Below are 57,671 nucleotides of genomic sequence, written 5' to 3'. Positions count from 1 at the left end.
AAAGCGCGATGAACCCGGATCACCCTGACGACCAGAACGACCACGCAACTGGTTATCAATACGACGTGACTCGTGACGCTCAGTACCTATGATATGCAAACCACCGGCTTCCAGCACTTTGTCATGCAGTACTTTCCATTCGGCTTTGATCTTCTCGACTTTTTGCGGTTTAGGATCATTGATGGCGGCCACTTCTGCCTGCCAGTTACCACCCAGCACAATATCAGTACCACGGCCCGCCATGTTGGTGGCTATGGTGATGGCTCCGGGTTTACCAGCCTGAGCCACGATTTCAGCTTCCTGGGCGTGGAACTTCGCGTTCAGTACCTTGTGCGGGATCTTTTCTTTTTTCAGTATACGGGACAACAACTCAGAGTTTTCAATGGATACCGTGCCCACTAACGCTGGCTGACCGCGTTTTACACAGTCGCGAATATCTTCCACGATAGCTTCGTATTTTTCTTCCGCAGTCATGTAGATCAAATCCGCCATATCCTTACGTACCATAGGTTTGTTGGTTGGTATAACCACCGTTTCCAGGCCATAGATATGATTAAATTCGAATGCTTCGGTGTCGGCTGTCCCCGTCATACCGGAGAGTTTGTCGTACAGACGGAAATAGTTCTGGAATGTAATAGAAGCTAATGTCTGATTTTCATTCTGGATCTTAACGCCTTCTTTCGCTTCTACCGCCTGATGTAAACCATCGGACCAGCGACGGCCTTCCATAGTTCGTCCGGTGTGTTCATCAACGATAACGACGTCATTGTCTTTTACAATGTAATCAACGTCTTTTTGAAACAGTTTATGGGCGCGTAATGCCGCATTGACATGGTGCAGCAACGAAATGTTGGTAGCGCCATATAGAGATTCTTCTTCCGGCAAAATACCGATGCGATGCAAAATTTCTTCTACGTGAATCTGACCGCGTTCTGTCAGATGGATTTGTTTTGCCTTCTCATCAATGGTGTAGTCACCATCGCCTTCCTGACCTTCTTCGTCTTCTTTATCCTGCTGTACCAGTTCCGGAATAATGGTATTGATGCGACGGTACAGCTCAGAACTGTCTTCGGCCGGACCGGAAATAATCAGTGGCGTTCGGGCTTCGTCAATCAGGATAGAATCCACTTCGTCGATAACCGCAAAGTTGAGTGGACGCTGCACGCGCTCTTGCGGGCTAAAAGCCATGTTGTCACGCAAATAATCGAAACCAAATTCGTTATTGGTACCGTAGGTAATATCCGCAGCGTACGCTTGCTTCTTCTCATCATGGTTCATGCCAGGCACGTTACAGCCGACAGTTAACCCCAAAAACTCAAACAAGGGGCGGTTGCCCTCAGCGTCACGTCGTGCCAGATAGTCGTTAACGGTCACTATGTGCACGCCTTTACCTGATACGGCGTTCAAATAAGAGGGTAATGTCGCCGTCAGGGTTTTACCTTCACCGGTACGCATTTCAGCGATTTTTCCCTGATTCAGTACCATCCCCCCCAACATTTGCACGTCAAAATGGCGCATGCCATAAACCCGTTTACTGGCTTCTCTCACCACAGCAAAGGCTTCTGGTAACAGGTCGTCCAATGTTGCCCCTTCACTCAGTCGATTTTTAAACTCCTGAGTTTTTTCCTTGAGTTGCTCATCAGTAAGACCTTCGTACTCAAGCTCATAGGTGTTGATTTGAGTAACAGCTTTATTTAATTTTTTTAGCGTTCTGTCGTTGCGGCTGCCAAAAACTTTGGTGAGGATATTTGCAAACATTAACTCTTATTTTCCTGATCCGGAGCCTTTAATCAGACATCCTTTGAATATTATTCGTTACTTTATAAAAACAATCGGCTCGAAAGAGCCGATTGTTGAAAACCTTATTTATTTGTGAAGCTTCAGTTCACTGCTTTTCGATAAACAAACTGCAGTGGGTCCATCTGATTGCCGTTTCGCAGCACTTCATAATGGACATGAGCACCGGTGGCGCGCCCGGTTTGCCCCATATCGGCGATTTTTTGCCCTTTGGTGACAACGTCGCCGATTTTAACATGGATCTTTTTGTTGTGCCCATAGCGAGTGACTAATCCGTCGCCGTGGTCCACTTCCACTAAATTCCCATAACCATACCGGGGCCCCGACCACACTACCATGCCTGCGCCAGTGACCACTACCGGGGCACCTTCGCTTCCGGCAAAGTCGATGCCTTTGTGCATTGCGGGCAAACCCGAAAACGGATCTTTACGCATACCATAATAAGACGACAACCAGCCACTCTCGATAGGTCTGCCTGATATGAAGCTTTCGTTTTGTATATGGTGTTGCATTAATACAGATTCAAGGGCCTGAAGCTGCTGCGATTTATTCTGCAGTTGCGCCATCATGGCATCAATTTGATGTAAGACATCCAGTGACGAATCAACAGAGGGCATTTCTACATCATGACTCGGACCACCAATCGGCATAGGTTGCCCAAATTGAAATTCATCAACGTGTAAATCAGACTCGACAGCCAGTCTTTCTCCAAGGGCATTCAGACGTTGTAATTCGCTCTGCATTTCCCCTAATTTCAGCAACATGCCCGTCAGTTTTTGCTCTGTGGACTGGCGCAACTGATGCAGCTCTTGCTGCTGTTCAATCAGGCCGGTTTGCGTCACCGCAACCCGTGCAGAAAAATTAAGCTCCGGCTCGTTTTCTGATACCAATATCGCCGTCAGTAACAGACCGCCTAAAACACCGCCCAAGGCGAGCCTGTTCAGCGAGACTGTTTTAATCAGCTTAATTCGACGACTTCGATATAGTATTGTTAGACTCATATACGCTTGATATCAATTCTTTAAAATGAGAGCCGCTTACATCAATAAAGCGTATCTGTACCTATGCTTGTTTTAAGCAATAAAGCGAGAAAGATAAACACACATTAATAATAAGTCAATCTTCCGAATCTGTCAGATTGCTTTATACCAAAGTATTATCGGCCAATTTGCCGTTTTCCCAGGCTAAAATCAAAAAAGCCACGTTATATGACGTGGCTTTTGGCGTTTACTAAGAAAAGGATAATCCCGGCATGGCGTATTTTATCGGCATATCCTGATTGGACTCATAGCTGACAAACTCCCATGCATCCTGATTTGCCATTAACGCATTAAGTAGTTTGTTGTTCAGGCCATGACCCGATTTAAAGGCTTTTAACTCACCGATAATACTGTGTCCACCCAGATAAAGGTCGCCTACTGCGTCCAGAATTTTGTGCTTCACAAATTCATCTTTATAGCGCAGACCTTCCTGGTTTAGAACGCGATAATCATCCAGCGCCACGGCATTTTCCATACTGCCGCCCAGGGCCAGATTATTAGCGTGCATAAACTCCAGATCCCGCATAAAACCAAAGGTGCGCGCACGGCTGACGTCATCAATGTATGATTCACTGCTGAAGTCCATCACCATTCTTTGGTTTGTTTGCTTGATCACCGGGTGCTCAAAGTCGATGGTAAAATCCACTCTGAAGCCGTCATAAGGTAAAAACTCGGCCCATTTGTCACCGTCTTCTACCCTGACTTTTTTGGTCACTTTAATAAAGCGTTTAGCCGCGCTTTGCTCTTCAATTCCCGCCGTTTGTAACAGGAAAATAAATGGACTGGCACTGCCGTCCATGATGGGCAACTCGTTGCTGTCCACTTCAACGATCAAATTATCAATACCCAGTCCGGCTAACGCAGAGGATAAGTGTTCAATCGTTGAAATGCTGTGACCGTCGTCATTGCTCAGACAGGTGCACAACATAGTGTCACCTACGGCATTGGCTTTAGCCGGAATATCTACATAAGGTTCCAGATCAATACGCCTGTATACAACACCAAAGTTTGCAGGAGCAGGCCGGAGAGTCATAGTGACCTTTTCCCCTTTGTGCAGACCGATACCGGTCGCTGATACAGCTTGTTTTATTGTGCGTTGTTTGATCATGCCCAACCTTGTATATAAATTAGCCAGCTAACAAAAAAGCGGCGCGCAGTGTACCCTTTCATTGACCATAAAGTCAAATAATTGTAATAAAACCGCCAGCTTTTATAACCAAACTAGTCAGCTTGTTTGCGTAAAAACGCCGGAATATCCAGATACTCCAGGTCACCGCTGTCGGCTTTTTCATCAACGATAGTGCTGACCTTTCCAGTTTCAGACATCGGAACAATGGAGTCAGTTCCATTTGCCTGCAATTTAAATTCACTGGCTTCTGCATTTACGCGATTGCTTCGGTTAGAAACAATCGAAATCTCTGGCTTTTTCTCTGCGCCAATACCGGTAGCAACCACGGTGACGCGCAGTTCATCGGCCAGATCCATATCAATAACAGTACCAACTACTACTGTGGCGTTTTCAGACGCAAACGCTTTTACAGCGTTACCCACAGTTTCAAATTCATCAATAGCGAAATCCGGGCCTGCCGTGATGTTCACCAGGATACCGCGAGCACCAGACAAATCGATGTCTTCAAGTAACGGACAGGCGATAGCTGCTTCAGCCGCTTCTTCTGCGCGATCTTCGCCTTTAGCCACTCCGCTACCCATCATAGCCGTGCCCATTTCAGACATAACAGTTCTTACGTCAGCAAAATCCACGTTAATCAAACCAGGGCGAGTGATCAGTTCAGCAATGCCCTGTACTGCGCCGCGCAATACGTCGTTAGCCGCACTGAAGGCCTGCAACAACGGCGTGCCACGACCCATTACTTTCAATAGTTTTTCATTCGGGATAGTGATCAGTGAATCAACGTGTTTGGCTAATTCCGCCATACCACCATCGGCAATAGTGCTACGCTTTTTGCCTTCAAAAGGAAATGGCTTGGTCACAACCGCAACCGTCAGGATCCCCATTTCCTTGGCAATTTTTGCCACTTCAGGTGCAGCACCGGTTCCGGTACCACCGCCCATTCCGGCAGTAATAAACACCATATCAGCACCTTCAATGGCCTGTTTGATGGTTTCTCTGTCTTCTTCTGCGGCCTTTTGCCCCATTTCCGGATTCGCACCGGCACCCAACCCTTTGGTAACATTGGAACCAATTTGCAAGGTAAGGTTGGCACTGGAATTTCTCAATACCTGTGCGTCGGTATTGATAGCGATAAACTCAACACCTTCGATAGATTGTGACACCATGTGTTCGACAGCATTGTTGCCGCCGCCGCCAACACCAATGACCTTGATGACAGCTTCTTCATTATGGGTATCCATTAATTCGAACATAATTTACTCTCCGATTTAGCTTTCACTTTAAAACGAACCTAGCGCATTTGGTTCGCTCTTAAAATTCCCCTTTAAACCAACTTTGTACACGTTCCCATATGCTTTCGTTGGCACTGTTTTTATTATTCTTTTTGGTGGTGACTTGTTCACTACCATAATGTAATAATCCTACGGCGGTAGCATATGTAGCATCATCTACATATTCCGCCAATCCTTTAACCTGCAAAGGCGTTCCTACTCTTACTGGCATTTGGAACAACTCTTCAGCAAACTCCACAGCCCCTTCCATTTTGGCTGTCCCGCCGGTCAATACGATACCGGCAGCAATCTGTTCTTCAAATCCACTGGATTTGATTTCTTCGTGAATTAATTCAAATAATTCCTGATATCTGGGCTCTACCACCTCAGCCAACGTGTGTCTGGACATAGTGCGAGCCGCACGACCACCGACACTCGGTACTTCAATGGTTTCTTCCATGCTGACCATGTCTTTTAAGGCACAGGCATAGTTCACTTTTATTTCTTCAGCATGGCTGATAGGTGTTCGGAAGATCTTGGCAATATCATTGGTGATCTGGTTACCCGCCACCGGAATTACCGCCGTATGGCGAATCGCGCCATCGGAATAAATCACCATATCGATGGTACCACCACCGATATCTACCACACAGACTCCCAGCTCTTTTTCATCTTCGGTCAGTACCGCGTAGCTGGAAGCAAGAGCAGAGAATATCATCTGATCCGCCCTGAGTTCACATCTTTCTACGCATTTTACTAAATTTTTTGCCATATCTTCGGCACAGGTAACAATGTGTGCACGCGCTTCCATTCTGACGCCGGACATCCCCACCGGATTCTTGATCCCTTCCTGAACGTCAATGGTGTAATCTTGCGGTAAAACGTGCAGCAGCTTCCGCTCGGCAGCTATCGGTACAGAACGGGCTGCGTGAATAACATTATCAACGTCATCCTGGGTGACTTCCTGATTATTGATGGGCACCATGCCACTTTCATTTTGGCATTTTACATGCCGGCCTGAGATGGACATTAACACCGACGACACCTGACAATCCGCCATCAATTCCAGTTCATTGATGGCGCGTTTGACTGACTGCACCACCATATCCAGGTCGTTTACACCACCTTTGTCCATGCCTTTAGACGGATTTGAGCCAACACCAACAACACTGATGGCGCCATCTTCCATCACTTCGCCCACTACGGCTTTGATATTGCTGGTACCTATATCCAGACCTACCACCAAATTTCTGTCTGTTACTTTCGACACGATTCTCTTATTTCCTGTCACAACTCATTAATTAAGATGGCGTTTTTTCACGCCAGCCTACCGCCAGTCCCGTATCATAACGGAGGTCAACATAGGCTACTGCCTTTTCATTCTTCAGTAACAACGGATACACATCGATAAACCGTTGTAGCCTGTCAATAAACTCAGTGCGTCCTAAACGTAACTGAATGTCATTACTGAGTTTTAAATGCCACGCATAGCGTTCACTTAAGGACACCTCAGTAATGGTCAAATCACTGCCGTTGAGCAAGCCCTGCATGGCCTTTAAGCCCTGCAAAACAGTTAACTCACTGCCTCCTGGTCCGTATAACGATGGCAACTCATCACCTTGCCAAAACGCGTCGAATACACCGCCATATTGGTTTAGCAGCATATCTTCGTTCCAGTGGGCTACCGCTACCTGCTCAACCACATAAACTTTCAAGGTATCAGGCCATGACTTCCTTATCGATGCCTGATACACCCAAGGTAAACTCTCTATTGCCTGATGGGCATCATCCACATCAATGGCAAACAAACTCACAGCCGTGTCGTTCCTCACGGCTTTATCTATTTCTTTGGCGCTCAGTTGAGTCAATTCACCTGATACCAACACCTGCTTCAGAGGCACTTTTTGTTCGTCCTGAAGCCATCTCATGACTGTTTGTCCGGCAAACGCTAATGCCAACAACACAGCACACAGAAAAATTACACCTGCAATAAACCCAGGAGAACGCCATTTCTCTGTATTTGCTTCAGACATATCAACGGCGACACTCACAAGTTTCTGCGACCGCCAACACCAGATCAGAAAACGACATTCCGGCCTGTTTGGCGGCCATAGGGACTAAACTCTTTTCGGTCATACCGGGCACAGTATTCACTTCCAGGATGTAATAGTTGCCCTGCATATCCTGCATAATATCGACCCTGCCCCAACCGCTGGCCCCGACAGCTTTGAAAGCCGCCAAAGCAATATTCGCGATGTCTTGCTCGTCCTGTTCAGACAAGCCTGACGGGCAATGATAAGAGGTCGTATCGGTGTGATACTTTGCCTCGTAGTCATAAAAACTGCGCGGCGTTTCCATTCGGATAGAAGGCAATGCCTCATCTGCCAGTACAGAAACGGTATACTCCAGGCCCTTTACAAACTGTTCCACCAACACTTCAGTATCAAATTCCAGTGCCTTTTCAATGGCGGATTGCAATTGGTCAGCGGACTGAACCCGAGACATGCCAATGCTGGAACCCTCCAGTGCGGGTTTAACCATGATCTCATGATTTAAATTTGTCATGATTTGTTCAGCATCAAAGTGCTGTAACTGCTCTGCTGTGACAACGCAATAAGGTGCCGTTGGCAAGCCCTGAGCTTCAAAAATGCGTTTGCTACGGATTTTATCCATTGCCAGCGCGGAACCCAGAACCCCGCTTCCACTGTAGGGCAAGCCAAGCGTTTGTAATGCCCCCTGAATGGCGCCATCTTCGCCGCCACGGCCGTGCAACATGATAACCACACGTTGCACTTTTTCTGTCAGTAAATCGGTAACCGGTCGCTCTGATGGATCAAATCGCAATACCTCAACACCACTTTCTTCCAGAGCCCGGGCCACGGCTTCGCCGGAGCGCAATGATACCGCTCTTTCTGCAGAGTTTCCGCCTAATAAAACCGCGACTTTATCTAAATCACTCATATTCACTATTTAAACCACCAGTTGCAATAATTGCGCTGAATCTAACTGCGTTTGTTGTAACTTTTTAGCCAGTTGACCAATATTACCCGCCCCTTGTGTCATTAACACATCACCATCCTTAAGCACATTCGCCAGTACTTTAGGCAGTTCGGCCAGTGACTCAATATGCACCGGATCAATCCCTCCCCGATTGCGAATTGAACGACATAGAGAACGACTGTCAGCACCTTCTATCGGTTTCTCTCCCGCCGGATAAACATCCAACAACAGCAACAAATCGACCTTTGACAGAACCCGCACAAAATCCTCGTACAGATCCCGGGTACGGGTGAATCTATGGGGCTGGTAAATCATCACCAGTCGCTTATCTGGCCAGTTGTTGCGGGCCACTTCAATCGTCGCCGCCACTTCTGTGGGATGATGACCATAATCATCCACCAGGATAACCTCGCCGTCATTCACCGGATAATTACCCAATATTTCAAAGCGACGTCCGATCCCGGCAAAACTCTGCAATGCAGACTGTATCGCCTGATCACTGACGCCTTCAGCCGTAGCAACAGCTATCGCAGCGAGGGCATTTTGTATATTGTGTTTACCCGCCAGATTCAGTTGAATTTGCAAATCGGCCAATTGATGACGTTTCACCACAAAGCGACACTGATTTAAGCCCAACTGAAAATCACAGGCGCGCACATCAGCATCTTCGCTGAAACCATAGGTCGTGTACTGGCGACTGATTCTGGGCAGTAATTCCCGCACAGTATCATCATCAATGCACAAAACGGCCTGCCCATAAAAGGGTAAGTTGTGTAAAAACTCGATGTAAGTATCCTGCATACGCGCAAAATCACCACCGTAGTTTTCCATGTGATCCGGTTCAATATTAGTTACCACTGCCACCATGGGTTGCAGGTGCAAAAACGAAGCGTCACTTTCATCCGCTTCAGCGATCAGATAGCGACTGCTACCCAGTCGGGCATTGCTGCCGGCACTGTTGAGTCGCCCCCCAATTACAAAAGTAGGGTCCAGTTGGCCTTCTGCAAAAATGGTGGCGGTCAGACTGGTGGTGGTAGTTTTGCCATGTGTACCGGAAATCGCGATACCATGTCGAAAGCGCATCAGCTCGGCCAACATCTCGGCACGGCGAATAATAGGTATGCGTCGCTCAAACGCCGCTTTAATCTCCGGATTTTCCGGATTGATGGCGCTGGATACCACCACAACGTCCGCTTCGATTACATTAGACTCTGCATGGCCCAAAAACACATTCGCGCCGCAACTGGTTAGGTGCCGTGTTAAGTTCGAGACATTCAGATCAGATCCTGATACCTCATAGCCTTCATTGAGCAATACTTCAGCTATCCCTGCCATACCCACACCACCAATACCGATGAGGTGGATGCGGCGGATACGCCCCATCACCGGATTTGCAAAGGTTGTACTACCTGGCTGATTCATCGGCTGGCACCCACCTGTTCAATACATACATTAGCGACTTTTTCAGTGGCACTGCGTTCGCCACATTGTCTGGCTTTGTCTGAGATTTGAATAATACGTTCTCTTTCTGAATTTAAATTATCTAATATTGCTACCAACTGTCCCGATTCCAACTGTGACTGGGGCAATAAAATGCCAGCGCCCTGAGTCACCAAATACTGGGCGTTTTTAGTCTGATGATCGTCCACAGCATGGGGTAGTGGTACAAAAATGCCACAGCGTCCGGCCAGTGCGATCTCCGATACGGTCAGTGCGCCGGCACGACATATCACCACATCAGCCCACTCATAGGCTGCAACCATTTCATCTATAAAGTCGGTGACCTTGAGATTGTCGCCGGTAATCTGACCAGCCTTGTAGGCCGCTAACACCGCTTCGCTATTGCCCTTACCGGCCTGATGCCAGATCTGAACATTCCGCTGTGTCAGTTGCTTTACTGCCTCAGGCACGCACTGATTCAGCACTTTAGCGCCCAGGCTACCACCGCTGACCAGCACCCGCAGTTCATCCTGTAATTCACGCTTCTCACTAATCTCAGCAAAGGCAGCACGTACCGGGTTACCCACCTGCTGTTTTTTCGCGTTGCCCTGTAACCAGTTGGCGTTATCAAAAGCGGTTAGTACTTTTTTCGCTATTCGGGCCAGTAGCTTGTTGGTCAACCCGGGGGCGGCATTTTGTTCGTGCAACACCAAGGGTATGCCACTTAACCAGGCGGCAATGCCGCCGGGTCCACTGGCATAACCTCCCATCCCCAGTACCACATCAGGTTTAACCTGGCGCAATATTTTGATGGCTTGCCAGGTTGCGTGCAGAATTTTAAACGGTGCTTTACACAAACGCACCAGTCCATTACCACGCACACCCGAGATATTGATAAAATTAATGGCAAAACCATGTTTGGGCACCAATTGAGCTTCCATACGGTCGGCCGTTCCTAACCATTCAACTTGCCAGCCTTTTTCTTTTAAAAACTGGGCTACCGCCAGGCCAGGAAAGACGTGCCCGCCAGTGCCTCCTGCCATAACCAATACACGATTACTCATCAGCGGTGCGCTCCTGACGTTTTTTGGTTCTTGCCGTTTTTCTTGCCCTGACAGAAGGTTTACTCAAGGCATGTAACTTTCCGGTTTTTAATTCAAAGTCGATACGCAACAGAATAGCTACGGCAATCGACATAATAATCAAACTGGAGCCACCGGCACTGACCAAAGGCAGTGTCAGTCCTTTCGTGGGTAAAACGCCTGAGCTGGCGCCTACATTCACCGCTGTCTGAAAACTGATCCAGATGCCAATTGCATAGGCCATAAAGCCTTCGTAAGGTCTTTCTTTTTGTAACGCCTGACTACCCAGCTTTAACGCCTTAACCACAATAAATAACAATAAACCAAGAATGAGTAGGACACCTGTCAGGCCCAGCTCCTCAGCGACAATCGACATAATAAAGTCAGTGTGGGCTTCAGGTAAAAACTCCAGTTTTTGCAAACTATTACCCAACCCTTCACCAAAGACACTGCCACGACCCCAGGCCATTAACGATTGTGTCAGCTGATAACCGGTACCAAAAGGATCTGCCCAGGGGTCAAGAAATGCGGTTACCCTGCGCATCCGGTACTCTTCAACGACAATCAAGGCAGCCACGGCGGCAATACCGGTAAACGCCAGACCAAAGAACTGCCATAATTTAGCGCCCGCCAGGAACAACAAACCAACGGTCGTGGCAAACATCACGATGACAGTGCCCAAATCAGGTTGCGCCAGTAACAACAGTGCCAGCACGAAAAACACAATTAACGGTTTAATAAAGCCCTTCAGGTTTTCGGTTACTTCGCCATAGCGGCGTACCATGTAACCTGCCAGATAACAAAAGAAAAACAGTTTCGCCGGCTCTGCCGCCTGTATAGTAATTGGGCCGATTGCCAGCCAACGGGTACTGCCGTTAACGGTGCGTCCGAAAAACAAAACAACAATCAGCAGTCCAATGGCAAGGAATAACAAATAGGCGTTGGTTTTTTGCCACCAGCTCATGGGGATCATCATTGCGACCATGGCAGCCAACGCCGAGATAATCAAATAAATGCTGTGCCTGATGGAAAAGTGAAACGGATTGTTAAACAACCGCTCTGCCACTGGCATGGAAGCCGATGTGACCATCACCAGACCAATCGCCATCAGGGCTAACGCTGCCATCAACAAACCAATATCGTAGGGTCGTTGTGGACCGCCTTTATCGTGTCGCCAGGCGAACAAATCAGGTAAATAACTGGAAGAGACCTGCATCATGATAAGGCCTCCACAGCTTTCGCAAAGACGTCGCCGCGTTGCTGATAATTGGCAAACATATCCAGGCTGGCACATGCGGGGGATAACAGCACCATGTCTCCTGAGCGCGCTCCCTGTGCTGCCACCTGCACCGCTTTTTGCAATGACTCTACACGGATACTGTTGTCTTTTAAGGCAGCAATGCTGTCGCCGTCTTTGCCAAAGGTGATCAGATGTTGTACGTCATTGAGCAGCAGGTTTTGCAGGGGGGTGACATCGGCCTGTTTGGCATCACCGCCTGCCAGCAACCATAAATCACCGCTCACCACAGGGCGCAAGCCGTGAATGGCGGCAATAGTGGCGCCGACATTGGTGGCCTTAGAATCATTAATCCAACGTACGTTATTTCGGTCAGACACTAACTGGCAGCGATGTGGTAAACCGTCAAATTCGCGTAGTGCCTGTTGAATAAACTCATCAGCAATGCCTGAATGCCTGGCAATGATCATTGCAGCCTGAGCATTGAGCAGATTGTGTACCCCACTTATTTTGAGTTCGTTCGCCATTAAATATGGCTTTCCGTCTAAAGTGACGGCAGCCGGGGACATTTGCAAACCAAAACCGTACTCAGCCGCAGCGTCTGTAATAAAAGCATCAACCTTTACATCGTCTGTGTAGGTATTGCGGTCCTGTGCATTCGCCAGTTTAAAATCGGCATTGTCAAAAATGGAATGTTTAGCCTGACAATAGGCCTCAAAATCCGGATAGCGGTCCATGTGGTCTTCAGATACGTTCAACAGTGCCGCGGCACTCAAAGGAATATCCTTAGCCGTTTCCAACTGAAAACTGGATAGCTCTAACAGCGCAATATCAAAATCAGTCTGCAACAAATCCAGGGCGGGCAAGCCGATGTTGCCACCACAGGCCACTTTTTTGCCTGCGGTCAGCCAGATCTTTTCTAACATGCTGACAACCGTAGATTTGCCGTTAGAGCCCGTTACCCCAATGATGGGTTTGTCGCAATTGGCCGCGAACAGTGCGATATCGCCAACTACCTGACATCCATTGGCAATCGCCGACTGAATGGCAGGCGTACTCAACGCCATACCAGGACTGAGTACGATAAGATCAAATTCATCAAACTGGTGTGTCGCAAACGCCCCAAATTGGCAAGGAATATCAAGGTTACTTTGCGTCAGACTTCGGGTATCAAATCCCGTGGCCTGAATACCATGTCGCAACAAAAAGCGCGCGCAGGACTGACCGGACAGGCCCATCCCCACAATCGCGATTTTTTTGTCTTTAAGTTGCGACAGATTCATTCGGACTTTTACCTCAGTTTCAGCGTAGCCAGGCCAATTAACACCAGAATCAACGAAATGATCCAGAAACGCACAATAACCCGGGGTTCAGGCCAGCCTTTTAATTCATAATGGTGATGTAAAGGCGCCATGCGAAAAATGCGCTGACCGCGTAGTTTATAAGAGCCAACCTGCAAGATAACCGACAGAGTTTCCATGACAAACACACCGCCCATTATCACCAGTACTAACTCCTGACGTACCAATACCGCCAGAATGCCCAATGCACCGCCCAGCGCCAGCGAGCCTACATCTCCCATAAACACCATCGCGGGATAGGTGTTAAACCACAGAAAACCCAGACCGGCCCCTACAATAGCTGTACATACCACCACCAGTTCACTGGTGAGGGGAATATAGGGTAATTGCAGATATTCAGAAAAATTCACATTTCCGGTGACATAAGCAAAAATGGCCAAAGCCCCGGCCACTAAAATGGTAGGCACGATGGCCAGGCCGTCCAGGCCATCGGTAAGATTGACGGCATTACTGGTACCCACAATGACAAAATAAGCCATGACCACAAAAAACAATCCCAGTTGCGGCATCACTTCTTTGAAAAATGGGACCAGCAATGCGGTTTCAGCAGCAGACTGACTGTTAGCGTAGAGATAAAACGCAACGACAATCGCGATAACTGATTGCCAGAAATACTTCCACTTGGCTATCAGCCCTTTGGGATCTTTGCGCACCACTTTGCGGTAATCATCCACAAAGCCAATGATGCCGTAACCGACGATAATCGCCAGGGTCACCCATACATAACGATTACTCAAATCAGCCCATAACAGAACACTCAGAACAATAGCCGATAATATTAAAAGCCCCCCCATGGTTGGAGTGCCGGATTTACTTAAATGAGATTGCGGACCATCACTGCGCACCGTTTGACCAATTTGTAAACGTTGCAACCAACGAATCATTTTGGGCCCCAGCAACACAGCAATCAGCAACGCCGTCAGCGTGCTCAGGATGGCGCGCATCGTTAAGTAAGAAAATACATTAAAACCAGCATCAAACTGCTGCAGCCATTCGGCTAACCAAATTAACATGCGATGCGCTCCCTGGCGCGTTCAAACTTTCCCAAAGGAGATTCCTCCAGGGCCTTTACCACATTCTCCATACGGGCACTGCGGGAGCCTTTGATGAGAATGGTAATATCTTGCTTTTCCAGAGCCAGTGCCTGATTAAGACTGGCTACCAGGTCAGCTACCTCTGAAAAGTGATGCCCGGACTGACCAAATACATCACTGGCACTTTGGCTGAGCACACCCAGCGAATAAAAGTCATTGATGCCTTTTTGCTGTGCGTACTCACCCACTTTTTCGTGGTAGTAACGGGCCTTTTCACCTAATTCACCCATATCGCCCAGGATGGCAATCTGTCTGCCCGGAAAACTACTCAACACATCTAACGCCGCATTCACTGATGCGACATTGGCATTGTAAGTATCATCCAGAATGCGAATTTGATTACTCAACTCTTTCACATTCAGACGCCCCGACACTTGCTTTAACTGCCGTAAGCCGGTAGCCACCTGTTCCAGGCTGGCACCAACTTCCATGGCTAAGGCGGCGGCCACCAGGGCATTATTCACATTGTGAATGCCTGGCAAGGTTAACCAGATCCCCACTTTGCCTTCAGGCGTACATAAATCAAACTGGGCACAGCCATCGAGACCAATAATCACATCTTCAGGGTAAAAATCCGCTTGGTCAGCGGTCATGGAAAAGGTGGAAGTGCGCTTGTCTTTTAATTTGCCAGACCAGTATTCGAAAAACTGACTGTCTTTATTGAGAATGGCCAAACCATCGGTTTGCAAACCATTGAAAATTTCACTCTTGGCTCTGGCAACGCCAAACAGAGAACCAAAGCCCTCAAGATGAGCGGCTGAGGCATTGACGATAGTGGAAACATCCGGCTGGGCCAGCGAGCAGGTGTAATTAATCTCGCCCAGATGATTGGCCCCCATTTCTACCACTGCATATTCGTGACACTTTTCCAGCTGCAATAAAGTCAGAGGCACGCCAATGTCATTATTGAAATTTCCTTTAGTGGCCAACACATTGCCTTTCAGCGATAAAATAGACGCCACCATCTCCTTGACTGTGGTTTTACCGGAACTGCCGGTTATGCCCACCGTTTTTGGTGCGACTTCATTGCGTACCGCCTTGCCCAACTCGCCCAATGCTAACTTGGTATCTTCCACCAAAATAAAGGGTAATGTCGTGTCAACCGGCTTGCTGACCAGCAACGCTGCAGCGCCAGTACTTTGTGCTAATTCAACAAAGTCATGGGCGTCAAAATTGGGCCCTTTTAATGCAATAAATAAGCTACCAGCTTCGATACTACGGGTATCGGTGCTAACCTTATCTATAAGGATATCCTGACCATTCAATGTTCCCTGTACTTGCTGTGCAACCCAGGACAAAGATACTTCAATCATGATGCCACCTTGTAGAGTGATTTAATAAATAGTCGTTCGTCGTAATCAGTAACCAGATCGCCAATCACCTGTGATGTTTCATGTCCTTTACCAGCCAGGACAATCAGGTCATCAGCGTCGCCCTGAGAAACTGCCCATTTAATGGCCATCTTCCTGTCCGTTTCAACGTAAACTTTGTGATGGTCAGGCATGCCTTGCAGAATATCGCCTATGATATCCTGAGGATCTTCGTTGCGTACATTATCATTGGTTAACACAACGTAGTCTGAATCCTGATAGGCTACCCGCCCCATTTGTGGTCGTTTACCCTTGTCGCGATCGCCACCACACCCAAATACGCAATACAACTGACCTGCGCAGTGGGCTCTCATTGAAGACAGTATTTTGTGCAGTGCATCCGGCGTATGAGCGTAATCCACCACGATATCCGGCTTGCCCTCCGCTCGGAAAAACTCGGCCCGACCGGCCACCGGGATTAATTGCCTTGCGGCTTTCAGCACGTCCTGGAAAGTTCGCCCTAAGGCCACCTGAGTTGCTATCGCACTGAGTACGTTCAGAATATTAAATTCGCCATACATGGGCAGGTTTAATTGGCCCTCTCCCCAACTACTGTGTACGCGAAACGCCAGACCTTCAGCACTGTATGTAATATTGTCGGCAAAACAATAAGCGTGAGGTAAACTGGTTAACTCCGACAGGCCAATCAAAATTACCGACACGGCAGCGGGCTTAAAGCGCAACCAATTAACGTGCTCTGCATCATTTTGATTTAGCACCAGGGTCTGCAACCCCGGCTGCTGCATCAATAAACGTTTAGCTTTGGCATATTCTTCCATAGAGCCATGATAATCCAGGTGATCCCGGGACATATTGGTAAATACTGCAACCCGGGTATTCACCTGTTTGATTCGACCCTGTACCAGGGCATGACTGGACGCCTCAAAGGCTAAATCAGAAGCGCCAGCTTGCAATGCCTGCCAGGCAAGGCGCTGAATCGAAATGGGATCAGGTGTGGTATTTTTGCTACATTGCAACGCCTGCAACGCTCCCTGCCCTAATGTACCGGCAAACCAGGCGGGCTTTGTCAACGCATTACTGAGTTGACTAATAAAATGGGTTGTTGACGTTTTACCATTGGTACCGGTTACCGCAACGGTATTTAAATGCTCCGTGGGATTGCCAAAGAACACTGCAGCCAGCGCAGACAGTTGTTCGAACAGTTGATAAAAGCTGATAATGAGAGAATGCTCGCGCATCGACATTGCGCCATGCTCAGATTCGCTATCCGTTTCTGCCAGAATGACCTTCGCGCCCAGACTAACCGCCTGAGGAATAAAGTCCCGGCCATCAAGATTATGGCCTGCTACGGCCAGGAAGCCTTTATGAATAGCCACTTCACGACTGTCCAGTACCAGATCGTCAACCTCCAGTTCCGGCGCATCGATGCCAAAAGGCTTTAACAGTTGTTGAATATTACGCAGCCCGAACTCAGGAGTCATTGTTCTTACTCCTTAACGCTGCCAGTGATGATACTGACTTGTCATCCGGCGGTACGTTCAGCATTTGCAAAGTACCGGACATCACACGTGAAAAAACCGGAGCTGCGGTGTCACCGGAATGGTACAGGTCGCCGCCGGGTTCATTGATCAGTACCACTACAGCCACCTGAGGATCTGATACCGGGGCCAGCCCCGCAAAAATATTCACGTATTCTTCACCATAACCACCAGGCACGGCTTTGCGGCTGGTGCCGGTTTTACCGGCGACGCGATAGCCGGGCACCTGAGCTTTTTTACCCGTCCCGGAGTCCGATACCACCTGCTCCATCATTTCAATAACAGCCCCGGCGGTTTGAGCCGATAAAGCTCTTTCACCTTGTGCCAGTTGCTCAGCTTTAATGATACTTAAAGGTCGTCTTACGCCACCATTGGCGAGAGTAGAATACATACGGGCTAACTGCAGTGTGGTCACCGCAATACCATAGCCAAAAGACAAGCTGGCCACTTCGTGATCTGACCAACGGGAACGTTCATGGAAAATACCGCCGCTTTCACCAATCAGATTACTGCCGGTATCCCCTATCAAACCCACATCGTAATAGGTATCAAGAAATTGTCTTCTGGGTATTGAGAAGGCCAGTTTAGAGGTCCCCATATTACTGGACTTTTTCACAATCTCGGTAAGGTTTAATACGCCGTAGTTGCGAGGATCTCGTACATAAGCGCCACCAACCCGCATCCAGCCCGGTGATGTATCTATTTGGGTGTCCAGCTCTACGCTGCCAAACTCCAACGCACTGACCACCGCCAGGGGCTTCACTGAAGAGCCTGGTTCAAAGGTGTCCGTCACTGCGCGATTGCGAATACGGTGTGCCGGTACGCCTTGTCGATTGTTCGGATTAAAAGAAGGGCTATTGACCAGCGCGAGAATTTCTCCGGTGTGAACGTCTGCAACAACGGCGGAACCGGATGTAGCCTGCAACAAGCTAACTGCGCGCTTAACTTCTTTGTAAGCCAAAGCCTGTATCCGCTGGTCAATAGTTAACTGGATGTTCTGTGGTTTTTTACCGGACTCTTCGGAATGCAGTTCTACCTGACGCCCCTTGGCATCAATACTGACCTCTCTGCGGTCCGGGGTACCACTCAAAATTTCATTGTAAATTCGCTCAATCCCCTCCAGGCCTTTGTCGTCCACATCGGTAAATCCGATAAGGTGCGCCGACACTTCTCCGGCGGGGTAATAACGCCGGGATTCTTCCCGAAGGTATACACCGGGAATATTGAGTTTCCCCACGTAGTCCGCCATAGCCGGGGACACCTGACGTTGTATATAAACAAAACGTTTTTCCGGATTTTTCACCCGTCTTAAGATGCGCTCCACATCCTGACCAATAACATCGGCTAACGCCTGCCAACGTCTTTTGGATTGCAGCGCATTGTTTTCATGAATTGTTTTAGGATCAGCCCAGATGGCACGCACCGGCACACTGACCGCCAGTTCTTCACCATTGCGGTCCAGGATAAGCCCACGATGGACTCGGGTTTTGCGCACCCGCTCTGTTCGGCTATCTCCTTTTTTTACCAACATATCCGGATCAATCACCTGAATGTAGGCGGCTCTGACTGCCAGGCCCACAAACACCAGACAGATCAGACTTAATACAGTAATGAAACGCCACTGTACTGTCGTAGGTTTAGGGATCTTTTTATTTTTAATTGCCGCAGCCATTATTTCACCCTCACCACGACTTCTTCTTCCGGATCAGGACGATACATATCCAACTGTTCTTTTACCAAAGACTCGATACGGTTGTGCTCGGTCAGTGCTCCCTGCTCCAGAATCAGGTTACGCCATTCGACGTCAAGCCGATCCCGCTCCTGCAGAGCCTGCTCTTTTTCGATTAATAACTGGCGATTGTTGTGAGAACTGAGAATGACTGCAATCGCGCTAATCAATACCGCTGTAAACAACAACACTCGCAACAGGTTACGAGTGATGTCAGTGAGTATAATAGTGACCAGATTGAAGTTATTTGTCATAGCTTCTCCGCCACCCTGAGAACCGAGCTTCGGGCCCGTACGTTGCGTTTTATCTCACTTTCATCGGGCTTTATCGCCTTGCCAATCAAACGCAGTTTCTTACTGGCGTTGATTTCTTCCTGCCTGACAGGTAAACCATGCGGCACCTGCATGCCACGGCTTAAGTCACGCATAAAGCGTTTTACGTATCTGTCCTCCAGAGAATGAAAACTGATTACTGCCAGACGCCCGTCTGCTGCTAATACCTGCAGAGCTGATGCTAAACCGCGCTCGATTTCGCCCAGTTCATCATTAATAAAAATGCGAATTCCCTGAAAAGCCCGGGTGGCCGGATGCTTAAACTTGTCTTTTACCGGCACCGCCTGATCGATAAGTTTTGCCAACTGTAAGGTAGAGGTGAGTGGGTTTTCATCGCGGGTGGTGACAATGGCATGAGCAATGCGCTTGCCAAATTTCTCTTCACCATACTCTTTGATAACCCGGGTGATATCCGCTTCATCCGCTGAATTTAACCATTCACTGGCACTGATCCCTTTGCTGGTATCCATCCGCATATCCAGCGGGCCGTCTTTCATGAAGCTGAAACCGCGGCCTGCGTCATCCAGTTGCGGAGAAGAAACCCCTAAATCCATAAGGACACCGTCAATCCTGCCCAGCAAACCGAGCTCCGTAAGGGCAGAAACCATGTCAGAAAAAGCAGAATGCACAATCTGAAAACGGCTGTCATCGGCAAATGCCTTTGCGGCTTCAATGGCCATGGGATCGCGGTCAAACGCAATCAAACGACCATTGTCACCCAGTTGCTCCAGGATCAAACGAGAATGTCCACCTCGACCAAACGTCGCGTCTACATAGATACCGTCCTGTTTAATGGCCAATGCATCAATAGATTCATGCAGCAGCACTGATGTGTGGGTAAAAGTGCTGGTCATTATAAAGAAAAGTCCTGTAAACGTTCGGTAAGTTCAAATCCGGCATCCTGTTCGGTCGCAATATCCGACTGGATCTGTTGCTCCCAGGTACTGGTATTCCAAATTTCGAATTTATTAAGTTGTCCCACCAACATGATTTCTTTGGTGAGGTCGGCGTGTTGCCTGAGCGGAGCGGAAAGTAAAAATCGACCGTTTTTATCCATTTCGCCTTCGTTGGCATAACCCAGCAACAATCGCTGTAAGCGACGTTCATGCGGATTCATGCTGGACAGACGACTGAGTTTCAACTCGATTTCTTCCCATTCAGAAAGTGGGTAAAGCAGCAAGCAGGGTTGTTGAGTGTCTATTGTACAAACTAATTGTCCCTGACAATCATCCAGAAGCGACTGACGATACCTCGTTGGTATCGTCACCCGGCCTTTAGTGTCCAGATTGATTGCGTTAGCGCCGCGGAACATTCCCCTAGCCCATATGTTTTTATTGTTTTTAGAAAGGCACGGTAGACACTAAAAAATCCACTTTATGCCACTTTTACCCACAATTCACAGTTTAGAAACCACACCATGCCCCTGTCAAGTCAATTTCCGCTTATTTTCCCCACTATTTCAGAGTGGGAATAAGTGCATCTGGTGAAGTACTTGAAAATACTGAGATTTTGACGACTGATTAGTTTTTGTTCAGCTAATGAGAAAAGCGAGCTCAATTACACTATCTTTGAAAAGCGCAATTAATTTGCTGGTGAGATAGTAAAATTCCATTGTTATCCGCGCCTGAATCACGCAAAAATTGTGACCTGCAAAAAAATAAAGTAACCTAGTCTTATATCAGACATAAGATCAAATAAACCAAGGCCGCTGTGTCTGACACAGCAAACCACCCGCAGCAGGCGTTTAAACGTTGAGTGAGAAGAAAATGAGTTTTGACAATTGTATTTTAGCTATCGACCAGGGCACAACATCAACACGGGCCATCATTTTTAGCGATAAAGGAAAAATTCTCTGTAGCGCACAGGAAGAGTTCGCTCAACACTACCCCAACGATGGCTGGGTGGAACATGATCCTGAAGAAATCTGGCAAACCACGCTGAATGTCTGTAAGGCCGCGCTGCAACAAGGGCAGCAAAAGCTCGCCAACGTAGTCACAATCGGCATCACTAATCAGCGGGAAACGACTCTGGTATGGGACAAACAAACCGGAAAACCCATTTACAACGCAATTGTCTGGCAAGACAGACGCACCGCGGCCATTTGTGACAACCTGCGTACAGATGCCACCTTACAACAAGTGCAGTCAAAATCCGGCCTGCTATTAGATCCCTACTTTTCTGCCACTAAAGCGGCCTGGATACTGGATAATGTCACCGGAGCAAGACAACGGGCGGAAGCCGGCGAGCTGGCTTTTGGCACCATTGACAGCTTTTTAATCTGGCGTCTGACCGGTGGTAAACAGCACGTTACCGATGTAACCAATGCCAGCAGAACCAATTTATTTAATATCCATAGCTTACAATGGGATGATGAATTGCTGTCTCTGTTTCATGTGCCTGCCGTCATGCTACCGGATGTTAAAGAGTGCGCTGACGATTTTGGTGTCACGGACCCTGCACTGTTTGGCAAGGCCATTCCCATCAATGGGGTTGCCGGCGACCAACAGGCCGCCAGTGTCGGACAATGTTGTTTTGAAACCGGCGCCATCAAAAGTACCTACGGCACCGGTTGTTTCGTATTGCTCAATACCGGTGAAAAGGTGTTGAACTCGAAAAACAACCTGCTGTCTACCGTGGCTTACCAGATAAACGGCAAGGTGCACTATGCTCTGGAAGGTTCTATTTTTATTGCCGGCGCAGCCGTACAGTGGCTCAGGGACGGTATCGGCGTTATTGAAAATGCCAGTGAAACAGAAAAAATGGCACAAACGCTGGATTATGAACACGGAGTTTATATGGTGCCCGCGTTTGCCGGGTTGGGTGCACCATACTGGGACCCATTAGCCAGAGCGGCTATCTATGGCATGACCAGAGCTACATCACCGAATCATTTTGCACGGGCGGCACTGGAGTCCGTGGCATACCAAACCTTTGATCTGCTGGAAGCGATGTCCCAAGATGGCGTCACAGCCACATCAATCAACGTAGACGGCGGTATGGTGGCCAACAATTGGGTATGCCAGTTTATTAGCGACATTCTGAATATTGAAGTGGCTCGTCCGGAAATCATGGAAACTACGGCACTGGGTGCAGCTTACCTGGCTGGATTAAAGGCTGGCATTTACAGCTCCACAGATGCACTAACTCAAATGCACAAAATTGAGCAGGCTTTCAACCCCAATCTGGCAAAGGCTACCCGAACTAAGTTGCTTTCCGGATGGAAAGCTGCCATCCAAAGTACCTTGCAATTCTTGTATTAGTAGTCAGCGTTTTGTTACGCCTTCACAATACTTCATTTTACTGAACTTTAGTTAAATCTCGTGGAACCGATATACTATAGAAGAGTTTCACGAGGTATTTTGATTGAAAATACACATTGCATGTACACGCAAAATCAGAGCGACTGTCGGTGTTATGGCACTGATGAGTTTACTGTGTGCTTTTGCAAATGCATCGCAAACCTATTTTCACAAAGAAGAAACGCCAAATAAGGTGCACCTGAAATATCGCTGGCAGGATTTTTTTGGCACCCATCGCAGTCTCAGTTTTGAACTGGACAAGGCCCAGATAGCCACTCAGAACAAACAAAACAAATCTTATCGCCCCGAAATAGCCCAACGCTATGTTTACATGGAGTTGCAACGCAAAGCACAAACTATCAATCCCAAAGAAGCACGGGTGAAATTCCGCTCCCGCAACAATGAACTGCAAATTGAAGTAAAAAGCCGTTCCGAACAAATGATAGAAAAGTGGACCAACGAACTGGTGGCAGAACGAGAAGCAGCATTCGACCGCTACCTGGCCATGAACTACTACAGTCGTTATGTCAGTCCCTATGGTCAGACCGGTGTAAAGCCCGACCATATTCGTTTTGTGAATGAGGCCGTCACTGCGTTATTGCCGGCTTCCCAGGCGCTGTATGAATTGATGGACGATGACAGTACCTCCAGAGCTTACGTGAACATGATTCTCAGCTGGGTACAAAGTATTCCCTACAACGATCTGCAAGACCGCATGACCTCTAACGGCGCAGGTTATTTACCGCCATCGGAAGTCTTGCTTACCAACAAAGGCGACTGCGACAGCAAAGCCACACTCACCGCAGCCTTGTTGCGTTCACTGTTGCCCAATTTACACATGACCATTGTCTATTTACCCAATCACGCGCTGCTGGGTGCCAACTTGCCTCACTTTGACGGCGAAGAGAAAGTCACCGAAGGAGGGATTGATTATTTATTGTTGGATCCAACCGGGCCACAGTTGATGAAGGTTGGCGAGGTGTCAGACGAAACAGCAAGGTACATCAACAATGATATGTTTAAAGTGGAAAAGTTACCTGGTCAGATAAACTAGGCGGTGTATTGCTGTTAACCGGCAAATACCATATTGCGACCTGACTGTTTCGCCAGATATAACCGCTCATCGGCATCGTCGATGAGTTCTTTACGCGACTGATTTTGCTCCGGCACCAAACTGGCAACCCCAACACTGATGGTAACGATATCTGCGGCACTGGAATACAGATGGGGAATTTTCAGGTTTGCTATCGCCTCGCGGGCTTTTTCGGCAATCGCCTCAGCCTGACTTTTCTCACAGTTTGGCCAGACAAATACGAATTCTTCGCCGCCGTATCTGGCCACAAAATCCCCCGCGCGGGTTGATGCTTTTGATAGTGCTTTGGCGACTGTGGTCAGACAATCATCACCAGCAGTATGCCCGTAGTTGTCGTTGAACTGTTTAAAGCAATCAATGTCCACCATCGCCACTGCTATGGGGTATTCACTGCGCATGGCACGGCGCCACTCCTGCTCAAACACCTCATCAAAATAGCGTCGGTTAGGTACTTCTGTCAGGCCATCGATGCTGGCTAATTGTTCTAACAGATCGGTTTTCTGCTTCAACAAAACCTGATTGCGCACCCGCGCCCGCACCAGCGCCATATTGAATGGTTTAGTGATGTAGTCAGACGCGCCCATGGTCAACCCCAGGACTTCATCTTCATCGCTGCATTTACTGGTGGAGAAAATAATGGGCACTTTTTGTGTGCGCCGGGAGGTTTTCAGTTTACGGCAAACCTCATAACCATCCATATCTGGCATAACAATATCCAGCAGCACCGTATCAGGCACCTCCGCTTCAGCGATTTCCAGCGCTTCTATGCCTGAGCTGGCCTGCAGTATGCGGTAATCATTCTGCAGGCCATGAGCCAAAATCTCTTTGTTGATAAAGTCATCATCAACGATTAATACGGTTGGTTTACTTAAATCAGTTGTCACATATCTGCCCTAGAGCCATTAAATTACAGGTGTTCTTCAGCAAATTCCGCCAGGCGGCTGCGCACAACACCATCCAGATTAACTGTAGCACTTCCTGAAAAATTCTTAAATTTTTCCACCAGATAGGTTAATCCTGAAGTCACCGGGGTCAGATAATTACTGTCAATTTGTGCCAGGTTACCACCACAAATAAGTTTTGTACCTTCGCCACAACGGGTAATAATAGTTTTCAGTTGTGAGGCTGTCAGATTTTGCGATTCATCCAAAATCACGATGGCATTCTGAATACTTCGACCCCGCATAAAGTTCACCGATTTGAACTGAATATTGGCTTTTTCCATGATGTAATTCATGGAGCCTTTAGTGTTTTCATCGTTTTTATGCAGCACTTCCAGGCTATCGGTAATAGCCGCTAACCAGGGCGTCATTTTTTCTTCTTCGGTGCCGGGTAAAAAGCCGATAGACTCCGCGATTTCAGGTGTGCTCCGGGTTACGATAATCTTATCGTACATGTTTTTTTCCACCACCATTTCCAACGCGGCGGCCAGGGCCAATAAGGTTTTACCCGATCCGGCAGGGCCGGTTAAGATCACCAGGTCAATGTGTGGGTCCAGCAAGGAATGTAATGCCATCGCCTGCCCGATGTTTTTTGGCGAGATCCCCCAGGCGCTTTTACCCATCAGGCGTTCATAGCCCATGTCCAGTACATCCAGCATCTCTTCGCCGACTGATTCCACAATACCTGCAAAGTGCTCGGTGTCATCCAGCAAAAATTCGTTCACATAGGCTTCTGGCAATACTGACTTACTGATGGAATGAATCGTATCGCGACCTTCGGTGCGGCTCTCCACAGACTCCACCTTATCCCAAAAGTCGCCTTCAAAGCGATGGTACCCGCGGCTCAGGTATTTAATATCACTGACCAGTTGGTCGGTGCGATAATCTTCAACCTTGGCCAGTCCTGCACCTTTGGCTTTCAGGCGCATATTGATGTCTTTAGTAACCAGCACCACAGTGCGTTCAGGGATATGTTTTTGTAAATACAGCGCCGCATTGATAATGCGGTTATCGTTCTCTTTACTGGTAAAACGCTCATCGCCTGAGGGCAGTTGATGGTCGGCAAATATAGAGAGTTTTCCGGTCGGCGCGGCATCACCAGCGGTCAATCCTACCAGTGACACACCATGGGTCATATCTTCCGGCGAGGCTTCGTGCAATATATCTTCCATTGCGCGAATACTTACCCTGGCGTCGCGAGCGACGTCTTTTTTACTGTCTTTAATGTAATCCAGCTCTTCAAGCACCGTCATAGGGATAACGACGTCATGCTCTTTAAATGAGAGAAAAGCCAAGGGCTCGTGCAGAAGAATGTTGGTATCTAAAACGTATAACTTGGAAGCAGAGGTTGTTTTTTCAGGCATTCGCCACTCCGTTTATGTAACCATGGGCTATGACTCACTGCCTTTTAGTGTTGTTTAAATGCAGTCAGCCTGGTCAATAGAACGCACCACAGGAAGCAGCACTGTTCACGGAAGCATTGCGTTAACAAAGTTAAAATTCGCAACGCATCACATCCTCACAATAGAACACTTTTGACGGACATTCACCTGTTTTTGACAATTAAAAATCGGTCCGTTCAAAGAATAACCAGTTACAGCAAAGCCAAACTGGTGAGCAGACAGAACTTCCTGTAGAATCCCGCGCCCGCTTGACGAAGTAATTAGGGTCTGTTGGCCTTTGATGCATAAATTTTGTTCTACATAAACGCGTTTATGATGAACTCCTTGGGCTATGCCTGTTTATCATTTATGCTTTGATGGATGTTTTCGATTTAGTCCACCAGACCATCAAACATCCGCCGTGCCTAAATGATAAAAGGCCGCAGTAAAAATATGCTGCAAAGGTCAACAGGCCCCTGATAAAGAGAAATACAGAGATTTACATGGCAATTCAAGAACCACCCGCGCTGGGTCAACGCTGGCTAAGTAACGCCGAAGTCGAACTGGGTCTGGGCACCGTAGTCGCCCTGGACGAAAGAACGGTTTCCCTATTATTCCCGGCTTCCGGAGAGAGCCGCAATTATGCGCAAAAGAATGCGCCCATCACCCGGGTCCGGTTTGCCATTGGTGATACTGCCACGCACCACGAAGGCTGGCATTTTAAAGTAGAGAGTATCAGCGAAGCCAACGGCATTCTTGAATACCATGCAACGCGGACAGACAGCGACGAATCTGTCAGCGTGAAAGAAACGTTTTTATCCCATGATTTTGTACTGACCGAACCCCAGGACCGGCTGCTTAACGGCCATTACGATGGTCCGCGCTGGTTTGATATGCGCAAACAATCCATTGTCCACCGCCATACTCACCTGACATCACCGCTGTTGGGCTTCTTAGGTGCCCGGGTCTCTTTGATCCCTCACCAGTTGCACATTGCCAAAGAAGTGGGACAACGCATAGCTCCGCGGGTACTGCTGGCCGATGAAGTGGGCCTGGGTAAAACCATTGAAGCCGCGATGATCATTCATCAACAGCTGCTGACGGAACGTGCCCATCGGGTACTCATCGTTGTTCCTGACAGTCTGGTAAATCAGTGGTTGGTAGAAATGTTGCGCAAATTTAATCTGAGTTTTGCGATATTCGATGAGGAGCGCTGCGAATCTCTGGCTGAAGAAGGCGGCAATCCGTTTGAATCGGAACAGTTGGTATTGTGTAGTTTAAACTTCCTCACTCACAACACCCGATATTTCCAGCAGGCTTCTGAATCAGAATGGGATTTGCTCATTGTCGATGAAGCACACCACCTGAAATGGTCACCAGGTAACCCTTCTCAGGAATATCAGGTCATTGATGAACTGGCACAAAAAACCAAAGGCGTGCTACTGCTCACAGCTACCCCAGACCAATTGGGCCACGAGAGTCACTTTGCCCGATTGCGCCTGTTAGACCCAAATCGCTTCCATGATTACGGGGTATTCCTCAAAGAAGAACAGGAATATGCGCAACTCGCCGAAACCGTGAGTGCCTTGCTGGGTTCTGCCCTGTTAAACGACAACCACTACAGCCAATTGCAAAGTAAGCTGACAGATTTAGCATACGACCTTGACACGCTGAATGCCGATCACAGTCTGCGTGAACAACTGGTAACGGATCTGTTAGATCGTCATGGCACAGGCCGGGTATTGTTCAGAAACTCCCGTAAAACCATCACCGGATTTCCGGGCCGTTATCTCAACGCCAGCAAACTGGATGAGCCGGTTGAATACGCAGAAAACAGCGACATTCCCAAACTCAATGCCCACATCACTCCGGAAATCTATTACGCCGGCACAGATATGTGGACGGACATTGATACCCGGGTAAACTGGTTTCTTGACACACTACAAAACCTCAAAGGTGAAAAAGTTTTAACCATTTGTGCCAATGCGATTACCGCACTGGATCTGGCCGAAACGCTACGGGTGAAAACCGGCATGCGAGCCACTGTGTTCCATGAGGGCATGAGTATTGTAGAGCGGGATAAAGCCGCCAATTATTTTGCGCAAAGTGAAGATGGCGCACAAGTACTGATCACCAGTGAAATAGGCAGTGAAGGCCGGAACTTCCAGTTTGCTCATCATCTGGTGTTGTTTGATTTGCCGCTTAATCCGGATTTACTGGAACAACGCATTGGTCGTCTGGATCGCATTGGCCAGAAACACGATATCCAGCTACATGTACCGGTATTTAGCAGCTCCGCACAAGAAGTCTTACTGCGCTGGTTTGATGAAGGCCTGGACGCCTTCAGTCACACCTGTCCGATTGGTGCAACCGTCTATGATGAACAATGCGAACTGTTAGAGACCTGCTTATTTGAACCGGAAGACTCCGCATCGCAGGAAAAACTGCTAAACGAAACCAAACAAATTCGCAGCGAATTACTGGCGAAACTGGAAAAGGGTCGCGATAAACTGCTGGAACTGAACTCTTCAGGGATAGGTAAAATTGACGCCTTTGTGGAACAACTGGAAGATTCAGATCAGTCTCCGACGCTTGAGCGTTTTATGACACAACTGTTTGATACTTTGGGCATTTTACAGGAAGAAAAGGACGATCACTGTTACCTGTTAACGCCAACAGAATCCATGGTCAGTCATTTACCGGGTTTACAGGATGAAGGCATGACCATCACCTATGAACGCGACACAGCCACGCACCTGGAGCATGTTCACTTTATCAGTTGGGATCACCCGTTGGTGCGCAATGCCATCGACATGTTGTTGGCCGACGTACATGGCAAATCCTCGATGGCCTTTACCGCTGATAAAAAGTTTCCTGCCGGGTATTACTGGCTCGAATGTTTATACGTATTATCAGCCAAAGGCGACCGAAAACTGCAACTAAACCAGTATTTTCCTGACACCCCTATCAGCTTTTCAGTGAGCGCCAAAGCGCAAGAAGAAGAAACGTTCTTCCCCTTGCTGGATAAGGTCCCCAGAAAAATTGGCAGCCAGTTGTTGAAAGCCCTGTCCGGGCAGTTTCAGAAAACCCTGCTGATGGCGGACAAAATCGGCAATACGAAAGCGGCTAAGGTTAAAGCCAACACCTTGTCAGCCATCGAAAACCGCTTGAATAACGAAATTACCCGCTTAAAAGCGTTGCAGTTGGTTAATCCATCGGTACGGGAAGATGAAATCATCCGGTTAACAGAACAGCGAGCCGGACTGTTGCAGGCTGCGGAAAATGCCCAGTTGCGTCTCGAGGCCGTGCGGGTTGTTGTCAACAATCCCTAGTCACAAGAGATAACTGGATACAAGAGATACCATTGGCACTGTTGCATTACAATCCACCGCAAAGCCCCTGGCTAAATATCCTGTACCGGGATGATGATATTCTGGTACTGGATAAGCCCAGTGGCTTATTGTCGGTTCCGGGGAAACAACCCCAGCACAAAGACAGCCTGCAATTGCGGGTTATGCGGGTATTTCCTACTGCCACTGTCGTGCATCGACTGGATATGGCTACCTCCGGTATTATGCTGTTCGCCTTAAATAAACCAGCGCACAAGCATATTGGCTTGCAGTTTGAAAGGCGACAGACAGAGAAACGTTATTTTGCACGTATTTACGGCTCGCCAGCCAGGCAACAAGGCAGCGTTGACTTGCCCCTGATCTGCGACTGGCCGAACCGTCCGAAACAAAAAGTAGATACCGAAAATGGCAAAAATGCCCTGACCCATTGGCAGGTCATACATCGGGCACCTGACTGGTCGTTGGTGGAACTAAAACCGGTAACCGGTCGTTCACACCAACTACGGGTACACATGTTGAGCCTCGGCCACCCCATTCTGGGAGACCGTTTATACGCCCATGAGCAGGCTCTGACTATGGCCCCCAGATTACAGCTTCACGCTGGTGAGCTGACCATTTGCCATCCTGTGACAGAACAACCGATTAGCTTCACCTCTGCACATCCATTCGGGTAGGTTCTGCCCGCGAACTGGCTGTTAAAAAAAGTTAAGTCTTATCGTAAAATGCGGATAACCTAACAATAGCCATAACGATTTTAATTAAGTGCGATTATTTCCTCTTGTTTTGTTGCTGCTGAACAGCCTGCTTTGCTCTCCCGACTCTTGGAGTCAGGAGCATATTGACGATCTGCAAAAATTAAAATTTGATGTCGAACGCGGCTTGCGCCCGGAAACCTTCAGAACCTTATTACTGGGGGAAGAAGAAACCGTGGTTGTTATTCAGGAATCCAATCAGGCTTTGTCCAAAGGTGCGGCGATATTAGTGGGTGAGACGGGCAAAAACGGCGCCAGTGAATCTGGACTGGCTGCGTTAGCCCCATTGCTTAACGATTTCGGCTGGACCACCATTTTAGTGACAGCGCCCAGCCTGGATTTTGATACGGATCAGGACAGCAATCCGGTCACTTCTACACAAGGGACTTCTGCACAGGGGACTTCTGCACAGGGGACTTCTGCACAAAGTACGCCTGCATCAGACGCCGCCAATACTGACCCCAATAATTTACCACTGGCAAACCAACGCATCCCTTCTTATTCAAGTACCCCGATTATCAGCGAGTCCCTGTTTACTCAGCAGGAGCAGGACTTTCAGTTACTGATGAACGCGGTAGAGCAGGAACGACAAAATTACCCCGGTTTCGCACTGGTGGTTGCCCAGGGGACGTCCGCGGCCTGGTTAGCCAAACTGTACGGCGATCAGGAATTGCCGGAACCGGATGCGATAGTCACGATTGGCGTAAACTGGCCACAACACGAGCTGAACATTCTGGTGCCGCGAATATTGGCCCGCGCGCCGATACCGGTTTTAGACCTCTACAATCAATTCGACAGTGACTGGACACTGACCACCGCCAAAGAACGAAAAGTGGAGGCCATTAAATCTCTGAAGCTACATTATCGCCAGCGGGAAATTATCGGTCCCCGCTTCTCCCAGCAACAATATGACTACCTGGCCCGGGAAATACATGGCTGGCTAACCTATATGGGCTGGTAAAGACTTAAATAGCCTCGTGAAACAATAAAAAAAAACGAGTTTTCAAATACATAACCAAATGGTTAAAAGCGCTACAGGCAAAAATTTTTGATTCGACTATACTCATGGGGAATTAAAAAGAGATGTCAATTAAGCAGTGACCACCAACGTAGACAACTTTATCGAAGCTAAAGCACCACAACTGGCCTACTATGTAAGAGCATTCTGGGAGCGTCGCATCCCTTATTCGGAAGTGGATCTTTATTTCTGGGACACCATGGAAGAGTGGTCTCAGATTGATGCCTGCAGCCACGAACCGGCCAGTCAAAAAGAACGGGTATTTTGGCACTTATTACATCAATTACACTTCTGGAGCGAAGACAAGTTACTCACCGACCCTTACCTGCATTCTGAATTAAAAATCTGTGTCGACTATCTCGAAGGCGCTGGTCAGTTTCCGCTGGATTGCGTGGGTGTCCGTCCCTGACTCCAGACCAACAGGTCGAAGAATTGTAACCATTAACGACTTTTTACCTACTGCGCATTGATTTGCGTCCCATTGCATGATCCAATAGCCATACAAAAACAACAAGAAGCAGCCCCTTGTCGCATTTTCTGTCGCAATTTAAAGCCTACTATGACCGTCGTATTCTGACGGTATTTTTATTTGGTATCGCCAGTGGTTACCCCTGGGTCATGATCAGCTCGGCAATGACTGCCTGGCTCAAAGAGGAAGGTTTATCCCGCACTGCGATAGGTCTGTTCAGTGTGATTTTTGTAGCCTATTCCATTAATTTTTTGTGGTCACCACTGTTAGACAGACTGAGGCTGCCCTGGCTGGGTTTGCGGCGTGGCTGGATCTTCACTATGCAGCTAGGCATCATTGCCGCCTGTTGTTTTCTGGGGCAATTGCAGGTTCAGGAACAACTCTATCTGATGGCATTGGCAGGCTTACTGATTGCGATAGCTTCAGCAACCCAGGATATAGCCATAGATGCCTACCGTATAGATATCATAGAACAACAGGAAAAAGACAAATTATCTGCCGCCTCTGCTATGGCAACGGCCGGTTGGTGGACCGGATATGGTGGTCTGGGAGCGATACCGTTTTTTATCTCTGACTGGTCCGGCTGGACCTGGGGTGACATTTACTTTGTTCTGGCCGGCATTATGGGGTTGTTATCCATTGCCGTATTTTGGGCGCAGGAGCCTCAGATTAACCGCCAGGCTTCGCAACAACTGGCCGTTAGTTTTTACGAACAACGCATCCAGGGTAAACAATTACAGGCCCTCAGAAAGCTGGGGATCTGGTTATTGGTGACAATCGTCGAACCTTTCAGAGAGTTTTTCGCCCGCAATGGGGTTCGCTTTGCCTTGTCGATTTTAGCCTTTATCTTTTTGTTCAAAATGGGTGAAGCCTTTTTAGGTCGAATGTCGGTGGTGTTTTATAAGGAAATTGGTTTCAGCAATACCGATATTGGCACCTATTCCAAACTACTGAACTGGTGGGTTACCCTGTTTTTTGCGGTACTGGGAGGCCTGGTAAACATTCGTTATGGCATCTATCGCGGCTTAATGATCAGCGGGATCACCATGGCCGCCAGTAACCTGATGTTTTCCTTAATTGCCGTAGTGGGGCCAGATAAAACGCTGTTTGTGGCTGCTATATTCGTAGACGGCTTTACTTCAGCCTGGTCATCAGTGGCGATGGTGGCCTTTATCTCATTGATGTGTAATAAAACCTTTTCCGCCACTCAATACGCGTTGATGGCATCGCTTGGCGTATTAGGCAGAACTTTCCTGGCCTCTTCCAGCGGTTTTATTGTGGACTCGATGGATGGCAACTGGGCGGCGTTTTTTGTGCTGACAGCGGTTATGGTGGTTCCCAGCCTGATTTTCCTGTGGAGTATTCGGGATAAGATTAATCAGCTTGAAGCCAGGCGTGACAGCGCCGGGCAACCTTAATCGCCAGCGCAGTTGCAGAAAAAACAACCCGACAGGCTTTAAACATTGTAAAAGACAATATAAGTCTTATAGTTATCCAATAATAATAAAATAAGCAAAGCCCTGTTGATCAATAAACTGTCGCGAAAACTCTGCGTGGTGATGTGCCTGCTGACATTTAACAGCCTGTCAGTCGCCGCGGAAGAACTCCTAATTTTAACCGAGCCACTCCCGCCTTATCAGTATCTCAATGAAAAAGGTGAGGTGGTAGGCACCATGACCGAGCAGGTTAATAAATTATTGGCCGCATCTGGGGTGGATGCCGACATCATTATTATGCCCTGGGCAAGAGCCTATGAAACGGCACTCAAACGCCCTGACACATTGATTTTTTCACTGTTGCGCAACGCAGAAAGAGAGCCTCTGTTGGAGTGGATTGCGCCGTTGGGCGCCACTGAAACCTACCTGTATCAATTGGCCAGCAGACCAGCCATCGAAATTCGCGAACTCAATCAATTACAGAAAATCCACGTAGTGGCGGTAAAACGCGAAGATATTACCACCCGTTTACTCTACAAGGAGGCCCCAAATGCCACCTATATCGTGCAAACCAATACTAAAGACAATTTAAAGATGTTATTGGCGGGGCGCGCAGATGTAACCCCTGCCAGTGTGGAACAGATGGAGCTGTTTTGTCAGGAATTGCATTGTTCACTCAGTGATTTTAGCACGGTTACCCGTCTTCATCAGTTGGGCAAAACCTTGTATCTCGCCGCGAATAAGCAAACAGATCCGCAACTGCTGCAGCGACTGAAAATGGCCGCAACAGCAGATAGCCTGATTTATTGACTAACCACCACCCGGTTTCGACCCGACTCTTTGGCTTCATACAGACCCTGGTCGGCTTTTTCCACCCAGGCCATATACTCACCAAAAGACGTGTGGAATTCAGCCAGACCGATACTGACGGTAAACTCTATGGTGTGCTCTTCATATTCTACCGGTAAATGTTCCGCTAACTTGCGAATACGCTCGGCAACTATCTGAGCACTTTTCACATTGGTATCCGGTAAAATAATGGTAAATTCTTCGCCGCCATATCGCCCGGCAATGTCTGTTTCTCTGATGGCTTTAGCAATAATTTTAGCCAACATTTTAATGGTTTTATCGCCCGCCGGGTGACCGTAATTGTCATTGACCTTTTTAAAGTGGTCTATGTCCAGAATCATCATAGTGGCAGGACCACCGGTACGCATGGCACGCTTAAACTCGGTATCACACATTTCTTCCCAATAGCGCCGGTTATACAACCCGGTTAAGCCATCAATTCGGCTTATTTTTTCCAGTTGCTTATTGGCTGCTTCAAACCGCAGTTTACTGATAGCTTCGTCGGTGACGTCATAGACCACGATGCATATCTGGTTCACTTCGCCTGACAGTGAGGTCAACGGGAAGATCGTAATGTTCTGATACATCAATTCAGTGGCTGAGGTAATGGGGCGATAGGCTTCAAATTGAAACAAATGGGGTCGCTGTTCCCAGATAATAAACGCCGGACTCTTTAACTTAAACACCGGATCGGTTTTTCTTCTGAACCAGGCGGCATCAATCTCCGGAAACATCTCGAACAAGGATTTACCTCGTACCCGTGCCGGAGACATCCCGCTGTGGCTTTCCATGAACTGGTTCCAGATCTCGATTTCGAAATCGCGGTTCACCACCGCTATCCCGACTTCAATGGAACCCAGTAAATCATGTTTTAAATGTAAATCTTCTAATTCAGCTAATACATTCGACATGACTCAGGACTCCACCAGATTAACCAGTTTTTTGAATATAATTTCCATCGCTTTATCCGGAAACAACAGCATCAGATCAAAGTGGATGTCCTGGTTTTCTATCGAATAGGCTATCTCTATAGCCACCACCTTGTTCCAGCGACTAACACTATTGGATAACAATCCTTCTAAATCACAATGACGTCCCATGATCATCGGGTGGTTTTGACCAAACTTAACGTGTAGTTGCTCCGACAACGCGTGCAAACAAGCGCCAATCAGGATATTAGAAATATCCATTAGGGCTTCCAGTTCTATCTGTTCGGTAACGGCTGCCTGGTCGTATTTTAACAGGCGTACCATATTGGCAAAGTTTGAATCATTAAATAGCAGCAATGCCTCACCATTGATACCGGCGGTGATAAAGCCCTGAGAAATTGCAGAGATGGAATCACTCTGATGAATTTCAGCAATGGCCATATGCAACTCAGTGGACTCGATAATGTTGACATTGGGGATGGGCAGTTCAATAAATACATCCAGAAGCTGCGCCAACTTTTCACCCGCCTGCCCCATTGCCACGTTTGCCATTTCGCGATAGGCATCCAACTTATCAATGGATTTTTCAGGGGTAGTGATGGAAGCCGGTTTTGACGGAGATGCATTACCGGAATAGATCCCACAACCGGATAAGATCTCGTACAGTTTAAGGTTATCGATGGGCTTGCGAATAAACTCCAGCGCGCCCATTTCAATCATGCGTTTGCGAGCTTCCGGTTGCACATCCCCCGACACCACAATGACTTTCACCGGTAATTGTTGTTGTTGGATTTGCAACATCGTTTGATAGCCATCCAGCACTGGCATGTTCAAATCCAAAAACATTAATTCAATCGCACCGGAACAGATGATCTCCAGCGCTTCCTGACCGTTTGTGGCGTACTGAATACTCACATCCCATTGTTCAGGGATGGAGCGTGCCATTTGCTTCCTGGCAAATCCGGAATCGTCACAAATTAGAATGGGAGTTGTCATTCTTGCTTTATACCCTACCTGCCCAATTGAAAATCGGCGCATTCGCTGTGCGTGAATTGGTTGTTATTCTTTTATCTCGTGGCCTCAGGTATAAATAGTTACCCAACCATAAAGTGAGGCTAGCCATAGTGTCCAGCATAGTGAAGGCTGAAGAATATCTCAATATAAACTTAAGTATAAGTGAAACATAAATTTTTCCACAATTGGTGAATATACAAACAACTGTAAAATATTAACAGTCTCGATTTTACCGCCAGCCGATGTTCATACGATAAATTTCTGTGTATTTTGGATTGGGATTTGAGACAGCCCTGTTAAAATAGCAAAAAACACTTCAGTAAGGGTTATCGTGGATCAATATCTTAATTTATGTCAGCGCATTCTTGACGAAGGAGTATGGGTAGATAACAAACGCACCGGAAAAAGGTGCCTGACCGTAATTAATCATGATCTGACTTATGATGTCGGCGCAGGCAAATTCCCGCTGGTGACCACCAGGAAAAGTTTCTGGAAAGCGGCCATTGCGGAAATCATTGGCTATTTGCGCGGTTATGACAATGCCGCAGACTTCAGAAAAATAGGCACTAAAACCTGGGATGCCAACGCCAATGAAAATCAGGCGTGGCTGAATAACCCCTACCGCAAGGGTGAGGACGACTGCGGCTTTATCTATGGAAAAGTCGCGCGCAATTTCCCCAGGCCCGATGGTGGCAGTATTGATTTACTCAAACAGATTATCGATGACCTGAGCAACGGAGAGGACAATCGCGGTGAAATCCTGACGTTTTATCACCCGGGTGCCTTTCATATGGGTTGTTTGCGACCGTGCATGTACAGCCACCACTTCTCTATCCTGGGCGACACCCTTTACCTGAACAGTACTCAGCGCTCCTGTGACGTGCCGCTGGGGTTAAATTTTAATATGGTACAGGTGTATGTATTACTGGCTTTGGTTGCGCAAATTACCGGCTTAAAACCCGGCAAGGCGTATCATAAATTAGTGAATTGTCACATTTATGAGGATCAGTTAGCCCCAATGCGGGATATACAATTAAAAAGGGAACCCTATCCGGCCCCCACGCTTAATATTAATCCGGATATTAAAAGCTTACAGGACATAGAAACCTGGGTAACGCTGGAAGATTTTGAACTGCAGGATTATCAGTATCACCCCGCTATTCAGTATCCGTTTTCGGTGTGAGTTTTTTGGTGTGAACGATTGGCGAGGAGCCGGTTACCAGAGAATCCGACAATATCAGGGCTAAGAGCACCTACTGTGCTCTTTTTGCAGGCCCTGACTTTTTATGTCGGCCCGGTATGCAGCTTCATCTCAACTAGCGAAGGGGCAAATCCCAACTTTTCATAAGCGCGAATTGCAGCTTGATTGTCGGCATACACATCCAGATAAAAGTCATGTACGCTCCGATTTTTGGCCCAGGCCATCAATTTCGCTATCACGTTCTGGTTGAGCCCTTGTCCACGAAATGCCGGTGACACGAACATAAAACCCAGATAGGCGTCTTTAGCGTGGCTTAAAGCGGCTTTTGAATTTCTGATTTTAGCGTAACCGGTGGCGACAATTTCATCCTGCACTTCCACCACCAGCAAATAACTGTCCGGACTGTTAATCAGCTCAGGTAAATTATAATACCTGGGATTATTGGCTCTGATCTGTGTATTAAAGGGTCGCTCCGCAGCCACGACCGCCTGCTCTAACTCTTCCAGGCGCGGGATATCCTGCAATGTCGCGGCTCGGAACTGCATCTCCAGTTTACTGCTTTTTGTAGGCGCGTATCATCAGGAATACACCGATAATGACCATCGGCAAAGACAACACCTGACCTTGTGAAATAATACCGCCATACAGGCCCAGATGCGCATCCGGCTCGCGGAAATATTCGATGATAAAACGAAATGCGCCATAGCCGATTAAGAACAAGCCACCAACGGCGCCAACGGGGCGCTCTTTTTTAGAGTAAATCCACAATATCAGGAACAGTACCAAGCCTTCTAAGAAAAACTCATACAGTTGTGATGGGTGTCTGGGCAATGGACCGGCATTGGGAAACACAACGCCCCAGGGCACATCTGTCGTGCGTCCCCAAAGCTCGGCATTGATAAAATTGCCGATTCTGCCCGCCCCTAATCCAATTGGCACCAGTGGCGCAACAAAGTCACCGACATAAAACAACGAAGTTTGCTTTTTTCGGGCAAACCAATACAGGGCTGCGACAACGCCCAATAATCCACCGTGGAACGACATTCCACCGGTCCAGATTTTAAACAGGTACAGCGGGTCAGATAAAAACAGATCGAACTGGTAAAAGAACACATAGCCGATACGCCCCCCAAGGATCACCCCTAAAAAGCCGTAAAACAGCATATCGCTGAGTTCTTCTTTGCTCCAGTTGGTGCGATGCAGACGCTTATTGGCCAGTATAAAGGCAGCCACAAAACCGATCAGATACATCAGACCGTACCATCTCAGGCTCAAAGGTCCAACGCTAAAAATAACCGGGTCAATTGCAGGAAAAGTGATAAAATTATCTGACATAAAGACTAGCTTAACAAAGAGTTCTGATTGGAAGGCCGCATGGTAGCAGGAAGGTCAGGTATTTGTAATAGCCAGCGACGAGAATCCGCTTTATTTACCGGCACGTACCAATCCTCCCAAACCAAGATATTCTAATTCCATGTTGAGGAAATCCCGAATCTCGGAGGCTTCAGACATCAATAGCGCCTTGTGTAGCACAGCCTGCATCTTCTCCTGACTCTGGCGTCGAATAACCCATTTGACTCTGGCCATACTGTAACCATTGATGCTCAACTTGTTATATCCCATCGCCACCAGCAACATAACACCGGCGGGTTCTGCCGCAAGCTCACCGCAGACGGTCACAGGCACATCCAGCCGTTTGGATACCTGAGCAATATGGTTTAACGCTCTGAGCACCGCTGGGTGATAACTTTGATATAATTCAGACACTCGCGGGTTGTTTCTGTCCACTGCCAGCAGGTATTGGGTTAAATCGTTGCTTCCCACTGAGAAAAAGTCCACTAACGACGCTAACTCCTCCAGTTGCCACAACACCGATGGCACTTCCAGCATGACGCCTACCCGGGGTTTATGCACTTCTTCGCCTTCGCGATTAGCCTCTTCACGTACCTCATAAAACGCCTGTCGTATCAGGCGCTTGGCCTCTTTGACTTCTTCAACAGAGGTGATCATCGGCAACATAATTTGTAAATTGTGTAACCCGGCACTGGCCTTTATCATCGCCCGCACCTGAACCAGAAAAATCTCCGGGTGGTCCAGCGTCATGCGAATACCCCGCCAGCCCAAAAAGGGATTTTCTTCCTGGAACGGAAAATAAGGCAAGGGTTTATCCCCGCCCACATCCAGGGTACGCATAGTAACTGCGCGTTCGTGGTATTTCTGCAACAAGGAGCGATACAAAACCCGCTGTTCTTCTTCGCCCGGAAAGCGATCGTGCGACATAAAGGGGATTTCGGTCCGGTATAATCCCACGCCATCGGCATCGGCACTGAACTTTTCTTCCAGCTCCTGTGACAGGCCTACATTCAGAAATAAGCCAATGTGCTGACCATCCAGTGTAACGGCTTCCTGCTCCAGTTCTGCGGAAACCAGTTTATTTAATTCTTTCTCTTCTTTAATCAGGGCTTCAAAACTGATGCGCTTTTGCATCTCAGGGGCAACGGTTATCTCCCCGGAATAACCATCCAGCAACAATTCCTTGCCCGCCAGATGACTGACATGCAGTTCTGTAACACCCAGTACCGCGGGAATACCCATGGCCCGCGCTAATATAGCGGCATGGGAATTTACTGAGCCCCGCATGGCAATAATGCCTTTGAGTTTTTTGGCGGGAATTTCAGCCAGCATGGTCGCGGTGATCTCTTCCGCCACTAGAATCGCTTTGGCCGGGATTTCCGCTACGCGACGTTTGTCATTGACCAGGTGCCCAAATACCCTATCCCCCAGGTCCACCACATCAACAGCCCGCTCCTGCATATAGCTATCCTGCATTTGCGAAAACTGACGGGCGTAGTTGCCAACCACTTGTTTCAGCGAGGTGGCAGCGTTCCATCCCGCGCGGATTTTTTCTTCCACTTCTTTCCCGAGACTGGCAGCGTCCAGCAGAAAGTCGTATGTCTGAAATATATTTGCGACATCTTTAGGGACGTTTTCGGCTACCTGGTTGGTGAGTTTACGGATATCAGCCTTGGTGCGTTTTACGGCGCGGCGATACTGAGAAATTTCCTGATTAACTTTTTGACTTCTGGCTGCAATGTAATCCGAAAGCCGGGCTTTTTTGTTGGGTTGAAAGCCAACCCCGACCGCCAACCCTGACGAGCCAGGACGACCGTATAAGGCTTTTTGCCAGAGCTGAATACCATCACTGCCCGACAGTTTCACCGCCCCCCTGGCTTCGGCATTTGCCACTTCCAATGCCATTTGCGCAGCAAGCGTGATCAGCAAGGATTCTTCTTCTTCTGCAAATCGGCGACGGGATTTTTGTTGCACAGAAATCACCCCCAGCACCTTGCGTTGATGAATAATTGGGGTGCCTAAAAAGGCGTGATAGGATTCTTCTTTAACATCGGGGTAATGTTTAAAACGGGGATGCGACTGAGCATCAGCGATATTGATGGGTTCTTCCCGCTGCCCAATCCAGCCAATAATGCCTTCAGAAAAACCAATGCGGGTCACACCAATGGCTTCTTTCGCCAGCCCTTCGGTTGCCACCAAGACAAAACACTGGTTTTCAGTATCTGCCAGATAAATGGTACAACAATCTACCCGCATCGCTTCTTTTAACAATTCGCTGACGCGTTGCAGGGCTTCTTCCAGTACCGGAATGTGGCCAATTTCTTCAACGATTTGTCTTAGCGTACTCAGCATAGAGGATAGTTTCTCTTAGCGGCGACGTCTTTTTTTGCGTTTGCCATCAAAAGCGGGCTTGTTCAGGTTCATTGCCACAGGTACAAACTCCTTCATGACTTTCCGATAAACATCGCGTTTAAAAGACACCACATTGCGTATAGGGTACCAATAGCTGACCCATCGCCAGTCATCAAATTCCGGATGACCGGAATGTAACAGGTTCACATCTTCATCAGCACAAGTTAACTGTAACAAAAACCACTTTTGCTTTTGCCCGATACACACCGGATTAGAATCTTGACGAATCAATCGCTTTGGCAATCGGTAGCGGATCCAGTTTTTAGTAACACGTAAAATTTTAACTTGCTGGGGATTTAAACCTACCTCCTCATGTAATTCTCTGAACATGGCTTCTTCAGCCGATTCGCCTTGATCGATTCCGCCTTGTGGAAATTGCCAGGAATGCTGCCCAAATCTTCTGGCCCAAAATACCTGACCGTTGCGATTACAAATCACTATGCCCACATTTGCGCGGAATCCTTCTGTGTCAATCACTTAGACTCCCGGGCACAAATATTGTTATATTCCCCATTCTTCCACAAAGTGTCATAATTGCCTAGTGCCTAAATCCCACTAAATAACAATTAGACAATATTCGCTACTGACCGATAACCATGACTTATTCCCAGCCTGAACCACCTGCCACACCACCTGCGTCAATCCCGGAGTTGATGGACAGGGTAGCGCTGCTCGCCGGAATGACATTGGGAGAATTAGCACAGGCCGCCCATATTGCCGTGCCACAAAACTTTAAAAAGGAAAAAGGCTGGACCGGCCAACTGATTGAACTGTGGCTGGGTGCCGACGCGGGCTCCAGACCCGAACAGGATTTTGTGGCATTGGGCACGGAGTTAAAAACCTTGCCGGTTAGTACTCAGGGCAAAGTACTGGAAACCACCTACGTGTGTTATGCCCATCTGACCGGCAATCAGGGACTAAACTGGCAAGACAGTAATGTCTGCAACAAACTGCGACAGGTATTGTGGCTACCCATAGTAGGAGAGCGCACTGTAGCGCCATCAGATCGGCTTGTCGGCACTGGTTTTTTGTGGCAGCCCACGGCACATGAAGAAAACTTGCTGCGTCAGGATTGGGAAGAGCACATGGACAATATCACTCTGGGCAACATTGATTCACTCAGTGCCCGGCATGGCGAAGTATTACAACTGAGACCCAAAGCGGCCAATGGCAGCGTTGTTACCCAGGCGGTGGGTCAGGAGGGCAATGCCATTCAAACCCGGCCCAGAGGTTTTTATTTGCGCAAACAGTTCACTCAGGCAATCCTGGATTCCCATTTCAGCTGAAACCGGTTGTGCTACCCGATTGATTTTATAAACCGGCCTTTATCTTAATACTGCACTATCCTCTGCACTATCCTCTACACTATTCTCTGCATTATCCTCTGCGCTAACCTTTGCGCTGCAACAGGCGCTCGTGCTCTTCCTGCGATAATCCGTCATCCGATGCCATGTTTTGTACATATTTGACAAACATTTCACTTAATACTCTTTCAGAGGTGAAGCCCAGTCGTTTGGCAATAGACGATATTTTAATATCAGATCGCAGGATGATCTTTTTCGCGTATTCCAGCCGGTAATGGTACATATAGGCCCGGAAATTACGGTTGAGCATAGCCCGTGTGGCGACGGCCAGTTGTTTGGGCTCAATCTCTGCCAAATCCGCTAACGTTCTCAGGCGCAGACCGATGCTCTTGTATAGCTTGTTGCGAATAATCGCCCGCTCAGCCTTTGCCAGGGTCATTCGCATGTCTTCTTCACTGTAACTTCGATCTTCCAGATCCTCTGCATCAATCGGACAGGGAGAATAACGACGACGTTGTAACATCAGTAAAATAATGACGTAGAAAATACCAAAGTGAAGCAATGAGATAATGCCTTGCCAATAACTAAATTGCACAACTTCCAGTGCCGTAACAATCACCAGCAGTATTGCACCAAAGGAAATCGTCACCAGGCCGGTAAACATCTTCATCGATTGTGGCAATTCGTATTGGGTAATATCGACCACCTGATCCGACAAATAAAAGTCATAATCCTTAACCATATCATCAATTTTTAAGGCATAGATGAGCACGGCAAAATTGCATAGCATGTAGAACACGTAAAACGGCCAGTTATCGCCAATTGATCCAATAGGTGGATTGCTAAAAATGGTCACTTTTGCAGTATCGGGTAACAGTAAAAAAGGGATTTGCGCACAGAAAAACAAAAAGGCAATGCCCTGATGAAACCATTTATTGTGTACGGGTTTCTCAATCAGCATATGGTGCATGGCCAGATACACCTGGGAAGCCAGCAATACCGGCGTAAACTGAAAAACCCCAATCAGAAAGGGAAAGTCGGACAACCAACCGGAAAAGCGCAGTATTTCGTCCAGCATAACCAGGGGTAATATTAAAATCGCCATCAACACCTGAGATGCATGGGGCATCACATCATATCTTACCCAGATAAGAACCAGGGGGATGAGCCAGAGTATAAATCCTAAGCTTAGCATGGTGCTGTTAAATCACTCTTTTTATACTGCGGGGTGATTTACACCACAAATCACCGCGAAGAATTATTAATTGATGGTTGGGGCCTGCAACCAGGTTATCGGAAAATGGTCAGATTACTTAAACTTATTCGCTTTGCGCCACAAGCGCTGCCTCACGGCTTAATTCCATCACTTCAAACAAACTGTCTTGTTTAGCGACACACCACTGCACCAGATTATCGTCCCCTTCGGTGGATAACTGACGCAAGTTTCCTTCCAGGGTGTGCAATACCTTAAGTTCTTCCGCACCGTCTAACAAGTCTGTCCAGGTCTCCAAACTTTGGCCGGTACGACTGCCCACGGCATTGCCCAGTAATTTTTGAATATGCACCACTCTTTGCAAGGCAGGGATATGCTTTAAATAAGCATCCACTGACTCTTTGGATTTGAACTGAAACAATTCAAAAATACTTTTCAGCTCATCCCGTATCGCTATTTTGGCAAAGCGATTAATGGATTCTTCCTGCCAACTGGGATCACTGGTCCAGGGCTTATGGGTCAGCATTTCCAGGATATCTAACTGCAACGATATATAGCCTTTTTGTTGCAACAGTTTTAAGGGCTCATGGGCCTTTAGCAACGCCACCTGACGCGCCTGTAAATGCTGCAATACTGCATCGTGCTTTTGCAATTTCTTGCGGTAAAAACCCTTTTTGGACAACAGTTCTTTAATGTCCGATAACTCATCCACCCACTGCCATTCCCGCAACTGGACTTTGAGTTGTTTTGACAAAGAGGCGAATTCCGGGCAACTCAACTGCTTTTCGAAAAGCTTCAGATTGCGTTTCATCAGGCGCATGATAGCCACCAGCTCGACGATATCCCGCACCTTGCCATGTTCCACAAAGCGCTGCTCGTGACGTTGCCAAAACTCCACTAATACCGACATCAGTGTGATAAAAGCATCCTGCAGACTGGTGTGTTTGGCAATAGGGAATTCAGGCTTTTTGGCAAGGACTTCCAAATCCTCGCCGACATAGAGTTCATAGCCCCGTTGTGCTTTACTTTTATAGCCCAGTCGAAAGGGTACTGCTTCGAGCAGCTTTCGGGCTAACTGAAAAATCGCCTCAGGGGCGCCTTTTTTCAGTTCCAGCTCCACCTCGCACACCGGCGAATGATATTTATCCGTCTCTATTTCGCCGCTGTCAAACACCATCTCCACCTGCGTATCCTGATCGCTTATAATCAGATACTGTTCCCGTCTGAAATGCGTACTGAATAGCGAACTAAGCCGAAACTTCAGGTCTTCGGTATTAACATTGGCAGGCCAGATTTCCTCGGGAAAGAGCGCGATATCCAATTGATTGGACGGCAAAGAGACATTGTATTCGGCGCGCTTGTGCAGCCCACCAACAGAGCCATCCCGGCACTTAATGGTTTGTTCGTATTCACCATTGTTCCCGCGAACCCGCAATCCCATACCATGCTGCCGCAAAATTTGCTCAGGCGTATCATAATACGAGTTAAACAGCTGAATCGATTGGTGTTCGATATCGGCATTTAAATCTGGTAGAAATTGCTTGCGAATCTTGCTTTCTGCGTCAGCAGAAACCAGCAATTTCAGCTCTATTTCACTGTCCATGGAGGAGAAAAATCACCGTTTCTATTACTAATAAAAAACGAACCTATTGCATAGAATAAGGTTCGTTGTGGTATCACCTAATATAACCGAACTGCGGTTAAATTACTCATAAAATTTCAGGGGACATTGGCCCCCGGTATTAATGACCTTACTTGCCGTTGCGTATGTTGGCCTTGGTATGCGCAACACTTCGCCAAATCGCATTGACCCACAACATGTGTAAGCCCGGCTGCTGCCCCCTGAATGTGGGACTTTCAGGCATACTGATAACCATACCATCGCCAAAATCTTCCAGGGTCATAAACGGCTTAAAAGCCAGTTGCTGGTTGTAATCCTGCCAGAGATAACCACTGGCTAACACCGAATCAGCATCGGCATAATGAGCGACATTGACACCTTCTCCACGATGCAGCGGTTTATAGGTAACGTTGCCCGAGGCAAAGCTGTAAACCGGGCGGTTGATGCCCACCATCATCCAGTGATCAGTATTGGGCTGCACCTTTAAAATATTACCTGGCGACGATGCCATAGGCCGTTTGGGATCCACCTGCAAGGCTTCGTACTGGCTGGCGTTAGCAATCACGCCAGAGACTGGTTCTTGCTGTGATTTACGCGCATCAATTTGGTTTTCTTCAACCTGTAATTGACTCAACTGGTTGTCTGTTAAAAATGCGATACTGCTATCCAGAGCAACAATCACCCCGCCCTGGCGCAACCAGGTATTCAGCTTTTCCAGCCCCCGCTTATTAATGTAGGAAGCGTAATTTCCACCACCAGGTAAAATCAGCACATCAAACTCAAACAGATCCACACTATTCAGGTATCTGGCCGCTATGGTATTAACCGGATGATTCAGCTGTTGTTCAAACACATAACGTGTTGCCCCCGCCAGGTAGGAGGAAGTCGGACGCTCCCATAACAAGGCAATATTCGGCGATTTCATTTTGACCACATGCTGGCTGCCAAAATTCACGCCTTTATCCACCCACCCGGAATTCGTGTTCACCAGCTCCACCTGATATTTAGCGGCCAGCTCCTGCAGTTTGCGCTTGCCCGACTCCGACACAGCCTTTTTATAAATAATTAAAGAGCCTTTGGGAAACGTGCGGTTGTGCTGCGTAAAGGACTTATCGCTACTCCAGATTTCAATATCGCTTTGCAAGGCTTCCACTAAAAACAATGCGCTGCCGGTATGCTGCCAGTCAATTAACCAGGCCAGTTCACCATCCCCGCTTTGCTTCACCTCGCTCTTTGCCTGGCCATCCAGAGGCAGACTGGTGGCCGCTGGCGATGCATTACAATAGTGCACGGCGACATTATGGGTTAGCCGCTTTGACCAGGCGGTAACATCGTACAAAACGTGACTTTTATGCTGCCGTCTCAAATCTTCCTGAAGGGCAAGAAAATCTTTTTCCATCGGAATATGTTGATCCAGGTAATTTCGGATCATGCGATAATTGGGCTGAGCCATATCAATAATATAGTCCCCTGCGGCAAACGTGTTGCCACAGGCTTTAAAGGCTTTTTGCGCCTGGCTTAGTTCAATACCCTGAATGCTCAGCAGCTTTGCCAACCGGTCAGTGTTGTAGGGGTCATCACTGCGGGCCAGGATAATTTGTCTGACGTCGCCCTTATCTCCCTCTGTGATCGCGCTTTCGCGATATTCCCAAAAGCGCTGCAGAAACAAGGCCCGATGCTTTGCTGCTGTTTCCAGTGTCGCCACTGAGGCGACAAAGTGATGTTCGACAGCATCGCGGTAGGTGAAAGTTTCTCCTAATTTGTTGGTGGCTTTTAGCCCCCTGGGAGATGCCTGCTCGTAAGTCATTCCTAAAGCGCCGTAAAACACCGGCCATCCCGCACCATAACCGGGGAAAAACGCATCGTAAATTTCACGGGTAAAATACCGCCAGCCTTGTTGGTCAAAGTACTTTGCGTTGTTTTTACCAATGATCTCCAGGCCCTGTTTTTGTACCTCGGTGATATAGGGGTTGAACGGGTCCGCTTCCGGAGTGAAGTAATAGGTATAATCGGAACCAAATTCGTGCAAATCTACCGCGATCAGGGGCAACCACTGAGATAGTAACTTTACTCTTCCCAAGGTTTCAGGTTGAGTAATTGCCGCCCAGTCGCGGTTTAAATCGAATATATAATGATTGGTTCTGCCGGTATTCCAGCCTTCGCGACGCTCGGTCGCAAAAGCATGGCCATTGGCTTCAGGCCCGGTATTATTCTCAAAATGATGAATAAATTTTTCTCTGCCATCAGGATTTTGAACCGGGTCCAGCAATACAATGACATTGTCTAAAATCTCTTTGACCATGGCATCATCAGACGCCAGTAAGTGATAAGCCACTTGCAATGCCGCATCCGGGGAGGAAACTTCGTTGCCGTGCACACCATAACCCAGCCAGACTATCGAAGGTAGTTGCGCCAGTTGCGCCTGCATTGCCCGCTTATTGGTTTTTCTGGGATCGGCAAACTTCAGATACTGTGCCCGGATCTCGTCCAGTCTGGCAAGATTCGCTGCTGAACTGATTACAGCGTAATTCAGTGTGCGTCCCTGCCAACTTTGACCATAAGGCAGCACCTGGATTTTATCCGGATGCGCTTTGGACAGTGCAGTCAGATAACCTTCTATTTGTGTCGTATTGCTGAGTTTTTCACCTGCTTTGTAACCGTACAAAGACTGTAATGTCGGTGTTTCCTCGTCATATTTTGCCCCAGGCCATAAACCCGCGACGGCCAGAGAGTGACAAAACAGAAAAGAGACTAAAATGAAAATATAACGCATTGTTTTAAGAAGCATATTCAGACTGGATAGCGGCAGTATGGCACTCTTGTGTTTTTTTTAAAACGATAATCTGGAAACCATTGCTTGTTGCCAGCTTATGCCATGCTGACCTGACGCGAATTTGAATTAGAGTGAGCTTTAGTGATAACCAGTTAACATTTTTTAAATTGACCCGGGTTTCACGCCAAATAAGGGTGGAATAACGGTTGCAATATTATTTCAAGAATCTAATATTTCTGTATCACACAGGAAGCGGTGTAAGCACATGATAAAACGATTATTTTTTCTTCTATTTTTGATTAATTCCCAGGCACTCATCGCTCAGGAAAACGATGATTTGAGTAGTGTGGACAACACAGAAAGCGACGCCAACTACGCGTTTGTGTCCGACGATCTTTTTATCTATATGCATTCCGGTCCTGGCACCAATTACCGTATTTTGGGTTCGGTGACGGCAGGCAGCGCAATTTCGATCTTAAACACCGATACCGAAACCGGCTTCACAGAGATCAGTGATGAACGCGACAGAACAGGCTGGATTAAGTCTGAATTTGTCAGCGACACATCTATTCGACAGCAAATTCAGCAACTGGAAGTTCAGTTGGAAGATACCGGCCCTCAGCTACAGACCCAATCCGATGAGATTTTGCGCCTCGAGAGTCAATTGCGGGCAGCAGAACAGGAAAAAGTAGAACTGAGCCAACAGCTGGAAGAACAGATGCAGTTAGCATCTCAGTTAGAACAACAGCTATCAACTCAAACGACTGACGCTGAAAAAGAAATGTTTTATCGCGGCGCAATGGTGGCCGGCAGTGGCGCACTGGCAGGTATATTCCTGACCCTGGTATTGCGCAGGAAAAAGCGTTCAGACTCGCTTTACGATCGCTACTAAATTACGAGCACAGCATTGGGTAGATCACCATTTACTGACTGACCGCTGAGATAACATACCGATGAGCGCCATTAAAGAACTTGCTGAGTTGCTGAAAAGTATGAAGCCAGTGTTACACCCACAAAATTGGGTGTTTTGTTGTATCGCCCCATCACAATTGACAACAGAGTTAGCAGAATCCTGCTTTGCCATTGTGAAAGAACAGGAAGGTTTAACACTCATCACTCAGCCAGAGCATGCCGATCAGCTGGGTTTTAACAATGCCGGGCAATATTGTCGGATTGAACTTTTGGTCTATTCCAGCCTTGAAGCAGTCGGTCTGACTGCCGCTGTCAGTAACCGCCTCACGGAACAGGGTATCAGTGCCAATGTGGTGGCGGCATTTCACCACGACCATATTTTTGTGCCTAAAGACAAAGCAGAGCAAGCATTGCTTGCTCTAACTAAATTAAGCGAAGAGCATCAGTAAAGAGGCCCCAAAAAATTCCCTACACTTACTTCCTACGCTACTCTTCTTAAGTAACGCAGCGTTGTTCAGTTCAGATACTTATCCGCATTGCTGAAAAACGCATTCAGCACTTTGACATTGGCATCCAGTTGCTTTTGCACACGCCCCGGAAATACCGACTCCAGATGTTTGAGCTGATCGTTACCTGAATGCCAAATCCGCCCCCATTGCGTCTCACTCTCTCTGTCACAGGCTGTCACCTTATCCGGGTCAAAACAATCCCACAGTCCCGGATTCGTTGATTGTGAGTAACCGTCGTAGCCATCCTTGCCGTTGATCTGAAAATTGGTAGTTTCTATGTAGGCAATCGCAATACCGTTGCAGGAAAACGACTCATGATCAGACCAGTCTCCGGTGACCCCTTCCGGATAGCCGGGAAACTCAGGGTGAATCTTATGGGCAGCATCACCCAATTGCTCTTGCGACGCCTGTAACACGGCCTGCCGCATGGACGTTTCAGCATTGTAGTTACTGTTATCTCCACCACATTTATACGGTGTGGTATGAGCGCTGTGTACGTAAAGATAATCGCCACCGGCTACCGTATCCAGGTTTACCATGCCGATGATATTTGCGATAACTTCAGGTGTTTCCTGCAAACTCTCCAGGTAAGCTCTGGAGCCCACTTTCCCGATTTCCTCTGCGCCAAAAGCGATAAAGCGAATGCTGTAGGGCAGTTGCTCCTGCTGACTAATGTAACTGGCTACGGCCAACATCACCGCCAGCCCCGCGCCATTGTCCATTGCTCCCTGTGAGCCTTTGTCGGAGCCGGTAGAATCAAAGTGAGCACCCAGTACCAGCATGTTGTTTGAAGCCCCTTTGATATCTGCAATGATGTTGCTGGACTTCAAAAAAGCGCCCTTTTTATTGAGTACCGGGTGAGTAAATTCGTGCACCACCGGCTTATAGCCCATCTCAGAAAAGGTTTTTACCACAAAATCAGCGGTTTTTTGTTCGGTCTCGGTTCCGGCTTCTCTGGCAGCAATCCCATTTTCAGGCAAGGTTACGGCTTCCAGATATTGCATCACAGCACTTTGGCCATTGGCAGAAACCGACAGCGAGCTGCCTATCGTCAGGGAAACCAATGTCGTCATTAACGTTTTTTTAAATATATTCATGTTGGGTGCGCATTTGATTAATACATTGCATTAAGCTTAACCCTAAGATTTAAAAAGTAAATGTGCTGTGCACTCGCCACCGACATTGCCGCGACTATTGCCGCCCTTTCATCACATGGCTATTCGGGCTAAAATCCGGCAATCATATACTTTCGGAGCTGCACATGGTTTCAGTTGAAACATTTCTCGCTTTTAGTTTCGCCGCGTTTTTACTCAGCATTTCTCCTGGCCCATCCAATCTTTATATTATGGCCCGCAGTATCCATCAGGGATTTATGGGAGGTGCGGTTGCCGCCAGTGGCATGGCAATGGGTTCATTTATTTATGTGCTGTTGTCAGCTCTGGGACTGGCAGCAGTGTTTACCTATGCGCCACTGGCCTATACCTTATTGAAAATCGCCGGGGCTTTGTACCTGATTTATCTGGGGATCAGCTACCTCAGGGCAAAACCTGCTGCTCCAGATGAAGTAACCCAGATAGACAAACGTTCTCTGTCGAGCATATTTAATCAAAGCATTATTGTAGAGCTTACGAACCCCAAAACGGCGCTGTTCTTTCTGGCTTTTTTACCGCAGTTTGTGTCACCGGAAAATGGTAATGTCACCTTGCAGTTTATTTTACTGGGCAGTACTTATGCTGTTATAGCTCTGCTTTGTGACCTGTTTGTGGCAGCGTTATCCGGTAAGTTGGGTCACTTTATGAAACAACATCCCCGATTTATACATTACCAGGACAGGTTCTCAGGCTCGCTACTTCTGGGTTTGGGTGGCTGGATTGGCGTCCAGGAAGTGATAAAATAAACCCTTTGCGCTGAAGATCCAGGTTAGCTATCATTTAGCGAGGTTTTTGCGAGTCCGATAAAATGGGAAAAATCATTACAACCTTGTTGTTTGTGTTGCTACTGGCTCTGCAATACCGCTTATGGTTTGGAAAGCACAGTATTCCCGACTATTTAAACATGGAACAGGAGCTTGCAGAGCAATTGTTGCATAATCAGAATTTGCGACAGCGCAACAGTTTATTAATTGCGGATATTCAGGATCTTAAAATGGGTCTTGAATCCATCGAAGAACGAGCCAGAAATGAACTGGGCTTAATTAAACCCGGTGAAACCTTCTACCGGATATTACCTTCAGATTAATCCGCGGCTACGGCGCTCTTAAAAAATTGCGCCTTTAAAACGAATTGCACCCTGAAAACTGAAAGAGCAAGATGCCAGCTACATCCTTATCCGCGCTCAGCGCAACCCGGCAATTTACCGCTGTAGTACCCGCAGCCGGTGTGGGCAGCCGCATGGGCGCCGAAATTCCAAAACAATACCTGCCACTGGGCAACAGCACAGTGTTGGAACAGACTCTGAACCGCTTAATTTCGCACCCCAATATCAACCGCATCGTGCTGGTACTGGGACAAGAAGATCAACAATTTGACTCCCTGGCCATCAGCAAAGCGCCCTGGATTGAAAAAGTCATCGGCGGTACTGAGCGCTCAGATTCGGTAACAAATGGCTTAGACGCCTGTCAGGATGACTGGGTTTTAGTCCACGATGCCGCAAGACCTTGTGTGCGACATGAGGATATCAGCCGTTTGCTGGCACTGGCGGATGGCTCGTCAGGGGGAATTCTGGCCAAAAGAGCGACGGATACGATCAAACTCGCTACCGATAACAATAATCCGGGTTCAGTCCGGGTCAAACAAAGTTTGCCAAGAGCATTGATCTGGCAAGCCCTGACACCGCAGTTCTTCCTCCGTCAGCAATTAATCGAAGCGCTCAGATGGTGCCAGCAACATAATATTGCGGTGACCGATGAAGCTTCAGCAATGGAAAACACCGGTGCTCAGGTGCACCTTGTAGAAGGCGCTCAGGACAATATCAAGATCACCCACCCGGGCGACCTGGCACTGGCACAATTTTATCTGCAACAACAATCAAAAGGTGAACAATGCTCAGAATAGGCCATGGCTTTGATGTCCATAAGTTTGGTGGCGAAGGTCCCATTATTATTGGCGGCGTAAAAATACCTTATGAACAAGGCTTGCTGGCACATTCAGACGGAGATGTGTTATTACACGCCATAAGTGATGCAATTTTGGGTGCCCTGGCACTGGGTGATATTGGTCATCACTTCCCGGATACCGATGATGCCTACAAAGGGGCTGATAGTCGTGCGCTACTAAAATCTGTGTTTCAGCAGGCGCAAACATCGGATTACCAGATCAACAATCTGGACTGCACCATCATAGCTCAGGCACCCAAAATGGCACCGCATATTGAGGCCATCCGTCACAACCTGGCCGCAGACCTTGCCTGTGATATCAGTCAGATTAACGTCAAAGCTACTACCACTGAAAAGTTAGGTTACACCGGACGCAAAGAAGGCATTGCCTGCCATGCAGTCGTATTGTTAATCAAAAACCCGCAACTATCGCCAATTTCATGAATCAGTTTCCCCACATCCACCACTGGCATTATTTGCATGGCACACCAGCAGGCAGTGCCACTTTAAAAGCCGAACCGGCACATTTTCAGGTGAATGAGGTATTGCCCTTCGCCCCGTCCGGTGAGGGTGAACATCTGTTTCTGCAAATCCGAAAAACCGGATTGAACACCGGTTTCGTGGCCCAGCAACTTGCCAGTCATTACAAGGTCAAAGAGCGCGATGTGGGTTATGCCGGTCGCAAAGATAAACACGCTGTCACAACACAGTGGTTTAGCGTCTGGTTAGCGCATGATAAAGCTGTCGCGAACACGCCTTTTGTCTTTGAAGGTTGTGAAGTACTCGACCGTCAATGGCACCATAAAAAACTCAGACCCGGTAACCTGTCTCATAACGAATTTACGATTCTACTGACTGATGTTCAGGAAGCCGACGACCTCAATGAACGTCTGGCCAATATCGCAAAGCTCGGTGTGCCCAACTATTTTGGGCCACAGCGATTTGGCAATCTCAACGCCGATGGTGTGGCGGGTAATCTGGTACTGGCTGAGTTTTTACTAAAGGGACAAACTATTCGCAAACGAGAAAAGCGCAACCTGGCAATTTCCGCGCTACGTTCATGGTTATTTAATCAGGCAGTCAGTGAACGCTTACATACTTACGGCATAGAAGCCCAAAATGGTGAGGTGTTTAGCTTGACGGGCAGCAATAGTTTCTTTCTCGCCGAAGCCATTGATGAATCCCTGCAACAGCGGTTACAAAGCCGGGATATTCAGTTATCAGCCCCGCTTTGGGGCCAGGGAACTCTGCCTTCCGGCAATCAGATTTTAGATCTGGAAAACCAGTTGGCCTCTCAGTACCCGGAAATTTGCGATACCCTGTCCGGGCTAGGTCTGAAACAGGAAAGACGCAAATTACTGCTTTTTCCGGAACAATTGCAGTGCCAGCAATCACAGCAGCAAATCACCCTGAAATTTTCCTTGCCTTCGGGTTGTTTTGCGACGTCAGTCATTAGAGAATTGCTGCGCCTAAATTAATTACACAAAGAAACCGGAGCCATAATGAGGATACTGCTGAGTAACGATGACAGCGTTTTTGCCAAAGGATTGCGGGTTCTGCACGAACACCTGAGCCAGCAACACGACTGTGTGGTTGTGGCTCCCGACAGAAACTGCAGTGGTGCCAGTAATGCCCTGTCGCTGTTGCAGCCCTTGCGCATTCAGGAAATGGACAACGGATTTTTCATGGTCAACGGTACCCCTTCTGACTGTGTGCATCTTGCAGTTAATCAATTTTTAGAGGAAGATCCGCAACTGGTGGTATCGGGCATCAACCACGGCGCCAATCTCGGCGATGATGTGATTTATTCCGGCACGGTGGCAGCCGCAACGGAAGGTCGTTACATGGGGCTTCCGGCAATTGCTGTATCGCTGGCGCAAAAGGACGGAGAACATTTTGAAACTGCCGCCCTGGTGGTATTACAAATCATCAACCATCTGGCAGAGCATCCTTTACCGCCGGACCAGATTTTAAACATCAATGTGCCCGATATTCCCTATGCCGAACTCAAGGGATTGCAGGTGACGCGCCAGGGTAGACGACATCGGTCAGAATCCATGGTTAAATCGAAAGATGCTTTTGGCCGGGAGATATATTGGTATGGCGCGGTAGGTCAGGAGCAGGATGCCGGTGAAGGTACAGATTTTTACGCAGTAGCAAATAATTATTGCTCTGTAACACCACTCAGTGTGGACATGACGGCTTACCAGAGCCTCGACAACATGAAAAACTGGATAGAAAAACTCTAAGAATGGTACAGGCAACTCGAACACTTAATCGCCGGGGGGAAACTCTGGCACAACTGCTGTTTCAGGACGGCATACGCAATTCAATGGTGCTGAAAGCCATTGCCAACACGCCCAGGGAGCTGTTTTTACCGGAAGCGTTGCAGCATAAAGCTTATCAAAACACGGCGCTGCCCATTGGCCAGGGGCAAACTATTTCTCAGCCCTACATAGTCGCCAAAATGACAGAAATCTTACTCAGCGGGCCAACCCCTGCGCAAAAAATTCTGGAAATTGGCACAGGATCTGGTTACCAGTGCGCGATACTGGCCCAATTGTTTCAGGAAGTGTATTCCGTAGAACGCATTAAGTCTTTACAGTTCCAGGCGAAGAGACGCATGCAAAAACTGGATTTACACAATATAAAAATGAAACACGGTGATGGCTGGGAAGGCTGGGCCAGCAAAGGCCCTTACGACGCCATCATGGTTACGGCAGCCGCCAGCTCACTGCCGCAAGCGCTGTTGCAACAACTGGCACCGGGTGGCCAGCTGATTATCCCCTTAGGCACCAACCAGCAACAACTCAAAGTGTATCGCCGCGATGGTGAAAGCATTAGCGAACAGGTGATTGAAAACGTGCGTTTTGTCCCCCTGGTACCAGGTGAATTACTTTGAGAATATTTGAATTTTGTTATGACAAGACCATGCACTGGGCCAGACATCGCCATGCCCAGTGGTATCTGGGCAGCATGAGTTTTGCAGAATCTGTATTTTTTCCCATTCCACCAGATGTCATGCTGGCGCCAATGTCATTGTCCCGCCCTGATAAAGCCTGGTGGTACGCTCTTGTTACTACCGTTGGTTCAGTATTAGGCGGGATATTGGGTTTTATTCTGGGCTGGTTTGCCTTTGAAGGCATCATTCAACCTTTAGTGGAACAATGGGGCTACCAGGCAAAGCTGGAACACGCCATGCAATGGTTTTCTGAATACGGTATCTGGGTGGTGTTTCTCGCCGGTTTCACGCCTATCCCCTACAAGGTATTTACCATCAGTGCCGGGGCTATGCACATGGCATTTATCCCATTTATTATTGCGTCTACGATCGGTCGGGGAGCGCGATTTTTTCTGGTGGCCGGGCTCATGTACTGGGGCGGCGCGCCGTTTGAGAAAAAGTTACGCCAGCATATCGATACGCTTGGCTGGGCAACTATTTTGCTCGCCCTGCTAGCCTATTTTATACTGCGATAAAGGAGTTGCAGAGTGTCTCGTCAATACTGGATCCTCTGCCTCTCATTTTGCCTTGGGTGGCTGTCAGGTTGTGCTTCAAATAGCAATCCGGCACCGGTTGTTAAACTCAACACGCACAAAGATTATAGCGCTATAAACAAGGGAAGCCTTAAAGCAAAAAATTATATAGTCAAAAAAGGCGACACACTTTACTCAATTGCCTTCCAGGCGGGCAAAGATTTTCGCGAGCTGGCTCATATCAATAATATCTCCGCGCCTTATAGCATCTACCCTGGACAGCAATTAGCCCTGGTTGCGCCAAAATCACGACAAGCGAAAAAATCTTCCACAACAACTGGTCCGACCTCAAAAAAGCAAGTAAATCAACCAGTTGACCCCCCAAAAAAGCAGGCGTATGGTGGACAATATGTTAAGGAGAAGTTACAGACCGAAACGTTTCCACAGAGGGTAAACAAATGGGTCTGGCCAACAAACGGTCGTTTGGTAGGCAAATTCTCTCTTAGCGAAGTAGGAAACAAAGGCATCGATATCAGCGATAAGCGCGGAGCCATTATTAGGGCTGCGGCTGACGGTAAAGTGGTGTATACCGGCAAGGCGTTGCGAGGATACGGTAATTTGATCATTATCAAACATACCGATTCTTACTTAAGCGCTTACGCTCACAACGATGCATTGTTAGTTAAGGAACAACAATGGGTGTCCGCTGGAGAGCAGATTGCCCGAATGGGAAGTAACGACACCGGCCAGGTATTACTGCATTTTGAAATCAGGTACAAAGGCAAATCGGTGGACCCACTACGTTACTTGCCAAAGAGATGATGTAAAAACAATAATAATAAAAGATGACGTGGGAAGGGTATAACTGATAATCCATGACAGGAGAACTTCACTCATGGCCAATAATAGTACCTCAGTCATTGAACTTGCCTCAGAAAATCTGGATGATGATGTTTCAGAAATGGAAGTCGAGGAAGTAGATCAAAGTGACGCACTCGAAGACATTCTTGCCAGTCAGGAAGAAATTCAAAAAAACCTTGACGCTACACAACTTTATTTGGGTGAAATAGGATATTCACCACTACTCACCGCTGAAGAAGAAGTATTTTTTGCGCGACGCGCACTCAAAGGTGACGAAGCCTCCAGAAAACGCATGATCGTCAGTAATTTGCGTTTGGTGGTTAAAATCGCTCGCCGCTATAACAACAGAGGCCTGGCGCTTCTGGATCTCATTGAAGAAGGCAATCTGGGACTTATCCGCGCGGTTGAAAAATTCGACCCGGAACGCGGTTTCCGTTTTTCAACCTATGCCACCTGGTGGATTCGCCAGACCATTGAAAGAGCCATCATGAACCAAACGCGAACCATTCGTTTGCCGATTCATGTGGTTAAAGAACTGAACGTTTATCTGCGCGCAGCCAGAGAGCTGGCACAAAAACTTGATCACGAACCCACAGCAGAAGAAATTGCAAACGCGCTGCAAAAACCGGTAAAAGATGTCGCAAAAATGTTGCGTTTGAATGAACGTATAACTTCTGTAGACACGCCTATCGGCAGTGAAAACGACAAAGCCTTACTGGATGTTATTGCTGACGAGCGCGGCAGTGGTCCTGAAGACGAAGTGCAGGATAATGATATCCGATGCAATATCGTTGAATGGTTGGGTGAGCTTAACCCGAAACAACGCGAAGTCTTAGCCAGACGATTTGGTCTGCTGGGCTACGAGCCTTCAACCCTGGAAGATGTCGGCGCTGAGATCGGACTCACCCGTGAAAGGGTCAGACAAATTCAGGTAGAAGCACTACGCCGTTTACGGCGTTTTTCAAGGTAGTTGTCGCCTAAGCCGTTAAGCTGCTTCTTTTTTGCTCTCCGGATTAAGTTCCACAACA

At 47.8% G+C, this 57,671-nt stretch carries 52 protein-coding genes (1 of these 52 running past the window's edge); 22 read left to right on the top strand and 30 right to left on the bottom strand.

Going from position 1 to position 57,671, the window contains the following annotated elements:
- From secA to mraZ, 18 genes are all read right to left on the bottom strand, one after another.
- On the bottom strand, positions 1-1,758 hold the 5' portion of the coding sequence (gene secA, locus AC0J20_RS07425; RefSeq protein ID WP_229528629.1) for a preprotein translocase subunit SecA. It extends 945 nt beyond the left edge of the window; the window shows 1,758 of its 2,703 coding nt (coding positions 1-1,758); it begins with the start codon at positions 1,756-1,758; its stop codon lies beyond the left edge, outside the window.
- A gap of 122 nt (positions 1,759-1,880) precedes the next feature.
- Positions 1,881-2,798, bottom strand: a complete 918-nt coding sequence (locus tag AC0J20_RS07420) for a peptidoglycan DD-metalloendopeptidase family protein (protein ID WP_473021209.1) — start codon at positions 2,796-2,798, stop codon at positions 1,881-1,883.
- A 229-nt stretch (positions 2,799-3,027) separates the two neighbouring features.
- Positions 3,028-3,945 carry a UDP-3-O-acyl-N-acetylglucosamine deacetylase gene (gene lpxC / locus AC0J20_RS07415; protein ID WP_473021208.1) on the bottom strand — a complete coding sequence of 306 codons (918 nt, stop codon included), beginning with the start codon at positions 3,943-3,945 and terminating at the stop codon, positions 3,028-3,030.
- A 113-nt stretch (positions 3,946-4,058) separates the two neighbouring features.
- Complete coding sequence (gene ftsZ, locus AC0J20_RS07410) at positions 4,059-5,222, bottom strand: cell division protein FtsZ (protein ID WP_473021207.1); 1,164 nt, start codon at positions 5,220-5,222, stop codon at positions 4,059-4,061.
- A 58-nt stretch (positions 5,223-5,280) separates the two neighbouring features.
- Positions 5,281-6,510 (bottom strand): cell division protein FtsA, encoded by a 1,230-nt coding sequence (gene ftsA / locus AC0J20_RS07405; RefSeq protein WP_229528625.1) that lies wholly within the window; start codon positions 6,508-6,510, stop codon positions 5,281-5,283.
- A 31-nt stretch (positions 6,511-6,541) separates the two neighbouring features.
- Positions 6,542-7,291: a cell division protein FtsQ/DivIB gene (locus AC0J20_RS07400; protein ID WP_473021206.1), complete on the bottom strand. Its 750-nt coding sequence runs from the start codon at positions 7,289-7,291 to the stop codon at positions 6,542-6,544.
- Positions 7,275-8,201, bottom strand: coding sequence for a D-alanine--D-alanine ligase (locus AC0J20_RS07395; protein ID WP_473021205.1), 927 nt, complete (start codon positions 8,199-8,201; stop codon positions 7,275-7,277). Before AC0J20_RS07395 ends, AC0J20_RS07400 begins: the two co-directional genes overlap by 17 nt.
- Positions 8,202-8,210: 9 nt before the next feature.
- Positions 8,211-9,662 carry a UDP-N-acetylmuramate--L-alanine ligase gene (gene murC / locus AC0J20_RS07390; RefSeq protein WP_473021204.1) on the bottom strand — a complete coding sequence of 484 codons (1,452 nt, stop codon included), beginning with the start codon at positions 9,660-9,662 and terminating at the stop codon, positions 8,211-8,213.
- Positions 9,659-10,744 carry an undecaprenyldiphospho-muramoylpentapeptide beta-N-acetylglucosaminyltransferase gene (gene murG, locus AC0J20_RS07385; protein WP_473021203.1) on the bottom strand — a complete coding sequence of 362 codons (1,086 nt, stop codon included), beginning with the start codon at positions 10,742-10,744 and terminating at the stop codon, positions 9,659-9,661. The genes murC and murG overlap by 4 nt, the downstream gene beginning before the upstream one ends.
- The gene (gene ftsW, locus AC0J20_RS07380) at positions 10,737-11,978 is read right to left on the bottom strand and encodes a cell division protein FtsW (RefSeq protein WP_229528899.1); all 1,242 of its coding nucleotides are present in this window, start codon (positions 11,976-11,978) and stop codon (positions 10,737-10,739) included. The genes murG and ftsW overlap by 8 nt, the downstream gene beginning before the upstream one ends.
- On the bottom strand, positions 11,978-13,282 hold the full coding sequence (gene murD / locus AC0J20_RS07375; protein WP_473021202.1) for a UDP-N-acetylmuramoyl-L-alanine--D-glutamate ligase: 1,305 nt from the start codon (positions 13,280-13,282) through the stop codon (positions 11,978-11,980). The genes ftsW and murD overlap by 1 nt, the downstream gene beginning before the upstream one ends.
- Positions 13,283-13,290: 8 nt before the next feature.
- Positions 13,291-14,373: a phospho-N-acetylmuramoyl-pentapeptide-transferase gene (mraY, locus tag AC0J20_RS07370; RefSeq protein WP_229528620.1), complete on the bottom strand. Its 1,083-nt coding sequence runs from the start codon at positions 14,371-14,373 to the stop codon at positions 13,291-13,293.
- Positions 14,367-15,767 (bottom strand): UDP-N-acetylmuramoyl-tripeptide--D-alanyl-D-alanine ligase, encoded by a 1,401-nt coding sequence (locus AC0J20_RS07365; protein ID WP_473021201.1) that lies wholly within the window; start codon positions 15,765-15,767, stop codon positions 14,367-14,369. Before AC0J20_RS07365 ends, mraY begins: the two co-directional genes overlap by 7 nt.
- Positions 15,764-17,266: a UDP-N-acetylmuramoyl-L-alanyl-D-glutamate--2,6-diaminopimelate ligase gene (locus AC0J20_RS07360; RefSeq protein ID WP_473021200.1), complete on the bottom strand. Its 1,503-nt coding sequence runs from the start codon at positions 17,264-17,266 to the stop codon at positions 15,764-15,766. The genes AC0J20_RS07365 and AC0J20_RS07360 overlap by 4 nt, the downstream gene beginning before the upstream one ends.
- A complete protein-coding gene (locus tag AC0J20_RS07355; protein WP_473021199.1) occupies positions 17,256-18,995 on the bottom strand; it encodes a peptidoglycan D,D-transpeptidase FtsI family protein in 1,740 nt (579 codons plus the stop codon). Before AC0J20_RS07355 ends, AC0J20_RS07360 begins: the two co-directional genes overlap by 11 nt.
- Positions 18,995-19,306, bottom strand: a complete 312-nt coding sequence (gene ftsL, locus AC0J20_RS07350) for a cell division protein FtsL (protein WP_229528616.1) — start codon at positions 19,304-19,306, stop codon at positions 18,995-18,997. The genes AC0J20_RS07355 and ftsL overlap by 1 nt, the downstream gene beginning before the upstream one ends.
- Complete coding sequence (gene rsmH, locus AC0J20_RS07345; protein WP_229528615.1) at positions 19,303-20,238, bottom strand: 16S rRNA (cytosine(1402)-N(4))-methyltransferase RsmH; 936 nt, start codon at positions 20,236-20,238, stop codon at positions 19,303-19,305. The genes ftsL and rsmH overlap by 4 nt, the downstream gene beginning before the upstream one ends.
- Positions 20,238-20,696, bottom strand: a complete 459-nt coding sequence (gene mraZ / locus AC0J20_RS07340) for a division/cell wall cluster transcriptional repressor MraZ (protein WP_473021198.1) — start codon at positions 20,694-20,696, stop codon at positions 20,238-20,240. The genes rsmH and mraZ overlap by 1 nt, the downstream gene beginning before the upstream one ends.
- A 454-nt stretch (positions 20,697-21,150) precedes the next feature.
- Here mraZ and glpK point away from each other — a divergent pair, with 454 nt between their 5' ends.
- Complete coding sequence (gene glpK, locus AC0J20_RS07335; RefSeq protein ID WP_473021197.1) at positions 21,151-22,644, top strand: glycerol kinase GlpK; 1,494 nt, start codon at positions 21,151-21,153, stop codon at positions 22,642-22,644.
- Positions 22,645-22,747: 103 nt separating this feature from the next.
- A complete protein-coding gene (locus tag AC0J20_RS07330) occupies positions 22,748-23,737 on the top strand; it encodes a transglutaminase-like domain-containing protein (protein ID WP_473021196.1) in 990 nt (329 codons plus the stop codon).
- A 14-nt stretch (positions 23,738-23,751) separates the two neighbouring features.
- On the opposite strand, the gene AC0J20_RS07325 is transcribed toward AC0J20_RS07330, so the two are convergent.
- Both AC0J20_RS07325 and AC0J20_RS07320 read right to left on the bottom strand, forming a co-directional pair.
- A complete protein-coding gene (locus tag AC0J20_RS07325) occupies positions 23,752-24,660 on the bottom strand; it encodes a diguanylate cyclase domain-containing protein (RefSeq protein ID WP_473021195.1) in 909 nt (302 codons plus the stop codon).
- A gap of 23 nt (positions 24,661-24,683) precedes the next feature.
- Entirely contained in the window at positions 24,684-26,081 is a 1,398-nt protein-coding gene (locus AC0J20_RS07320; protein ID WP_473021194.1) for a PhoH family protein, read from the bottom strand.
- Positions 26,082-26,602: 521 nt separating this feature from the next.
- On the opposite strand from AC0J20_RS07320, the gene rapA reads away from it, so the two are divergent.
- The 6 genes from rapA (at position 26,603) to AC0J20_RS07290 (ending at position 33,934) form a co-directional block, all read left to right on the top strand.
- Entirely contained in the window at positions 26,603-29,431 is a 2,829-nt protein-coding gene (gene rapA, locus AC0J20_RS07315) for an RNA polymerase-associated protein RapA (protein ID WP_473021193.1), read from the top strand.
- Positions 29,432-29,457: 26 nt separating this feature from the next.
- Positions 29,458-30,123: a bifunctional tRNA pseudouridine(32) synthase/23S rRNA pseudouridine(746) synthase RluA gene (rluA, locus tag AC0J20_RS07310; RefSeq protein WP_473021259.1), complete on the top strand. Its 666-nt coding sequence runs from the start codon at positions 29,458-29,460 to the stop codon at positions 30,121-30,123.
- A gap of 88 nt (positions 30,124-30,211) precedes the next feature.
- The gene (locus AC0J20_RS07305) at positions 30,212-31,162 is read left to right on the top strand and encodes a DUF3530 family protein (RefSeq protein ID WP_473021192.1); all 951 of its coding nucleotides are present in this window, start codon (positions 30,212-30,214) and stop codon (positions 31,160-31,162) included.
- 136 nt (positions 31,163-31,298) lie between these two features.
- Positions 31,299-31,628 (top strand): hypothetical protein, encoded by a 330-nt coding sequence (locus tag AC0J20_RS07300; protein WP_229528529.1) that lies wholly within the window; start codon positions 31,299-31,301, stop codon positions 31,626-31,628.
- A gap of 116 nt (positions 31,629-31,744) precedes the next feature.
- Positions 31,745-33,106 (top strand): AmpG family muropeptide MFS transporter, encoded by a 1,362-nt coding sequence (locus AC0J20_RS07295; protein WP_473021191.1) that lies wholly within the window; start codon positions 31,745-31,747, stop codon positions 33,104-33,106.
- 105 nt (positions 33,107-33,211) lie between these two features.
- On the top strand, positions 33,212-33,934 hold the full coding sequence (locus AC0J20_RS07290) for a substrate-binding periplasmic protein (protein ID WP_473021190.1): 723 nt from the start codon (positions 33,212-33,214) through the stop codon (positions 33,932-33,934).
- Here AC0J20_RS07290 and AC0J20_RS07285 read toward each other — a convergent pair.
- Positions 33,928-34,884: a sensor domain-containing diguanylate cyclase gene (locus tag AC0J20_RS07285; protein ID WP_229528526.1), complete on the bottom strand. Its 957-nt coding sequence runs from the start codon at positions 34,882-34,884 to the stop codon at positions 33,928-33,930. The two genes, AC0J20_RS07290 and AC0J20_RS07285, sit on opposite strands and share 7 nt — an antisense overlap.
- A gap of 3 nt (positions 34,885-34,887) precedes the next feature.
- Positions 34,888-35,898, bottom strand: coding sequence for a response regulator (locus AC0J20_RS07280; protein ID WP_229528525.1), 1,011 nt, complete (start codon positions 35,896-35,898; stop codon positions 34,888-34,890).
- 349 nt (positions 35,899-36,247) lie between these two features.
- On the opposite strand from AC0J20_RS07280, the gene AC0J20_RS07275 reads away from it, so the two are divergent.
- Positions 36,248-37,099, top strand: a complete 852-nt coding sequence (locus AC0J20_RS07275) for a thymidylate synthase (protein WP_473021189.1) — start codon at positions 36,248-36,250, stop codon at positions 37,097-37,099.
- 101 nt (positions 37,100-37,200) lie between these two features.
- Here AC0J20_RS07275 and AC0J20_RS07270 read toward each other — a convergent pair whose 3' ends face one another.
- The 4 genes from AC0J20_RS07270 to rppH form a co-directional block, all read right to left on the bottom strand.
- On the bottom strand, positions 37,201-37,662 hold the full coding sequence (locus tag AC0J20_RS07270) for a GNAT family N-acetyltransferase (RefSeq protein ID WP_473021188.1): 462 nt from the start codon (positions 37,660-37,662) through the stop codon (positions 37,201-37,203).
- 7 nt (positions 37,663-37,669) lie between these two features.
- Positions 37,670-38,452 carry a prolipoprotein diacylglyceryl transferase gene (gene lgt, locus AC0J20_RS07265; protein ID WP_473021187.1) on the bottom strand — a complete coding sequence of 261 codons (783 nt, stop codon included), beginning with the start codon at positions 38,450-38,452 and terminating at the stop codon, positions 37,670-37,672.
- A gap of 90 nt (positions 38,453-38,542) precedes the next feature.
- Entirely contained in the window at positions 38,543-40,822 is a 2,280-nt protein-coding gene (gene ptsP, locus AC0J20_RS07260) for a phosphoenolpyruvate--protein phosphotransferase (RefSeq protein ID WP_473021186.1), read from the bottom strand.
- A gap of 15 nt (positions 40,823-40,837) precedes the next feature.
- On the bottom strand, positions 40,838-41,359 hold the full coding sequence (rppH, locus tag AC0J20_RS07255) for an RNA pyrophosphohydrolase (protein ID WP_229528520.1): 522 nt from the start codon (positions 41,357-41,359) through the stop codon (positions 40,838-40,840).
- Positions 41,360-41,478: 119 nt separating this feature from the next.
- Here rppH and mutH point away from each other — a divergent pair, with 119 nt between their 5' ends.
- Positions 41,479-42,168: a DNA mismatch repair endonuclease MutH gene (gene mutH / locus AC0J20_RS07250; RefSeq protein WP_229528519.1), complete on the top strand. Its 690-nt coding sequence runs from the start codon at positions 41,479-41,481 to the stop codon at positions 42,166-42,168.
- 103 nt (positions 42,169-42,271) lie between these two features.
- Here mutH and AC0J20_RS07245 read toward each other — a convergent pair whose 3' ends face one another.
- From AC0J20_RS07245 to AC0J20_RS07235, 3 genes are all read right to left on the bottom strand, one after another.
- On the bottom strand, positions 42,272-43,315 hold the full coding sequence (locus tag AC0J20_RS07245; protein WP_229528518.1) for a helix-turn-helix domain-containing protein: 1,044 nt from the start codon (positions 43,313-43,315) through the stop codon (positions 42,272-42,274).
- Between the two features lie 190 nt (positions 43,316-43,505).
- Positions 43,506-45,002 carry a CYTH domain-containing protein gene (locus AC0J20_RS07240; protein WP_473021185.1) on the bottom strand — a complete coding sequence of 499 codons (1,497 nt, stop codon included), beginning with the start codon at positions 45,000-45,002 and terminating at the stop codon, positions 43,506-43,508.
- 148 nt (positions 45,003-45,150) lie between these two features.
- On the bottom strand, positions 45,151-47,793 hold the full coding sequence (locus AC0J20_RS07235; protein ID WP_473021184.1) for a M14 family zinc carboxypeptidase: 2,643 nt from the start codon (positions 47,791-47,793) through the stop codon (positions 45,151-45,153).
- A gap of 265 nt (positions 47,794-48,058) precedes the next feature.
- Here AC0J20_RS07235 and AC0J20_RS07230 point away from each other — a divergent pair, with 265 nt between their 5' ends.
- Positions 48,059-48,685: a TIGR04211 family SH3 domain-containing protein gene (locus AC0J20_RS07230; RefSeq protein ID WP_473021183.1), complete on the top strand. Its 627-nt coding sequence runs from the start codon at positions 48,059-48,061 to the stop codon at positions 48,683-48,685.
- 61 nt (positions 48,686-48,746) lie between these two features.
- Positions 48,747-49,154 (top strand): ACT domain-containing protein, encoded by a 408-nt coding sequence (locus AC0J20_RS07225; protein WP_473021182.1) that lies wholly within the window; start codon positions 48,747-48,749, stop codon positions 49,152-49,154.
- 65 nt (positions 49,155-49,219) lie between these two features.
- Here the strand turns inward: AC0J20_RS07225 and AC0J20_RS07220 are convergent, their stop codons facing one another.
- Positions 49,220-50,311, bottom strand: a complete 1,092-nt coding sequence (locus AC0J20_RS07220; protein ID WP_473021181.1) for a M28 family metallopeptidase — start codon at positions 50,309-50,311, stop codon at positions 49,220-49,222.
- A gap of 164 nt (positions 50,312-50,475) precedes the next feature.
- Here AC0J20_RS07220 and AC0J20_RS07215 point away from each other — a divergent pair, with 164 nt between their 5' ends.
- The 10 genes from AC0J20_RS07215 to rpoS all read left to right on the top strand — a co-directional run bounded on the left by AC0J20_RS07215 (position 50,476) and on the right by rpoS (position 57,613).
- Entirely contained in the window at positions 50,476-51,111 is a 636-nt protein-coding gene (locus AC0J20_RS07215) for a LysE family translocator (RefSeq protein ID WP_229528512.1), read from the top strand.
- Positions 51,112-51,173: 62 nt separating this feature from the next.
- On the top strand, positions 51,174-51,452 hold the full coding sequence (ftsB, locus tag AC0J20_RS07210) for a cell division protein FtsB (protein ID WP_229528511.1): 279 nt from the start codon (positions 51,174-51,176) through the stop codon (positions 51,450-51,452).
- A gap of 71 nt (positions 51,453-51,523) precedes the next feature.
- Positions 51,524-52,267, top strand: coding sequence for a 2-C-methyl-D-erythritol 4-phosphate cytidylyltransferase (gene ispD / locus AC0J20_RS07205; protein WP_473021180.1), 744 nt, complete (start codon positions 51,524-51,526; stop codon positions 52,265-52,267).
- Positions 52,255-52,752: a 2-C-methyl-D-erythritol 2,4-cyclodiphosphate synthase gene (gene ispF / locus AC0J20_RS07200; RefSeq protein WP_229528509.1), complete on the top strand. Its 498-nt coding sequence runs from the start codon at positions 52,255-52,257 to the stop codon at positions 52,750-52,752. The genes ispD and ispF overlap by 13 nt, the downstream gene beginning before the upstream one ends.
- Positions 52,749-53,786, top strand: coding sequence for a tRNA pseudouridine(13) synthase TruD (truD, locus tag AC0J20_RS07195; protein ID WP_473021179.1), 1,038 nt, complete (start codon positions 52,749-52,751; stop codon positions 53,784-53,786). The genes ispF and truD overlap by 4 nt, the downstream gene beginning before the upstream one ends.
- A gap of 24 nt (positions 53,787-53,810) precedes the next feature.
- Entirely contained in the window at positions 53,811-54,557 is a 747-nt protein-coding gene (gene surE, locus AC0J20_RS07190; RefSeq protein ID WP_229528507.1) for a 5'/3'-nucleotidase SurE, read from the top strand.
- Positions 54,558-54,559: 2 nt separating this feature from the next.
- The gene (locus tag AC0J20_RS07185) at positions 54,560-55,210 is read left to right on the top strand and encodes a protein-L-isoaspartate(D-aspartate) O-methyltransferase (RefSeq protein ID WP_229528506.1); all 651 of its coding nucleotides are present in this window, start codon (positions 54,560-54,562) and stop codon (positions 55,208-55,210) included.
- Positions 55,207-55,785: a YqaA family protein gene (locus AC0J20_RS07180; protein ID WP_229528505.1), complete on the top strand. Its 579-nt coding sequence runs from the start codon at positions 55,207-55,209 to the stop codon at positions 55,783-55,785. Before AC0J20_RS07185 ends, AC0J20_RS07180 begins: the two co-directional genes overlap by 4 nt.
- 12 nt (positions 55,786-55,797) lie before the next feature.
- Complete coding sequence (locus AC0J20_RS07175) at positions 55,798-56,604, top strand: peptidoglycan DD-metalloendopeptidase family protein (protein ID WP_473021178.1); 807 nt, start codon at positions 55,798-55,800, stop codon at positions 56,602-56,604.
- 73 nt (positions 56,605-56,677) lie between these two features.
- A complete protein-coding gene (gene rpoS, locus AC0J20_RS07170) occupies positions 56,678-57,613 on the top strand; it encodes an RNA polymerase sigma factor RpoS (RefSeq protein WP_473021177.1) in 936 nt (311 codons plus the stop codon).
- Positions 57,614-57,671: the final 58 nt, after the last annotated feature.

The organism is Planctobacterium sp. R6 (assembly GCF_055755215.1).
Note: the sequence above shows the minus strand (reverse complement) of the source record. Positions and strands in the feature narration are given on the sequence as shown.

Excerpts from the sequence above, each read along its gene's own strand:
- rpoS (WP_473021177.1), top strand. The coding sequence starts at position 56,678 with ATGGCCAATAATAGTACCTCAGTCATTGAACTTGCCTCAGAAAATCTG.
- murD (WP_473021202.1), bottom strand. The coding sequence starts at position 13,282 with ATGAATCTGTCGCAACTTAAAGACAAAAAAATCGCGATTGTGGGGATG.
- AC0J20_RS07320 (WP_473021194.1), bottom strand. The coding sequence starts at position 26,081 with ATGCCTGAAAAAACAACCTCTGCTTCCAAGTTATACGTTTTAGATACC.
- AC0J20_RS07270 (WP_473021188.1), bottom strand. The coding sequence starts at position 37,662 with ATGCAGTTCCGAGCCGCGACATTGCAGGATATCCCGCGCCTGGAAGAG.
- AC0J20_RS07285 (WP_229528526.1), bottom strand. The coding sequence starts at position 34,884 with ATGTCGAATGTATTAGCTGAATTAGAAGATTTACATTTAAAACATGAT.
- rsmH (WP_229528615.1), bottom strand. The coding sequence starts at position 20,238 with ATGACCAGCACTTTTACCCACACATCAGTGCTGCTGCATGAATCTATT.
- AC0J20_RS07245 (WP_229528518.1), bottom strand. The coding sequence starts at position 43,315 with ATGCCCCATGCATCTCAGGTGTTGATGGCGATTTTAATATTACCCCTG.
- lgt (WP_473021187.1), bottom strand. The coding sequence starts at position 38,452 with ATGTCAGATAATTTTATCACTTTTCCTGCAATTGACCCGGTTATTTTT.
- ftsB (WP_229528511.1), top strand. The coding sequence starts at position 51,174 with ATGGGAAAAATCATTACAACCTTGTTGTTTGTGTTGCTACTGGCTCTG.
- AC0J20_RS07225 (WP_473021182.1), top strand. The coding sequence starts at position 48,747 with ATGAGCGCCATTAAAGAACTTGCTGAGTTGCTGAAAAGTATGAAGCCA.
- AC0J20_RS07230 (WP_473021183.1), top strand. The coding sequence starts at position 48,059 with ATGATAAAACGATTATTTTTTCTTCTATTTTTGATTAATTCCCAGGCA.
- AC0J20_RS07240 (WP_473021185.1), bottom strand. The coding sequence starts at position 45,002 with ATGGACAGTGAAATAGAGCTGAAATTGCTGGTTTCTGCTGACGCAGAA.
- AC0J20_RS07360 (WP_473021200.1), bottom strand. The coding sequence starts at position 17,266 with ATGACTCCTGAGTTCGGGCTGCGTAATATTCAACAACTGTTAAAGCCT.
- lpxC (WP_473021208.1), bottom strand. The coding sequence starts at position 3,945 with ATGATCAAACAACGCACAATAAAACAAGCTGTATCAGCGACCGGTATC.
- ftsL (WP_229528616.1), bottom strand. The coding sequence starts at position 19,306 with ATGACAAATAACTTCAATCTGGTCACTATTATACTCACTGACATCACT.
- AC0J20_RS07185 (WP_229528506.1), top strand. The coding sequence starts at position 54,560 with ATGGTACAGGCAACTCGAACACTTAATCGCCGGGGGGAAACTCTGGCA.
- AC0J20_RS07355 (WP_473021199.1), bottom strand. The coding sequence starts at position 18,995 with ATGGCTGCGGCAATTAAAAATAAAAAGATCCCTAAACCTACGACAGTA.
- murC (WP_473021204.1), bottom strand. The coding sequence starts at position 9,662 with ATGAATCAGCCAGGTAGTACAACCTTTGCAAATCCGGTGATGGGGCGT.
- AC0J20_RS07235 (WP_473021184.1), bottom strand. The coding sequence starts at position 47,793 with ATGCGTTATATTTTCATTTTAGTCTCTTTTCTGTTTTGTCACTCTCTG.
- AC0J20_RS07220 (WP_473021181.1), bottom strand. The coding sequence starts at position 50,311 with ATGAATATATTTAAAAAAACGTTAATGACGACATTGGTTTCCCTGACG.
- ispF (WP_229528509.1), top strand. The coding sequence starts at position 52,255 with ATGCTCAGAATAGGCCATGGCTTTGATGTCCATAAGTTTGGTGGCGAA.
- ispD (WP_473021180.1), top strand. The coding sequence starts at position 51,524 with ATGCCAGCTACATCCTTATCCGCGCTCAGCGCAACCCGGCAATTTACC.
- glpK (WP_473021197.1), top strand. The coding sequence starts at position 21,151 with ATGAGTTTTGACAATTGTATTTTAGCTATCGACCAGGGCACAACATCA.
- AC0J20_RS07365 (WP_473021201.1), bottom strand. The coding sequence starts at position 15,767 with ATGATTGAAGTATCTTTGTCCTGGGTTGCACAGCAAGTACAGGGAACA.
- murG (WP_473021203.1), bottom strand. The coding sequence starts at position 10,744 with ATGAGTAATCGTGTATTGGTTATGGCAGGAGGCACTGGCGGGCACGTC.
- ptsP (WP_473021186.1), bottom strand. The coding sequence starts at position 40,822 with ATGCTGAGTACGCTAAGACAAATCGTTGAAGAAATTGGCCACATTCCG.
- AC0J20_RS07215 (WP_229528512.1), top strand. The coding sequence starts at position 50,476 with ATGGTTTCAGTTGAAACATTTCTCGCTTTTAGTTTCGCCGCGTTTTTA.
- AC0J20_RS07280 (WP_229528525.1), bottom strand. The coding sequence starts at position 35,898 with ATGACAACTCCCATTCTAATTTGTGACGATTCCGGATTTGCCAGGAAG.
- rapA (WP_473021193.1), top strand. The coding sequence starts at position 26,603 with ATGGCAATTCAAGAACCACCCGCGCTGGGTCAACGCTGGCTAAGTAAC.
- mraY (WP_229528620.1), bottom strand. The coding sequence starts at position 14,373 with ATGTTAATTTGGTTAGCCGAATGGCTGCAGCAGTTTGATGCTGGTTTT.
- ftsW (WP_229528899.1), bottom strand. The coding sequence starts at position 11,978 with ATGCAGGTCTCTTCCAGTTATTTACCTGATTTGTTCGCCTGGCGACAC.
- AC0J20_RS07395 (WP_473021205.1), bottom strand. The coding sequence starts at position 8,201 with ATGAGTGATTTAGATAAAGTCGCGGTTTTATTAGGCGGAAACTCTGCA.
- surE (WP_229528507.1), top strand. The coding sequence starts at position 53,811 with ATGAGGATACTGCTGAGTAACGATGACAGCGTTTTTGCCAAAGGATTG.
- ftsZ (WP_473021207.1), bottom strand. The coding sequence starts at position 5,222 with ATGTTCGAATTAATGGATACCCATAATGAAGAAGCTGTCATCAAGGTC.
- AC0J20_RS07420 (WP_473021209.1), bottom strand. The coding sequence starts at position 2,798 with ATGAGTCTAACAATACTATATCGAAGTCGTCGAATTAAGCTGATTAAA.
- mutH (WP_229528519.1), top strand. The coding sequence starts at position 41,479 with ATGACTTATTCCCAGCCTGAACCACCTGCCACACCACCTGCGTCAATC.
- truD (WP_473021179.1), top strand. The coding sequence starts at position 52,749 with ATGAATCAGTTTCCCCACATCCACCACTGGCATTATTTGCATGGCACA.
- mraZ (WP_473021198.1), bottom strand. The coding sequence starts at position 20,696 with ATGTTCCGCGGCGCTAACGCAATCAATCTGGACACTAAAGGCCGGGTG.